The organism is Citrobacter meridianamericanus (assembly GCF_041320245.1).
Lineage (GTDB): Bacteria > Pseudomonadota > Gammaproteobacteria > Enterobacterales > Enterobacteriaceae > Citrobacter > Citrobacter meridianamericanus.
The window spans coordinates 3,039,747-3,096,382 of sequence record NZ_CP101036.1 but is presented as its reverse complement, the minus strand read 5'-3'; the positions used below and the strand labels follow the sequence as shown (position 1 = coordinate 3,096,382).

Sequence of the window (56,636 nt, the reverse complement as noted above, 5' to 3'; positions counted from 1 at the left end):
ACAGGTTCACGGAAGGGTGGAAACGCATACCGCCTTTGTATGGGCCAATGGCAGAACTAAACTGCACGCGCCATGCGCGGTTGACCTGCACCTGATTGCGGTCGTCCAGCCAGACTACACGGAACTGGATTACGCGCTCCGGTTCAACCAGACGTTCCAGCAATGACATCTGGCGATAACGCGGGTTTTGTTCAAGGAAAGGCCACAGCGTGGTCATCACCTCACGAACGGCTTGCGCGAACTCGGTCTGATTCGGGTCGCGCTTTTGCACATGGTTAAGGAATGACTCCAGAGAACATGTCTGATCCATAGATATAAGAACCTCTTATGTATTGATATGGTTATATTTTTGATTTTTGTGTTAAGTGTTGTGCAGTTTTTGACTATACCATCAGCACTGTGACGCGACGCAAGAAAAAATTAACCCCGCTAAGTAAATTAATATTGCGTCGTGGGTCATAACTAAAAGCGATGATCGAAGAGGCTAAAGTTTCTGCCGATTTATACCGTTATACTGAGCATAATTGTCAGTTAAAAAGGAAAGAATATGCGCCGTTTAATCGTGGCAGGCGTGTTGGCCCTGGTGTCCAGCGCGACGCTGGCAAATCAGCTTTATCGCCCGGACGTGCAGGTGAATGTACCGCCGGAAGTGTTTAGCTCCAGCGGTCAGCGGGCGCAACCCTGTAGTCAGTGCTGTATTTATCAGGATCAAAACTACTCAGAAGGGGCAGTGATTAAAGCGGACGGCGTTTTGCTTCAGTGCCAACGCGATGAAAAAACGATCAGCACGAATCCGCTGGTCTGGCGTCGCGTAAAAGAATAAACGCTTCCAGTAGTGGGATATCAGCAGGCGCCAGCGGATAACGCAGCGCCTCTTCGGGTGAACACCAGACGATATCCTGATGTTCATACGCTTTCAGTTCCCCCTTATATGACGGTACATGCCAGGCATGTAAGTGAATCAGTCGGCCCGAAACTTCGCGTTGATGGCTGGCAATGTAGCGACCCACGACCGCCTCAATGCCCAACTCTTCACGCAATTCACGGATCAGCGCCTCGGGTTGATTTTCGCCCGATTCAACCTTGCCGCCCGCAAACTCCCACATCCCTGACTGATCCGTATGCTGCGGACGTTGAGCCAGTAAAATTTTGCCATCACGTTCAATAATAGCGGCGACCACGTCGAGGGTTTTCATTATATTCATCAAGATCTAATGACAGAAAATGACATACTATCGTTATCTTTGTTTTATCTAAAGTATTCAGGAGCAACCGTTGAATGATCCTCAGTCGTGGGTAAAACCGTTAACGCGTATCCCTTCCAGTTTAAAACCGCTCGTTGCTACGCAGAAAAAGCATTATGGCGATGTATTGCATCCTACTCGCTGGTGGGGGCGGATGCCGTTTCTGTTCTGGCTGGTGGCGCTGTTTGTCGGATTTCTGGAGCGTAAAAAAGCACGTTTAACGCCGGTGATGCGCGCGCTGTTGATGACCCGCGTTTCTCAGGTGTGCCACTGCGCTTTCTGCGTTGATGCCAACAGTTTACGGTTGGCTGAACGCTGTGGCGCGCTGGATAAAGTCTTACAGGTTGCCAACTGGCAAGAATCGACGCTATTTAACACAGAAGAGCGCGTAGCGCTGGCCTATGCTGATGCGGTCACCGCTACGCCTCCACAGGTTGACGCTGCGCTTAAAGCGCAGATGAAGCAGCATTTTACCGAGGACGCCATTACTGAAATGACCGCGTTGATTGCGTTTCAAAATCTCTCGGCGCGTTTTAATGCCGCTCTCGAGATCCCTTCCCAGGGGCTGTGCGACAGCCTTAAAGGACGCCCGCATGCTTGATCGTCATCTTCATCCGCGATTAAAACCGCTTTTGCATCGCTGCGTGGGCATTATTGATAAGCCTGCGATTACGCCGGACGGGCTTACGCTGGTCGGTTTTGCTATTGGCGTGTTGGCCTTGCCATTTCTGGCGTTAGGCTGGTATCTGGCAGCGTTGGCGGCGATTGTGCTTAATCGGCTTTTTGATGGGCTGGATGGGGCGCTGGCGCGGCGCAGAGGGCTAACCGACGCGGGAGGATTTCTTGATATCTCGCTCGATTTTCTGTTTTACGCCCTGGTACCATTCGGTTTTATGCTCGCCGATCCGGCGGCTAACTCGCTGGCTGGTGGCTGGCTACTGTTCGCCTTTATGGGAACCGGCAGCAGCTTTCTGGCCTTTGCCGCGCTGGCGGCGAAACATCAAATTGATAACCCGGGGTACGCGCATAAATCGTTTTATTATTTGGGGGGGCTGACCGAAGGTACCGAGACGATTATGCTGTTTGTGTTGGGGTGTCTGTTCCCGGAATATTTTGCCATGATGGCGTGGGTCTTTGGCGCACTGTGCTGGATGACGACGTTTACCCGGATCTGGAGCGGATACCTGACACTGAAAGCGGTCCAGCGTCAGGCGTAGCGTATTGCGTTGCCGGATGCGCTTATCCGGCAATAATGACAGCCTTACTTGCTGGTTTCAGGATCCCGTTCACCGCTGGCAACCGGATTTTTGGGATTGCTGCTCCACTCATACCAGCCGCCGTCGTAGACTGAGACGTTTTTCCAACCCATCGCGCGGGCGTACATAAATGTTTCCGAAGCACGCCAGCCGGTACCGCAATAGAACGAGACCTGCTGCTGTGGCAGGATATTCCATTGCTTCCACATGGCGGCGATGTCATCCGCACTGCGCATGGTGCCATCCGGGTTATGGAAATCTTCCATGTGGGTGGAATCACTGCCCGCGTGGCCCCAACGTGCGCCTGCGATCTCACCTTTTGGCTTAATGTAGCTATAGCCGCTGGTGGTACCGACAAATTCCGGCCATGAACGAATGCTCACCAAAGACGCATCCTGGCGATGCAGCAGGCCGCGAGCCTGTTCCATATCCAGCATCAACTGCGGCTGGGCGGGAATGGTCACGCCGAAATCAGGTTCTGGTTTCACCGATGGCGCAGTGCCGCGTTCAACCGGTAAACCTGCGTCGGACCAGGTTTGCCAGCCGCCGTCGAGCAGACGAACATCTTTTACGCCTGCATACAGCATAATTTGCGCCACGCGCGCGGCGGCATAGACATCACGGCCGTATAAAATCACCGTGGTGTCATGGCGGATGCCGTGCTTCGCCAGCATCGCTTTGAGCTGGTCGTCTGACACTTTGTTCCACAGCGGTTCGCTTTCGACTTCGTTGGTATCAATGTAGCCCGCACCGGGGATATGGCTCAGCAGATACAACTTCGGTGCGCCCCAGGCGGCCTCAATCACTTTCCAGTCACCCGCTGGTTTAGCGGTTACGTTTTTACCCTGCTGCAGGTCGTGAAGCCACTGCGGGTACACCAACTGTTCGAAGTGCGGCAGACGTTGCAGGCGGGCAGGGTCCGTAAGCGCATCGCTGAGGGTAGAGATATGGTTAAAGCCAACTTTTTGCAGGCGGGATTTGACAGCCTGCATGTCGTTATCGCTGCCATACAGCGCCACCGGCGCATCGGTGCTGAGTTGATGTGACTTAACCCAGGCGCTGAGTTGTTCATCATTCATCTTGTCTAGCCAGGCAGCAGACAGGTTCAGAGCGGAAGGTTCGTGTCCTGAAGGGCCATTAAGCGACTGCGGCCAGCCGTTGTAAAAAGCGCTCTGACGGGTATCGATCGCCGCGCCTTGCTTTTGGTGTAACTGGTCGAGGGTGAGCGTCTGTGCTGTTTCAGCAGCCCGAGAGGAAGCGCAAGCGAGCCCTAAAGCAAGTGCCAGCGCGGTCATTTGAGAAACACGTTTCATCGAATAGCCCGACGTTGAAAAAAGAGGACGACATTCTGTGCCGCCGGTTAAGTAAAAACCTTGCGTTAACGCAGCATATCGCCACATTCACGCCCAGTTTTCCATCTGTAATACACGACCTGCTGGCGGGACATCCTGCGCGTCATGGGTAACCTGCACCACTGGAATACCCTGCTTACGTACCTCGGTAAAGACCCACTGACGAAAGGTATCACGCAGCGACGCGTCCAGCCGACTAAAGGGTTCATCAAGTAACAGTGCCTGGGGCTGAGCCAGTAGCGCGCGGAGCAGGGCGACACGCGAGCGTTGTCCGCCGGAGAGCGACGCCGGATCGCGCGAATAAAAACCGGCCAGGTCCGCACGTGCGAGAGCGCTTTCCACCGCGTGTCGTCTGGCTGGTCCTTGCAGACTGGCGGGCAGAGCCAGCAGTAAATTCTGCCCAACGCTGAAATGGTCAAACAACAACGCATCCTGGAACAGAATGCCAATCTGGCGCTGCGCCGTAGGCAGCGCGTCAACGCGTCGTTCGTTGAGCCACAGCTCGCCTGATACCTGAAACTGCGGCGACAACGCCCCGACCATCCACGAAAATAACGAAGACTTTCCGCTGCCGGAAGAACCCATGATCGTGACAATGTCACCTTTATCAACCTGAAAGGTAACGTTCTTCAGCAGCGCAGTTGCACCCTGGTACAACGAAACGTTTTGCACAATGAGCATTAGCGGAGTCCTTGTCGAAAGCGGCCAATCCATGCAGCGAGAAATGCGACCAGGGCGAAAATGGTGAGTGGCAACAGAAGTTGCCATAGCGCCTGGGTTGCCAGAATAGCAGTGCTACCGCCGCTGCTTAATGCGACCGCTTCGGTGGTTAACGTGGGAAAGCGCCCGGCACCTAACCACAGCGTCGGCATATACTGGGCGATACTGACAGAGAATCCTACCGCGAAGGCAATCAGCGCCGGGCGAGCCAGTAGGGGACATTTTACCTGCCAGAATATGCGGATCCGTGTCCAGCCCAGCGTTTGCGCAATCAAAATCAATCGCGGGTCAATGCGCTTCCAGGCCGGTTTAAGCACAAATAGCATCCAGGGCATCACCCACAGCAGGTGGCCCCAGATAATGGTCGTTATCAGTCCATCCTGTCCGGCATATAACGCCAGCAGATATTGTCCGGTTACCAGCGGTAGCGCGGGCAAAATCAGCGGTAGCCAGACCCAACGGTGTCCGGTTTGCGGCCCCCATTCCAGCCAGGCAAAAAGTATTAGCAGCGCCAGCAGGCTGGAGACAAGTCCCAGTTGCAGACTATTGCTGAGCGCCTCGCTATTTAGCGATGAATAGCTGGCGAGCAGCGCCAGAACCAGCGCGGATACCATACCGCTAAGGGGTAAAAGTTGTACTAACGAACGTTCGGTTGTACAGGATGGAAAACGCAGGCGTTCACCGGTTACTGCGGGAATGGTGCGTCGCCAGACGCGCCACAACAGATACCCTGCCAGCGCGATGATGAGGAGCAACAGCACCAGCAACAGGCTGGCGAGCGCGCCTTTCGCCTGCTGCCCGGCATCGCCCTGACTGAGCCATTGCCAGCTCAAAACGGCAAGCGTTGGCGGATTTCCGGGGCCAAGAACGATTGCCACATCCACAACGGAGAGTGACCAGGCGACAATCGCCAGCATCGCTTTACCTGAGGCTGGGGCGATTGAAGGCAGGATTAGCCAGTTCAGGCATTGCAGTCGGCTGTAGCCCAGCGAATCCAGAACGATAACCTGCTGCGAAAGGTGTTTTTCGCTCAGTTGGGCTGAGAGGATCCATAACAAAAAGGCGCTTTCTTTCACCGCCAGCGTCACGCCAAGTCCAATGCCGTAACGGTCTGGCTGTGGGCTGAGGAACGGGAGCCATTGCCAGGTTTTACCGCCTTCAGCAAAAATCAACAGCGCGCTGGTGGCGAAGGCAACGTGCGGAATCGCCAGCAGCCACGGAAGGCGCGAGCACAGACGCGCCCAGCCAGCGCCGGGCCATAAGGCGAGGATTGCCAGTAGTGCAATGATCAGTGCGCCGCCGGCAGCGAGTCCTGTGGAAACAAGCGTCGCCAGTAATGCCTGCGCAAGTTGAGGGTCGGCAAAGAGCGCCAGCCAATGGGTCAGACTAAGGGCTGGCACTATCAGAGAGAAAACCGCTGGCGCCAGCGGCAGATAAACTGCCACCATGATGGCCCAGAGTAGCAAAATTAATGCGTACCGTAGCGGCGTAGCCATTCTTGTTCCAGAGCGTTTACCCAGGCGGCATGCGGTTCTGGCAGCACGGCGGGAAGTCCTTGCGGGATCCGTGCCAGCAGTGCATCACGTTGTTCGACGGGCAATTTTTGTGGATCAAGCACCGAAGGATCTCCCCAGACAGTTGAGTCGGCTTTACGCAGTTGTGCTTCGGGCGAAAGCAGGAAGTTTGCCACGACTTTTGCTCCTGCACTGGCGCGGGCATTCGCCGGAATGGCAACAAAGTGCACGTTGCCGAGCATGCCCTGTGAGAAACCAAAACTGTAGCTGCTTTTAGGCAATTCGCCGCTGGCTACTTTTTGCTGCGCGTGGGCAGGGTTAAAGGTCAATGATAAACGCAGGGTTCCAGAATTGAGTAGCGCATCCATTCGTGCAGGCGAGGGCGGAAAGTCTTTACCTTCACGCCACAGTACAGGGTGCAGTGTATCAAGATAATGCCACAATGGCGCGGTAACGTCGGCGAATGTGGCTGTATCTGGTACGATTTTAAGCGCTTGTGGTTGCGTGGTGAGCGAAATTAACAACTGCTCCAGAAACGCCGTGCCGGTAAAGTCTGGTGGACGCGGATAGGTCACCGTGCCAGGATGCGCCTGGGCAAATTCCAGCAGCGCCTGTGGGGATTGCGGTGGCTGCGCGGTGAGATCGCGCCTCGCGATGAAGGTTAGCTGTGCGCCACCCCAGGGGGATTCAGCCCCCTCGGTTGGAACGGAGAAATCTTCGCTCACCGGTTTTTGGGTATCAACATAGCGCCAGTTAGGCAACGTTTGCGCCCACTGGGTTTGCAGCAGCCCGGCTTCTTTCAGCGTACGAAAATTTTCGCCGTTTACCCACAGTAAATCGACAGACCCCCCGGTTTTTCGCCCGGATGCAGCTTCAGTCTGAATGCGTTTTACCGCGTCGGCGGCATCTGCGAGACGTACGATTTTCAGGTTTATGGCATAGTGTGTTTTCATCTCGCCGCTAACCCAGTCGAGATACTGGTTAACTGCGTTGTCGCCACCCCAGGCATTGAACCACACCGTCTGACCGCGGGCGTCATTTTTGATTTGCTGCCAGTCGGCATCATGGGCAAACGTCGCCAGCGGACAGAGCAATAAACTCAGGCACAATAAGCAGTAACGCATAGTATCTCCATTGCTAAAAATGGGGGAATTCTCAGGTTTTTTTTCGTTGATGTTCAAGATACAGGCTTCTCGCCACTGAAATCATCACGCTCAGGGCGAACAGGATGAACAGTCCGGTCACAAACCAAAATGTACCGCCGGTTAACAGGCTACCCGCCCATGAATAGACGATAGTGGCGGGTAACTGGCCGATGCCGGTGGCAATGAAAAAATGGCGAAACCGAATCGAGGTCAGGCCTGCTGCGTAGCTTACCGGATCGAACGGTACAAAAGGTAACAGGCGACAGACAAGAATGGTGTGCTTGCCATAGCGCTCGAAAAAAGCGTCCATGTTGTTCAACACCGTTTTTCCGGTCAGTTTCTCCACCGCGCCACGGCCTAAAACGCGAGCAATAAAAAAGCACAGCGCCGCGCCGGTCATCGCGCTGCACCAGGACAGTACGCCGCCCCAAAATGCGCCAAACAGCGAGGCGTTGGCAAAGGTGATCACAAAGGCCGGAAGGGGGGCTACGATGGCCTGTAAGAGCATCAGGAAGAAAGAAACAACCGCCGCCTGAGTTCCGTAAGAACGAATGAAATTCTCAATGGCATGCTGATCGAGCGTGGCAAATGCCGCCAGGCTGGCGCGGAGAAAATCGCTCACACCAGGTATCCACGCCCACGCCATCAGCGCGAGCAGCAACAGGATAATCACTCCTGCCCGGTAGAAATGGATGCGTCGTTTTATCATTTATCTGCGCACTCGTGAGGAACTGATGGATCGACATGCTTATAACGAGCCCTGGCTTTGGCAGCCTGTACGAGGACAAAAAGCGCCAGCCCCGCAACGCTGAGCTCACCGATAAATGTCCAACTAATTCCTTCGCTGGCCAGTTCGTGCGACATCAGCGTATAGATAAAGATGCCAGGTAAGGTGGTTACAGCAGATATCACGGTAAATGACCAGAACGGAATGGCCGTCAGCCCATAGGCGTAGTTTTGAATGTTATAAGGGAACAGCGGCACGAGGCGGGTGAGGATAAGAAAGTCAACTCCGCTATGGGCAATGCCTTTTTCGATAGCCTGAAACATTGCCGTATGCCCAACGTATTTTTGCAGCAGTTCCCGGCCCAGCCATCGCGCCAGCAAAAAAGACAGCGATGAAGCCACAGTTGCCGCCACTAATGAGATAACCGTCCCGGTCACGGGGCCAAACAGCACACCGCCAACGATCACCAGGATGCTGCCTGGGATGAGACACAACGCCGCGAGAATGAACAGCAGGATAAAAAGCGTATAGCCGAACATGCCGCTCTGGCGGATGACGTCTTGTAAATGATGGAAATTAGTTATCAGGTCGGTCAGACCGTAATGATGGAAAACTCCCGCCAGAACGCAGAACAGGGCCCCGACAATCAGCAGCCGGTATTCTGCTTTATGCGAGCTTCTTTTTCATGGGGGTTCTCCTGTAAAACTGAGTGCAATGCAGCATTTTCATCAGCGAAAAGTGCGCGCGAAGATATAGTAAAATTCCGACTACAACAATGAATTACCGTTGCTTTATTGATTTTGCACCAAATAAACACACTCTCCAGGCCTGGCCCGGAGAGTGCAAAAACGCAAAAGATTAGACGCGGAATTTAGCCCATACCGGCGCATGATCGGACGGCTTTTCCATGCTGCGAATTTCATAATCGATGCCGGTTTCTTCGCAGCGCTCCGCCAGCGGGTTGCTCGCCAGCAGCAGATCGATACGCAGGCCACGGTTATCGTCAAAGCCTTTTGAGCGGTAATCAAACCACGAGAACTGGTCGTTCTTTTCAGGATAGGCGTGACGGTAGGTATCCACCAGACCCCAGCCCAGCAGACGCTCCATCCACTCGCGCTCTTCCGGCAGGAAGGAGCATTTTCCGGTACGCAGCCAGCGTTTACGGTTCTCTTCGCCAATGCCGATATCGAGATCGGTTGGGCTAATATTCATATCGCCCATGATCAATACCGGATTGTCGCGCTTCAGCTCTGTCTCAAGATAGTTTTGCAGGTTCTGATAAAACGCGGCTTTGGCCGGGAATTTGGTTTCATGGTCACGGCTTTCGCCCTGCGGGAAATAACCGTTGATCACCGTGATGCTGCCCAGAGGAGACGGAATTTCCGCCATGATGATACGACGCTGCGCCTCTTCGCCATCGCCTGGGAAGCCACGACGCACCGCAATTGGTGTTTCTTTTGTTAACAACGCGACGCCGTAATGACCTTTCTGGCCATGATAAAAGACGTTATAACCGAGTTTTGCCACCTCTTCGAGAGGGAACATATCGTCGTGGACTTTTGTCTCCTGTAAGCCAATCACATCCGGTTGGTGTTTTTCGACAATGGCTGCCAGTTGATGGGGACGGGCCCGCAGGCCGTTGATATTAAAAGAGACAAATTTCATAGTCACTGCCACTTTGCAAGATGAATAGTGCAAGGATGGTAGCAGAATTTCTGCAGACTGACTGCTTCTTGTCACGTGATTCCAACAATGATTGCTAATGGTGTTAACGATGGAGCAAAAACTGCACCGTTTTGGCGCGAAGCGCGTCGGAATGGGGCAATAATTTCCGAAAAATTTCGTATACGATCACAATTCCAGAATTATATTTGGCGACTGAATAAAACTGCGTTTTTTCCTCTGTTTAGTCGCCTGATGCGCAAACATATTCACTTTATATGCACATATAGTGAATATCGTCACGTTGTAACTTGTTGATATTCCGTCCTGGACCTCCGTTTATGCACTTTTTTCGCTGGCTGGCACGAACCCTGCAATCTACATTTACACCGCAAACACTATATTTATTAACATATAAATAACCTTTTATTTACCGTTGAGGTCGCTATGTCTCTGTCAATTACGCGTGAAAATTTTGATGAATGGATGATGCCCGTATACGCTCCGGCCCCTTTTATTCCGGTACGGGGTGAAGGTTCACGTCTGTGGGATCAACAGGGTAAAGAGTATATCGATTTCGCGGGAGGCATTGCGGTTAATGCGCTGGGCCACGCACATCCAGCATTGCGTGAGGCATTAAACGACCAGGCGAGTAAATTCTGGCATACGGGAAATGGTTACACCAACGAGCCGGTATTGCGTCTGGCGAAAAAGCTGATTGACGCCACCTTTGCCGAGCGCATTTTCTTCTGTAACTCAGGGGCAGAAGCCAACGAAGCGGCGTTAAAACTGGCACGTAAATATGCTCACGATCGTTTTGGTAGCCAGAAGAGCGGCATTGTGGCGTTTAAAAATGCTTTTCACGGTCGCACGCTATTTACCGTCAGTGCTGGTGGTCAGCCTGCTTATTCACAGGATTTCGCGCCGCTGCCACCGGATATCCGCCATGCCGTGTATAACGATCTCGATTCTGCCAGCCAACTGATTGATGACAGCACCTGTGCGGTCATCGTCGAGCCTGTGCAGGGCGAAGGCGGCGTGGTGCCGGCAACAAACGCGTTTCTGCAGGGGCTGCGTGAATTATGCGATCGCCATAATGCGCTGCTGATTTTTGATGAAGTTCAGACCGGGGTTGGCCGTACTGGCGAGCTGTATGCCTATATGCATTACGGCGTTACGCCGGACCTGCTGACTACCGCAAAGGCGCTGGGCGGCGGTTTCCCTATTGGCGCACTGCTGGCGACAGAGCATTGCGCCAGTGTGATGACGGTAGGTACGCACGGTACAACGTACGGCGGAAACCCACTGGCCACTGCGGTGGCGGGTAAACTGCTGGAAATTGTTAACACGCCGGAAGTGTTGAACGGAGTCAAACAGCGACATGACTGGTTTGTGGAGCGTATTAGCGCCATTAACGAGCGTTTTGAACTGTTTAGTGAAATTCGTGGACTTGGACTGCTGATCGGCTGCGTGCTGAATGCGGAATATGCAGGGAAAGCGAAACTTATCTCACAAGAAGCGGCTGTCGCCGGGGTGATGGTACTGATTGCTGGTGCGAATGTGGTGCGTTTTGCGCCAGCGTTAAACGTCAGCCAGGAAGAAGTTGCTACCGGCCTGGATCGCTTTGCGCTGGCCTGCGAACGCATTAAAGCAGGAGGTTCATCATGATGGTGATTCGTCCCATTGAACGTGCTGATATCACCGCGTTGATGCAGCTTGCCAGTAAGACCGGCGGCGGATTGACCTCGCTACCGGCGAATGAAGCGACGCTAATGGCACGTATCGAACGTTCGCTACAAACCTGGCGCGGTGAGTTGCCCAAAAGTGAGCAGGGATATGTGTTTGTGCTGGAAGACAGCACCAGCGGAACCGTGGCGGGGATTTGCGCCATCGAGGTGGCAGTCGGGCTTAACGATCCCTGGTACAACTATCGGGTCGGTACTCTGGTGCACGCCTCGAAAGAATTGAACGTGTATAACGCGCTACCGACGTTGTTCCTGAGTAACGATCACACGGGTAGCAGCGAGCTCTGTACGCTGTTTCTCGACCCTGACTGGCGAAAAGAAGGCAACGGCTATTTGTTGTCGAAGTCGCGCTTTATGTTTATGGCCGCCTTTCGTGACAAGTTTAACGAGAAAGTCGTTGCCGAGATGCGCGGCGTGATTGATGAGCACGGCTACTCTCCGTTTTGGCAAAGCCTCGGCAAACGTTTTTTCTCAATGGAATTCAGCCGGGCGGATTTTCTCTGCGGAACAGGGCAAAAAGCGTTTATTGCTGAATTAATGCCCAAGCATCCTATTTATACCGATTTCCTGTCTGATGAAGCACAAAGCGTGATTGGTCAGGTACATCCGCAAACGGCACCCGCGCGGGCGGTGCTGGAGAAAGAGGGATTTCGCTATCGCAACTATGTCGATATTTTCGACGGCGGGCCGACCCTGGAATGCGATATTGACCGGGTGCGGGCGATTCGTAAAAGCAGACTGGTTGAGGTGGCTGAAGGGCAGCCTGCACAGGGGGATTATCCGGCTTGTCTGGTTGCCAATGAAAACTATCAAAACTTTCGCGTCATGCTGGTTCGTGCCGACCCGAATACTCAACGTCTGGTGCTGACGGCGGCACAACTGGATGCCCTGAAATGCCACGCGGGCGACCATGTACGTTTTGTGCGTCTTTGTGCAGAGGAGAAAACAGCATGACATTATGGATAAACGGCGACTGGGTAACAGGGCTCGGCGAGCGTCGGGTGAAAACCAATCCTGTCAGTGGAGATGTGCTGTGGCAGGGTAATGATGCCGATGCAACTCAGGTGGCGCAGGCGTGCCACGCAGCGCGTACGGCTTTTCCTGGCTGGGCAAGGCAGACTTTTGCCGCGCGTCAGGCGATTGTGGAGAAATTTGCTGCTCTGCTGGAAAGCAATAAAGCCGGGCTAACACAGATTATCGCCCAGGAAACCGGAAAACCTCGTTGGGAAGCCGCCACGGAACTGACGGCGATGATCAATAAAATTGCTATCTCCGTGAAAGCTTACCATGCCCGCACCGGAGAGCAGCATAGCGAATTACCGGATGGCGCGGCAACGTTGCGCCATCGCCCACACGGCGTGCTGGCAGTTTTTGGCCCATATAACTTCCCAGGTCATTTACCTAATGGACATATTGTTCCGGCACTGCTGGCAGGCAATACATTGATTTTCAAACCCAGCGAGCTGACGCCGTGGACCGGTGAAGCCGTGGCAAAGCTGTGGGCGCAAGCGGGATTACCGCCGGGCGTGCTGAACCTTGTACAGGGCGGGCGTGAAACGGGGCAGGCGCTGAGCGCGCTGGAAGACCTCGATGGTCTGCTGTTTACCGGCAGCGCCAATACTGGTTATCACCTGCATCGACAGTTATCTGGTCAGCCGGAAAAAATCCTCGCCCTCGAAATGGGAGGGAACAACCCGCTGATTATTGAGAACCCGGAAGATATTGATGCTGCTGTGCATCTGACCATTCAATCTGCGTTTGTTACCGCCGGACAGCGTTGTACCTGCGCTCGTCGCCTGTTAGTTAAAAAAGGCGCGCAGGGTGATGCGTTCCTCGCACGTCTGGTGGAAGTCAGCCAGCGTTTAATGCCCGGTAACTGGGACGCAGAACCGCAGCCATTTATTGGCGGGCTGATTTCCGAACAGGCCGCGCAGCACGTTTATGATGCCTGGCAGCGTCTGGAGTCGTTGGGTGGACGTACGCTGTTAGCCCCACGTCTGGTGAAAGGCGGAACATCACTGCTGGCTCCCGGTATCATCGAACTGACCGGAGCGGCGAACGTACCGGATGAAGAGGTTTTTGGCCCTCTGCTTGGCGTCTGGCGCTATGACAGCTTTGATGACGCGATTCGCATGGCGAACAACACCCGTTTTGGACTGTCTTGTGGGTTAGTTTCACCCGATCGCAGCCAGTTTGATCAACTACTGCTGGAGGTGCGGGCAGGGATCGTCAACTGGAACAAACCGTTAACTGGCGCGGCGAGTACAGCGCCGTTTGGTGGTGTAGGTGCTTCCGGAAACCATCGTGCCAGCGCGTGGTATGCCGCAGATTATTGCGCCTGGCCGATGGCAAGTCTGGAATCACCAGCCTTAACGCTGCCAACAGCGTTAAGCCCTGGCCTGGATTTTTCTCGTGAGGATAAGCGATGAAAGCCCGTGAGATAAATTTTGATGGTTTGGTGGGGCTTACTCACCACTATGCTGGATTGTCATTTGGTAATGAGGCCTCAACCAAACACCGTTTTCAGGTGTCGAACCCACGTCTGGCGGCGAAACAGGGTCTGCTAAAGATGAAAGCGCTGGCGGATGCGGGATTTCCCCAGGCGGTGATCCCGCCCCATGAGCGGCCTTATATTCCGGTGCTACGGCAGTTGGGATTTAGCGGCAGCGACGAACAGGTGCTGGGGAAAGTGGCGCGTCAGGCACCGCACTGGCTTTCCAGTGCCAGCTCCGCATCGCCGATGTGGGTGGCGAATGCGGCAACGGTCTGCCCTTCAACAGATGCGCTGGACGGGAAACTGCATCTGACGGTGGCGAATCTGAATAACAAGTTCCACCGTTCGCTGGAAGCGCCAACCACTGAAGCGTTGTTAAGGGCTATCTTTCGTGATGAGCATCGCTTTGCGGTCCATGGTGCATTACCCCAGGTGGCGCTTTTCGGTGATGAAGGTGCGGCCAACCATAACCGCCTTGGCGGGGAGTACGGCGGCCCCGGCGTACAGCTATTTATTTATGGTCGTGAAGAAGGGAATGCGTCCCAGCCGACGCGCTATCCGGCGAGGCAATCTCGTGAGGCCAGTGAGGCAGTCGCGCGACTGAATCAGGTCAACCCGCATCAGTGTATTTTTGCCCAGCAAAATCCGGATGTCATCGATCTTGGCGTGTTTCATAACGATGTGATTGCGGTGTCGAATCGCCAGGTGCTGTTTTGTCATCAGCAGGCGTTTGTCAGACAGCAGGCATTGTTGACGCAGTTGCACAGTCAGGTGGCAGGTTTTACGCCGCTGGAAGTCCCGGCTGCTGAAGTGTCGGTGCAGGATGCGGTGACGACCTATTTGTTTAACAGCCAGTTATTGAGTCGTGATGATGGCTCGATGATGCTGGTTCTGCCACAAGAGTGTCGGGAGCATGCGGGCGTGTGGCGGTATCTGAACCGTCTGCTTGAGGAAGACAATCCGATCGATGAGCTGCGGGTATTTGATCTGCGTGAAAGCATGTCCAACGGCGGCGGTCCGGCGTGTTTGCGCCTGAGAGTGGTGCTTACCCCTCAGGAGCAGCAGGCCGTGAATCCGGCGGTTTTCATGAACGATACGCTGTTTAACACGCTGAATAACTGGGTTGATCGATACTATCGCGATCGTCTTACCGCCGCCGACCTTGCTGACCCGCAACTGCTGCGCGAGGGACGTGAAGCTCTGGATACATTGACACAATTGCTTAGTCTCGGCTCGGTTTATCCTTTCCAACTGGAGAGGTCGAACCATGAATGATTTTCTGACCCAAACGCTTGCAGGGATAACCCCCGAGCAAACCAAGGGCACCGCTCGCGGTTTTTCATGGCAGTGGCTTGGCTACGGGATTCTGGAGCTGACGCCGGACGCACCGGTCGAACATTCTCTGGTGCTGTCAGCGGGGATCCACGGCAATGAAACGGCCCCGGTAGAGATCCTGGATTCATTGCTGTCCAGTCTGTTTCGCGGTGAGTTGACGCTGACATGGCGGCTGCTGGTGATTCTGGGCAACCCACTGGCGCTGGCGGCGGGAAAACGGTATTGCCATAGCGACCTGAACCGAATGTTTGGCGGCCGTTGGCAGGTTCTCGCCGCGAGTGATGAAACGCAACGTGCCCATGAGCTTGAGCTGTGTCTGGAAGATTTTTATACGCGCGCGCAAGAGTCAGTACGCTGGCATCTGGATCTGCATACCGCGATTCGCGGCTCACAGCATCTGCGTTTTGGCGTGCTGCCACAACGAAATATTGCCTGGGACGAAGATTTTCTGGGGTGGTTGGGAGATGCAGGACTTGAGGCGCTGGTGTTCCATCAGACGCCTGGCGGTACGTTCACCCATTTTAGCGTTGAACATTTTGGCGCGCTGGCCTGTACACTGGAACTGGGTAAAGCGCTACCGTTTGGACAAAACGATCTGTCCCAGTTTGCGCAGACGGCGGATGCGCTGGCGAAGCTGCTGCAAGGCGAGCGAATGCCTGCAGGAAAAACATCTACGCTGCGTTACCGCGTGGTATCGCAAATCACGCGACGTAGCGACGATTTCATTCTTCATATGGATAACCAGACGCTCAACTTTACCCCTTTTAAAGAGGGAACTTTGCTGGCGCAGGACGGTGATGAACGTTTTATTGTCACCCATGATGTTGAATACGTTCTCTTTCCGAATCCCAGTGTGGCCTGTGGTTTACGTGCCGGGTTGATGCTCCAAAAAATGTGATAAATATATATGCCCTGATGGTTTATTCCTAAGGGCTTATTTTTGCGTGCTGTTTTTATTTATTACGGATTATTCCTGGTGAATTGCTTTCTTAATAATCAGGGTTCAGGTATAGTTCTTCATAATCCTTTCAAAATCATCCTGTTGTGATTTTTTATTGCAACTCTGCGCAATTTATTCTTTTTTTCTTCATAATTGATGAGAATTTGTTTTTTATACTTTCACTGTTTTACCGTTACTCTGATTAATTGACGCTTAAGCCGGTAAAGTTAATCTCGTCAACACGACATCACATTGCATAAGAGTCGCATGAGTGTCGTAAAAATAACTGAAAGAAAGGATAGAAATTATGCGTAAACTGACTGCTCTGTTTGTTGCCTCTACTCTGGCCCTGGGCGCTGCCAACCTGGCCCACGCCGCTGACACGACAACAGCTGCGCCAGCTGATGCCAAACCGATGATGCACCACAACGGTAAATTCGCCCCGCATCACGACATGATGTTCAAAGACCTGAACCTGACCGATGCGCAGAGACAGCAGATTCGCGAGATCATGAAAGGTCAGCGTGACCAGATGAAACGTCCGCCGCTGGAGGAGCGTCGCGCGATGCACGACATTATTGCCAGCGATAGCTTCGATAAAGCGAAGGCCGAAGCGCAGATTGCGAAGATGGAAGAACAGCGCAAAGCCAACATGCTGGCGCATATGGAAACCCAGAACAAGATTTACAACATTTTAACCCCGGAACAGAAAAAGCAGTTTAATGCCAATTTTGAGAAGCGTCTGACAGAACGTGCGGCGCAGAAGGGTAAAATGCCACAAGCTGCCGAGTAATCGTTCAGCGTTTACACTAAATCATTCATGCTGTGTGTCCTGATTGCCGCACAGTGTGAAACCAAACTCAAGACCGCCGCTCTTGTCCACAATACGTTTATCGTGGTGGGCAGGATCGGCGGTTTTTTCTTTACCGCCTCTTGCACCGCGCTTGTGACACGTTATTCTCCTGAAGCCCGCGAAAATTCCACCGGGACGACGCGTCAGTCTTTTTTGCAAAACACCGGGTTCATCGCTAAGGCAAATCAACTCTGCTGCCGATAACAATAATCTGCAGGGTTAACATAACAATGATGATTTATGGCTGCCAGTTTACGGTGGGGTGCCGTACTGCGCCTTTCTGGAGGGATGATGGAATACTTCGATATCCGCAAAATGCCGGTCAATCTGTGGCGAAATGGTGCGGGAGAAACCCGTGAGATTTGCTGTTTTCCGCCAGCAACACGAGATTTTCACTGGCGGGCGAGTATCGCCTCCATTGCAGCCAACGGAGAGTTTTCTCTTTTTCCCGGCGTAGAACGCGTGATTACCCTGCTGGAAGGCGGTGAAGTGACCCTGGAAGAGTCGAACACCTTCACACATACCCTGAAACAGCATCAGCCTTTTACCTTTGCCGGTGACAAGGTGGTAAAAGCGAAGCTGACAGAAGGAAAGATGTCGATGGATTTCAATATCATGACCCGACGGGATGTCTGCCAGGCGAAAGTCAGAGTTGCCGACCGCACGTTTACGACCTTTGGTTCGCGCGGTGGCGTGGTATTTGTTATCAGCGGTGCCTGGCAATTGGGTGATAAGCTACTGACCGCCGATCAGGGGGCAAGCTGGCACGACGGTAAACACACCGTACGACTGCTGGAGCGCGAGGGAAAACTGCTGTTCAGCGAAATTAACTGGATGCCGGGCCATTCTCCGGACTCAGTTCAATAATGTCATATTGACCAGACAGAACAGGCCTGCAGAGAATTTTGTAGCCATCATGGTCAAAACCGGCCGGCATACGTGCCAGTGTTACCGCCTCATCAAGTGTTGAAACGGCTCCCAGCCACAGCCAGTTATTGATGATGTGGTACTGGGTCATTTCCGCACGGGTTTCCTGCAGCGCAATGGCGTTGTTCCACGGCCAGCAGATTACGCGCACTCTTTCCAGTGCTTCCAGCAGGCGCAAATGATGCGCTTCAGGGCTTTCTTTCCCGCAGCAGGCTCCGGCGCAGCGCTTAAGCGCGGAGCGAAAACAGGCGCGCCCGCGACTCAGGGGTTCCAGCGCCAACAGGCCATAGCATAGCTGTTGTTCATCGGCGAGGCTCTGCAGCGTCTGTAGTGCGGCTCGGCGATTAGCAAACAGGCCAAACAGATTGGTGGCATGGGAGAAGTCAATATCCCGTGCGTAGACAACCTGAACAGTCCGCTCGGTAAGCTGCAAGGCGCAAAGCTGACGATTACGCCGCAGCCTTTTGTTAAACAGTGGCTGCTGCTCTTTGATCAACCGCGCCTCCAGCAGAAGAGCGCCAAGTTCTCCAGCGGTGCAAATCCAGCTAATGCGCCTGGCCTGACGCAGCATACTTGCTTCATCAGCAGTACGCAGGTGCGCCAGCACACGGCTGCGAATATTGATGCTTTTGCCAATATAAAGCGGCATGGTGTCGCTATCACTGTGAAACAGATACACGCCGGGCGTAGTGGGAAGCGCACTCAAAAATGGGCGCAGATGCTCAGGATATTCATAGATTGCCGCTGCCTCAAAGGTCAGACGAGGGGCTGATTGACGCCGTACCACAGTTCACTCCGGATGCTGGTTATTCATCCAGTATAGCAGCCTGGCGGCGATTAAAAAAGCGGCATGAAGTAGCAGGCTAAGGGCAGTGAGCGGCAATCCTGAGGCACTCTGCCCTTATGAAAGAAAAGAATCAGGCTTTTTTCCAGAAATCATCAAACACGGTGATCGGCGTGCGACGTTTGTGCTCGGTTTTCACATACCAGGCTTCGATTTTCTTCGCGATGCTGGCATCCAGCGTTTTTCCCTCCAGATAATCGTCAATGTTGTCGTAAGTGACGCCTAATGCGGCTTCATCCGGCAGAGAAGGTCGATCATCCTCAAGGTCAGCGGTTGGCGCTTTCTTATATAAGTGCTCCGGGCAACCCAGCGCGGCAAGCAGCTGTTTACCCTGACGCTTGTTCAGACGGAAGAGTGGGTTAATGTCTGTACCGCCATCGCCGTATTTGGTGAAAAATCCGGTGATGGCTTCTGCTGCATGATCTGTCCCCACGACAACGCCGCTGGTCATGCCGGCGATACTGTATTGTGCCTTCATACGTTCACGGGCTTTTTCATTGCCGCGCACAAAATCGCTCAGTTCAATACCAGCTTCACGCAGGGCATGTTCACTGGCCAGCACCGCACCCTTAATGTTGACGGTGAGTACGCGGTCCGGTTGAATAAAAGCGATGGCGTCCTGGCAGTCCTGTTCATCAGCCTGAATGCCATACGGTAGGCGTACAGCAATAAACTGCAGTGCGTCATTGCCCGTTTCGTTGCGAAGCTCGGAGATCGCCATCTGGCATAGTTTGCCCGCGAGCGTTGAGTCCTGCCCGCCGCTAATCCCTAATACCAGCGATTTCAGAAAGGGGTAGGTCTGCAGGTAAGATTTCAGAAAATCCACGCTACGGCGAATTTCTTCTTCTGCATTAATGTGCGGTTTAGCGCCAAGCGCCTGGATTATCTCTTGCTGCAGAGTCATTTAACCCCCTGTGAAAAATAAAATGATCAAAAAAATGATGTGTTAAAGCTATCGCGTTGTGGCCCAAACGACAAGGGATGCGAGCCTGATATCGCAGCATTTTGTTTTAATAGAATTTTCCGAAACCGCCTAAGTATCATCTGATTGCTTGAAAAATGCGTTGTTGTGCTCCAGGCTTATATAACACGCTGAAATAAAAGAGGACGGAATATGAACAAGAATCTAACAGGAATTCTGAGCGCAGCGGCTGTTTTGACTATGCTGGCAGGGTGTACGGCCTACGATCGCACGAAAGACCAATTTGTACAGCCCGTGGTGAAAGATGTGAAGAAAGGAATGAGCCGGGCGCAAGTGGCGCAGATTGCCGGTAAACCTTCTTCTGAAGTCAGTATGATCCATGCGCGTGGGACGTGTCAGACCTACATACTGGGTCAACGAGATGGTAAAGCTGAAACCTATTTTGTTGCTTTAGATGATACCGGGCACGTGATTAACTCTGGTTATCAAACCTGCGCAGAGTACGATACCGACCCGCAGGCGGCGAAGAAGTAACAACTGTTTATTGCCTGAGCACTCAGAAGAACCGGCCATCGAGCCGGTTTTTTTGTGCCCCACGATCTTATTTATTGCCGCGAATTATTTGCCCGAAATGTGAGGGGGGTCATAACCACAGGTCAAGGAGAGACAATTTAGGTGGTCAAGGAAATACCATCCACCGGTGCAATCCCGTATACTCATTTCAGCCACCTAAAAAAGTAATTTAGCTGACGCAAGTTACCCAGAGCATGGATGCAGGTTATGGCTTGCGGAGTGTCTGGTTGACAGATAATCGCACATGAGGATCGTTTTAATGGAAAAGAAACACATTTATCTGTTTTGTTCTGCGGGCATGTCGACTTCATTGTTGGTTTCGAAGATGCGTGCTCAGGCCGAAAAATATGAAGTGCCGGTTATTATTGAAGCGTTTCCTGAAACGCTGGCCGGAGAAAAAGGACAAGCGGCTGATGTCGTGTTATTAGGTCCACAAATTGCTTATATGTTGCCCGAAATTCAGCGCTTGTTACCAAACAAGCCTGTGGAAGTGATTGACTCGCTGCTGTATGGCAAAGTCGATGGTTTAGGCGTGCTTAAGGCTGCTGTGGCAGCAATTAAAAAAGCCGCAGCAAATTAATTATTTTATTTTAATTTTCCCGTCAAAGAGTTATTTCATTAACATTCACCGCAATTATTAATTGCGGTATTTAAGGGTATTTTTCTATGAGTAACGCTATTGCTTCACTTGAAAAGGTACTCCTTCCTTTTGCTGTAAAAATTGGAAAGCAGCCACACGTTAATGCAATCAAAAACGGTTTTATTCGTTTGATGCCGTTGACCCTCGCAGGGGCCATGTTTGTATTAATCAATAACGTTTTCCTGAGCTTTGGGGAGGGGTCGTTTTTTTATTCAATGGGCATTCGACTTGATGCTTCAACTATTGAAACGCTTAATAGTTTGAAAGGCATTGGTGGAAACGTCTATAACGGTACGCTGGGTATCATGTCATTGATGGCGCCGTTCTTTATCGGCATGGCGCTGGCGGAAGAACGCAAAGTCGATGCGCTGGCTGCCGGTCTGTTATCCGTCGCCGCGTTTATGACCGTAACGCCATACAGCGTGGGTGAAGCCTATGCCGTTGGCGCAAACTGGCTCGGCGGTGCCAATATTATTTCCGGTATTATTATCGGCCTCGTGGTCGCGGAAATGTTTACCTTTGTGGTCCGTCGCAATTGGGTGATCAAATTACCTGATAGCGTACCGGCTTCTGTTTCGCGCTCCTTCTCTGCGCTGATCCCAGGTTTCATTATTCTCTCCATTATGGGGATTATCGCCTGGGCATTGAACACCTGGGGTACAAACTTCCACCAGATCATCATGGACTCCATCTCAACGCCGCTGGCATCGCTGGGCAGTGTGGTGGGTTGGGCGTATGTGATTTTTGTTCCCTTGCTGTGGTTCTTCGGTATTCACGGCTCGCTGGCGCTGACCGCGCTGGACAGCGGCATCATGACGCCATGGGCGCTGGAAAATATCTCTATCTACCAACAGTTTGGTTCCGTAGACGCCGCGCTGGAAGCCGGTAAGACGTTCCACGTCTGGGCGAAGCCGATGCTCGACTCCTATATTTTCCTTGGGGGTAGCGGGGCTACGCTGGGTCTGATCATCGCTATCTTTCTGGCATCCCGTCGTCCGGATTATCGTCAGGTGGCTAAACTGGCGCTGCCATCAGGCCTGTTTCAGATTAACGAACCCATCCTGTTCGGTCTGCCGATCATCATGAACCCGGTCATGTTTATCCCGTTCATTCTGGTGCAGCCGATTCTGGCGGCGATTACGCTGGCAGCTTACTACTCAGGTATTATTCCACCGATTACCAATATTGCGCCGTGGACAATGCCAACCGGTTTGGGGGCGTTCTTTAACACCAACGGTAGTGTCGCTGCTCTGCTGGTCGCGCTGTTCAACCTCGGCATCGCCACGCTGGTTTACTTGCCGTTCGTGGTGGTAGCTAACAAAGCACAGAATGTTATTGATCAAGAAGAAAGCGAAGAAGATATCGCTAACGCATTGAAATTCTAAATTTAATCCGGCATGGCTTCACGGTCATGCCGGACTGAACCAGAGGAAAAAAGTATGTTGGATATCGAGAACATCGTCGACACGCAGTCAGAAGCAGAAGAACTAGAAGAAGTGGTGATGGGCCTCATCATCAACTCCGGTCAGGCGCGTAGCCTGGCGTACGGCGCGCTCAAAATGGCCAAGCAAGGCGATTTCGAGTCAGCAAAGGCCATGATGGACCAGTCTCGCCTGGCGCTGAACGAAGCGCACCTCGTGCAAACGAAACTGATTGAAGGCGATCAGGGCGAAGGTAAAATGAAAGTCAGCCTGGTGCTGGTCCACGCGCAGGACCACCTAATGACATCTATGCTGGCGCGTGAGCTGGTAACTGAACTGATTGAGCTTCATGAAAAACTGAAATAACGAGGAGTGCATAATGCAGCTACAGATTAACGCACCGGAAATCAAAACCGTCTTTGAGCAACAACTGTTTAACGGCAAAAATTTCCATGTGTTCATCTATAACAAAACTGAGAGTATCAGTGGGCTGCATCAGCATGACTACTATGAATTCACCCTGGTTTTAACCGGGCGCTATTATCAGGAAATCAACGGCAAACGCGTATTGCTTGAGCGTGGGGATTTTGTTTTTATCCCGTTGGGATCGCACCATCAGAGTTTCTATGATTTTGGCGCGACAAGGATCCTTAACGTCGGTATCAGCAAACGTTTTTTTGAACAGCATTACCACCCGCTGCTGCCATTTTGTTTTGTTGCATCGCAGGTCTATCGGGCGAATAATTCGTTTCTTACCTACATTGAAACGGTTATTGCATCACTGAACTTTCGTGAGAGCGGACTGGATGAATTTGTCGAAGTGGTCACCTTCTACATTATTAATCGGTTACGCCATCATCGTGAAGAGCAGGTGTTAGATGATATTCCGCAGTGGCTTAAAATCACCGTCGAGACCATGCACGACAAACGACAGTTTAGCGAGAATGCGCTGGAAAATATGGTACACCTGTCCGCGAAATCCCAGGAGTACCTGACCCGTGCAACCCAGCGTTATTACAGCAAAACGCCAATGCAGATTATTAATGAAATTCGCATTAATTTTGCTAAAAAGCAGCTTGAAATGACGAACTATTCAGTAACGGATATTGCCTACGAGGCAGGTTACAGTAGTCCAAGTCTGTTTATTAAAACGTTTAAAAAGCTGACGTCATTTACACCTAATAGCTATCGTAAGAAATTAACTGAATTTAATCAGTAAATATTATTTACCAATAAACCATTTTTTATAGCTTGCCCAAAATAGCGTCGGGACAGCCACGCTATACCTGACAAACGGGTTGAGCATAATACACGTCAGTGTGTTGACACTGAAGGGAGAAAATATGAGCCAGAAATTAAAAGTCGTCACGATTGGTGGCGGGAGCAGCTACACCCCTGAATTACTTGAAGGCTTTATTAAGCGCTATCATGAATTACCGGTTTCTGAATTGTGGCTGGTTGATGTCGACGGTGGAAAAGAGAAGCTGGACATTATTTTTGACCTTTGTCAGCGTATGATCGACAAAGCGGGCATCCCAATGAAGTTGTTTAAAACACTGGATCGCCGGGAAGCGCTGAAAGATGCTGATTTCGTTACCACCCAGTTGCGGGTTGGGCAACTGCAAGCCCGTGAAAAGGATGAACGCATTCCCCTGAGCCACGGGTATCTGGGGCAGGAAACCAACGGCGCTGGTGGGCTGTTCAAGGGGCTGCGAACCATTCCGGTTATCTTTGATATTGTGAAAGATGTGGAAGAATTGTGCCCGAATGCGTGGGTGATCAACTTCACTAACCCAGCAGGGATGGTAACTGAGGCGGTTTATCGTCATACGAATTTCAAGAAATTCATCGGGGTATGTAATATTCCGATCGGCATGAAAATGTTCATCAGCGACGTGCTGGCGCTGAAAGAGAGCGATGACTTATCCATCGATCTGTTCGGTCTGAATCATATGGTCTTTATTAAGGATGTTCTGGTCAACGGTGTGTCACGCTTTGATGAACTGCTGGACGGCGTTGCGTCGGGTCAGTTGAAAGCCTCTGGCGTGAAGAATATTTTCGACCTGCCGTTCAGTGAAGGGTTGATTCGCTCGCTGAAACTGCTGCCGTGCTCGTATTTGTTGTACTACTTCAAGCCAAAAGAAATGCTGGCGATTGAAATGGGCGAATACTATAAGGGCGGCGCGCGCGCTCAGGTGGTACAACAAGTTGAGAAGCAACTGTTTGAGCTCTACAAAAACCCTGATCTGAACGTGAAGCCAAAAGAGCTGGAGCAGCGCGGCGGGGCCTATTACTCCGATGCGGCCTGTGAAGTGATCAATGCCATCTACAACGACAAACAGACCGAGCACTATGTCAACGTTCCTCATCATGGGCATGTTGATAATATTCCTGCCGACTGGGCGGTGGAGATGACCTGTACGCTGGGACGCAACGGTGCTACGCCACATCCACGTATTACCCATTTTGATGAGAAAGTACTCGGCCTTATCTATACCATTAAAGGCTTTGAAGTTGCGGCGAGCAATGCGGCGCTGAGCGGTGAGCTGAATGATGTGCTGCTTGCGTTGAATCTTAGCCCGCTGGTTCACTCTGACAGCGATGCCGAAATTCTGGCGCGTGAGCTGATTCTGGCGCATGAAAAATGGCTGCCAAACTTCGCCGGGTGCATCGAGAAACTCAAAAGCGAACAACACTAACTGGGGTCGGTTATGGAACGCGTACTGATTGTTAATGCGGATGATTTTGGCCTGAGTAAAGGACAAAACTATGGCATTGTTGAAGCCTGTCGTAATGGTGTTGTCACCTCGACAACGGCGCTGGTTAACGGCGCGGCAATTGACCATGCGGTACAGCTGAGTCGCGACATACCTGAACTTGCCGTCGGAATGCACTTTGTTCTGACGCTGGGTAGGCCGTTGACGGCAATGCCAGGCCTTACTCGTGAAGGGGTACTCGGGAAATGGATCTGGCAGATGGCAGAGGAAGACACTCTGCCACTGGATGAAATTTCACAGGAACTGGCCGCGCAGTATCAGCGTTTTATTGACCTGTTCGGACGGGAGCCAACGCATCTGGATAGCCATCACCATGTGCATATGTTCCCGCAGATTTTCCCTATAGTGGCCGGGTTTGCTGCCCAAAAGGGGATTGCGTTACGGATTGATCGTCAGACGGTATTTCAGGCGTCTGACTTTCCGCAAACGTTACGGACTTCCCAGGGATTCAGCAGCGAGTTTTATGGCGAAGCGATTTCCGAAGCGTTGTTCTTGCAGATGCTTGATGCGTCAGCAGACCGGGGAGAGTCTTCGCTGGAAGTGATGTGTCATCCGGCCTTTATCGATGAGATTATTCGTCAAAGTGCCTACTGTTACCCCCGCTTAACTGAGCTCGACGTGCTGACGTCTTCGTCACTGAAATATGCTATTGCGGAGCGCGGTTATCGTCTTGGCAGTTTTCTGAACGTGTAATTCCTGAGTTTGCGGCGCTTAATGCGCCGCATTTTTTAGGCAGGGATTGTGTCAACTTTTCCCGCGCGTGACCAGACGCGGTGCGCGGTCATCAGTGTCAGCAGAGCATCCATAAACTGTACGTCTGCACAGTCCGCTTCCACCACGCCTTCTTCTCCTTCATTTTTGATATTCAACGTTGCTTTAAACTGACGAGCATCACCAGCCAGGGCGATAGGTTTTAAGTGTTTATACGCTTCGAGTAAGTAATATCGGGCATCTCCGTTCATTGCGATATCCGCAATATTCCCACATGGAACAATGACCGCATCGACCGTCAGTGATGGCGAACCCGCAAAGGTACCGACGATAGTCAGGACGGAGCCATCGTCGGCTACCACATTACCCATTCGGGAATAGAGCAGTTTGGCGTGAACACCTTTGGCCTGTAGGGCTTGCATGATGGCGAGCAGGTCGCCCGACTTTACCTGGTCATTAAGTAAAATGGCGACTACGCGGCCCTTAATCTCACCTTTCGCCCCCGCATATAAACTGAGTGACGGCGCATTTTCCAAACCGTTGACGTTGGGCGGCGGCACAATTTGGGTCTGTTCCTCAGTGAGTTCAAAACCGAGATTCCCGGCAACCGCCACAGCGAGAGCAGTGTCAATATGGGCTAACTGTTCGACCACTCTTTCTCTGATATAGGGGCGCGTAACTTTACTGAGTTCGAAACTGAATCCGCCGATAATATGCTGCTGCTCAATTGGCGTCTGACTTAGCCAGAACAGGCGAGGCTGCGCATAGTATTCGCCAAAAGAGGGGCTGCGTTCGCGGATTTTGTTTCCTTCAATCCGTTCCTGATACGACTCAAATCCACCACGTTTTGGCCCCGGCGGTGTTTCACGCGGCCAGTTATCATTGATGGAATTCGGTTCATAGTTGGCTGGATTGGTATCAATGTCCATGCGATGCATGCCATCACGCTGGAAATTATGATACGGACAGGTTGGGCGATTAATTGGGATTTCATGGAAATTGGGACCACCCAGGCGGCTGATCTGGGTATCGGTATAGGAGAACAGGCGGCCTTGCAATAGGGGGTCATTGGTAAAATCGATGCCAGGGACGATGTGCCCGGGATGAAAAGCCACTTGCTCATTTTCGGTAAAAAAATTGTCCGGATTGCGGTTTAGCACCATTTTACCGACGACTTGGACCGGAACCAGCTCTTCCGGGATCAGCTTGGTCGGGTCTAGCAGGTCAAAATCGAACTTGAATTCGTCCTCTTCGGGAATGAGTTGTAGCCCCAGTTCATATTCCGGGTAATCGCCCGCTTCAATCGCTTCCCAAAGTTCGCGGCGATGAAAGTCGGGATCCCGACCGGTAAGTTTTTGTGCTTCATCCCATACCAGCGAGGCCTTGCCTGCCAGCGGTTTCCAGTGGAAACGGACAAAGGTGGCTTTCCCTTGATCATTAATCAACCGAAACGTATGAATGCCAAAACCTTCCATCGTGCGATAGCTACGTGGGATACCCCGGTCAGACATCGCCCATATAACGTTGTGCAACGTTTCAGGCTGTAATGAGACATAATCCCAGAAGGTGTCATGGGCGCTTTGGCCTTGCGGGATAGCCCAATGCGGCTCCGGTTTTACCGCATGGACAAAGTCCGGAAATTTATGGGCATCCTGAATAAAGAAAATGGGCGTATTGTTTCCCACCAGATCAAAAATACCCTCTTCAGTATAAAATTTGGTCGCAAATCCCCGTATATCTCTGACCGTATCCGCCGAGCCTGCGCCGCCCTGAACCGTAGAGAAGCGCACAAAAACCGGTGTAATTTTATTCTCGTCGCTGAGGAAGTCTGCTTTCGTCGTCGCGCTCAAGCTGGCATAAGGCTGAAAGTAACCATGCGCGGCAGAACCGCGGGCATGTACGATCCGCTCCGGGATGCGTTCATGATCAAAATGGGTGATTTTTTCCCGCAGGATAAAGTCCTCAAGCAGGGTTGGCCCTCGGTTTCCGGCGCGCAGAGAGTTTTGATCGTCCGCAATACGCACCCCCTGATTGGTGGTCAGAGCAGAATCTTCGCTTCCTTTACGAAAACTTTCCAGCGCATTGAGTTTGTCACTTCTGATGTCTGGCGCTTTTAAACTGCCGGACGTGGTTGGCTGCGCGCCCGGTGGAGTGGGTTCTGGTGTTGACCGGTGTGAACCGTCAGCTGGCGCCAGTGAGTCAAGTCCTGGCTGGGATTCGCTGGCATCATGAACCGGCGCTGAGTGATGGAGTGGGTGCTTATCATTCTGTGACATTAAACTCGTCTCCTGTTTTCATTGCTGAAAGGGTCGTTGCTGCTGTCAAAAGCTTTAACTATAGACCACTCACTCAATGGCGCAGGTGCGGGCCGATGGCGTAAAGCGCGATGAAACAGACAAACCGCGCACGCAAGGCAGGACGCAAGGGGGCGAAATCGGCTAAGATAGCAGTTTTCTGATTTTTAGAATTTGTCTTTAGTGAAGCAATTGATTATGAAACCTCTTCGCCAACAAAATCGTCCAGTTATCAGCTATGTTCCGCGCGTGGAGCCCGCGCCGCCAGAGCATGCGGTTAAAATGGATGCGTTTCGTGACGTATGGATACTGCGCGGAAAATATGTCGCTTTTGTCTTAATGGGGGAGGCATTTCAACGTTCGCCTGCATTTACGGTCCCGGAATCAGCGCAACGTTGGGCTAATCAAATTCGCCAGGAAAATGAACTAAGCGAGTAATGGATATAAAAAAACCGCCGGAGCATGACACTCCGGCGGTTTTTTGTTTTCAGCTATCAGGCTTAGCGATGCGCCAGTTCAGCGTTATCGTCGCTGTCCAGAATCGTTTTATCGGTTTGCTTCAGCCATTGGCTGGTCAGCGTACCGGCAGTCATGGAACCGCTTACGTTCAGGGCGGTACGACCCATATCGATCAGTGGCTCAACAGAGATCAGCAGGGCAACCAGCGTGACCGGCAGACCCATTGCAGGCAGGACGATCAGCGCAGCAAACGTTGCACCGCCTCCTACACCCGCAACCCCTGCAGAACTGACCGTCACAATACCTACCAGTGTGGCAATCCACATTGGGTCCAGTGGGTTGATCCCGACGGTCGGTGCGACCATTACTGCCAGCATAGCCGGGTACAGACCCGCACAACCGTTCTGACCAATCGTGGCACCAAAAGAGGCGGCAAAGCTGGCGATAGATTCAGGCACGCCCAGACGACGGGTTTGCGCTTCAACGTTCAGCGGAATTGAGGCTGCGCTGGAACGGCTGGTGAAGGCGAATGTCAGCACCGGCCACACCTTGCGAAAGTATTTCAGCGGACTAACGCCGTTAATACCCAGCAGGATCCCGTGAACCACGAACATAATTCCCAGGCCGAGATAAGAGGCCACGACGAAGCTACCCAGCTTAATGATGTCCTGCAGGTTGGAACCGGCCACCACTTTGGTCATCAGCGCCAGAACACCGTACGGCGTCAACTGCATCACCAGACGAACCAGCTTCATCACCCAGCTTTGCAGGGTATCGATAGCGATCAGGACGCGCTCGCCTTTTGGCGCATCATCTTTCAACAGCTTCAGCGCGGCAACACCGAGGAATGCTGCGAAGATGACCACGCTGATAATCGACGTCGGGTTAGCACCGGTCAGATCGGCAAACGGGTTTTTCGGGATAAACGACAGCACCAGCTGCGGAACGCTGAGATCAGCCACTTTGCCAACATAATTGGTTTCAATAGCGTTCAGACGTGCAGTTTCGGCACCACCTTGTACCAGTCCTTCGGCGGTCAGGCCGAACAGGTTGGTCACCAGAACCCCGACCAGTGCGGCAATCAGCGTAGTAAACAGCAGCGTGCCGATGGTGAGGAAGCTGATTTTACCTAACTGAGAGGCGTTGTGCAGACGTGCAACGGCGCTGAGAATGGACGCAAATACCAGCGGCATAACAATCATTTGCAGCAACTGTACATAACCGTTGCCTACAATGTTGAACCACTGTACGGAATCTTTAAGAACCTGGCTGTCGGAGCCATAAATGGTATGCAGGGCGAGGCCAAACACCACACCCATGACCAGACCGACCAGTACTTTTTTGGCCAGACTCCACTGTTTGTGCCGGGCTTGCGCCAGCACGAACAGCAGCACTATGAACACGATAATGTTCGCGATTAAAGGAAAGTTCATCCCCGTTCTCCTGATCTTATTATGCGTATCACCGTGTGAAGGTGATTCTGTTGGCGCAAGATTAGCAGAACTGTGACATGCCTCTTATATTCAAATGGAATTGTTTATACCAAAAATGACATTTTGGCTGGTTTATTAGTCAACCTGGTGCGTTATAAAGCGATTAAACTGCATTTGTAGTGTATTAATCATCTGTGATGACCAGCGTATCGCGCTGTTCTCCTGTACGGTCTGCGGCATCCAGATTGCCCACGCGAACAGCGCCATGCACAGAAACCGTTCCAGTTGGTTACCTTTTTGCGGCACGAGGATGGGCAGACGAAAACGCCAGCGGCAGGGCCAAAGCAGGGGAACGCCAGCTGGAGTCAGCATGTCAGCCAGAATGTGACTGAGATAACCGAGAACCATACCTTGTAAGGCATCTGCCGGGATTATCCAGGTATCAGGGACTTTCAGGTAAAACGTGGTCAGTAGGGCAAAAACCGCCAGCAGGCTATGCGTAAATCCGCGATGACCAAATGCCCTGGCAATGGGTTTAGATATCCACTTCAGACGCTGTCCCAGCAGGGATTTGGGATGATCAATATCCGGCAGCAGGCACGTTAAAATGGCTGAAGGAACAATATGCCACCAGTCACCCTGCGCAAGAACGGGCGTTAGCTCGGCATTCTTGGCAAATACCGCACAGGCAATAGAAAAAAGAAGGTGACCTTCCGCCGTCATGATAAAACCCAATAAACTGTCGATTCATACAGTATAGGGGTTTTATACAGTAGGCGGAAGAGGTGACGTTGTAACCCTTTGTCACAAGTGTGTCTTTACCGCGCCAACCACCCGCCATCTACGGCCAGCGTATGGCCGTGAATATAGTCAGAGGCAGAGCTAGCGAGGAAAACGACCGGGCCTTTCAGGTCATCAGGCGTGCCCCAGCGTTCGGCGGGGATACGATTGACAATCTCCTGATTACGCTCGCTGTCTTCGCGTAGTTGCTGGGTGTTATTAGTCGCCATATAGCCGGGCGCGATGGCGTTGACATTAATTCCCAGAGCCGCCCATTCGTTAGCCAGCTGGCGGGTGATACCCAGAACGCCGCTTTTGGATGCGGTATAGGAAGGCACGCGGATACCACCCTGAAAAGAGAGCATTGAGGCAATGTTAATGATTTTTCCGCCGTTGCCCTGAGCCAGAAACTGGCGCGCCGTGGCCTGTGACAAAAAGAAAACGGATTTAAGGTTCAGGTTCAATACGTCATCCCAATCCTTTTCGCTGAAGTCCAGCGCATCCTGACGACGTATGGTTCCCGCATTGTTGACCAGAATATCGACCCGGCCAAACGTTGACACTGTTTGCGTGACGATGCTGGTGATCGTTTCCTGTTGACTGAGGTCGGCCTGAATTGCCATAAAACGTCGACCGATCGCGTTAATCTTCTCTGCGGTTTCATGCGGTATTTTGCGATTCACGCCGACCACATCGCAGCCTGCTTCGGCCAGCGCTACAGCCATACCCTGCCCAAGGCCGGTATCACACCCGGTGATGATGGCGACTTTGCCCTCGAGACGAAAAGCATTCTGCATTATGTCCACCTCAACTATTTATGTCATCAACGCTAACGATAGGGGAAGAATAGGAGAGGTTAAAGAGAAATACAATAAAAATGAAATGGTGTTTTAAAAAAAAAGTGGGCAATGCGATCATTGCCCCTGGCAGGATTAGCCGCGCAGATCTGCGACAGTCAGTTCGGTGAGCGAGGTCAGCTTAACGTCGGCAAGAACGAAGCGGGGATCGTGCTGATTTTCATGCGCAGGTACTACGATGGAACGCATGCGGGCGGCTTTCGAAGCAATCATACCGTTCACCGAGTCTTCCAGCGCGACGCAGTTTAAAGGGTCAATGCCCAGTTTTGTGGCGCAATCGAGATAAACCTGCGGGTGTGGTTTGCTGTAGGGCAGTTTTTCCGCAGAAGCCAGTGCGTCGAAGCTGTTGCGCAGATCAAACATGGTCAACACTTTTTCCAGCATATGCAGCGGCGAAGCGGATGCCAGACCTACTTTGATTCCCTGTGATTTGCATAACGCCACGGCTTCGCGCACCCCTGGCAGCAGCGGCTTCGTTTCTTCAACCAGCGCAATTGCGCGGGATATGATGCGCTCGGTGACTTCCTGGCGTGAAGGTCCGTTCCACGGTTGCTGCGTAAACCACAAATCAACCACCATGTCGATGCGTAAGCCCAGGGTATCGGGAAGTTCATGGCGGCGGGAGATATCAACGCCTAAACTTGCTATCACATCCAGTTCGGCCTGATCCCAGAGCGGTTCAGAATCGACCAGTAATCCATCCATATCGAAAATTGCAGCAAGAATTTGACGCGGGGTTGACATTACAACCTCTCCTTTACGGTAATAAAAGGGATTAAGAGCCCGTCTGGACAGGCTTTGGGCGTTTATTATGGCTAATTCAACAGTATACTGCCTTTAAAGATCAGGCGAAAATGGTTATCAACGGGTAAACTTAGGCCAAAATGACACGTCTTTATCAAGGGGAACTCATGACGTATCAACAAGCTGGACGCATTGCTGTCTTGAAAAGGCTGGTGGGATGGGTAATTTTCATTCCCGCGCTGATTTCAACACTGGTTTCAGTACTGAAGTTTATGTATGCGCACAGCGAAAAGCAGGAGGGAATTAACGCGGTCATGCTCGATTTTGCCCATGTAATGATCGATATGATGCGGGTTAATACCCCTTTTCTTAACGTGTTTTGGTATAACTCGCCGACGCCCGATTTTCAAAGTGGACTGAATCTCGTCTTTTGGCTGATTTTCATCCTGATTTTTATCGGTCTGGCGTTGCAGGATTCAGGCGCCAGGATGAGCCGTCAGGCGCGTTTTTTACGCGAGGGCGTTCAGGATCAACTGATTCTGGAACAGGCAAAAGGCAGTGAAGGGTTAACGCGAGAGCAGCTTGAGTCGCGTATTGTGGTTCCGCACCATACGATCTTTTTACAAATTTTCCCGCTGTATATTTTGCCGGTGATCGTTATCGTAATCGGCTACTTCTTCTTTTCATTGTTGGGCTTTCTGTAAGTGCTGCACGTTCAGGCCTGTCGCATTGTGAACCGCCAGGCCTGATAAGCGTGCTAAGCTGCCAGTAATCTGTCCAGTGCCTTCTGCGCCACAACCAGATGCTGCCCCCCAAACAGAATTGCCCGATTCAACAGCGTATAGAGCTGATAGACAGGTTGTCTGTCGAGAAAATCTAATGGTAACGGCGACACAGACTGATAACCGTCATAAATTTGCGGCGGCTGATCGGTGTGTAACGGTAGCATTGCCAGATCGCACTCCCGGTCTCCCCAGTAGCAGGCAGGGTCAAAGATATAGGGACCGTTCGGGCCGAGGGCACAGTTTCCTGACCACAAATCACCGTGCAGGAGAGACGGCTGCGGCTGATGTGAAGACAGACGCTGCTGAACATGCTCGACAATGGCGTCGATATTGCCAAACGCAATGCCTTTTTCCGCGGCGAGCTCCAGTTGCCAGCCAATACGCTGCTCGGCAAAAAAGGTCGACCAGCGACGTTGCCAGGTATTAGGTTGCGGCGTGGTTGAGAGCGCATTATCGAAGTCGAGCCCGAACTGAGGCTGATCGCTCCATTCATGCAAATGCGCAAGCTGTTGACCGAGGATAAAGGCGTTGTGCGCATCAAGCGGGCGGGGAGGGAGGAAATCCATCACCAGAAAGCTGTAATCTCTGTCTGCACCTACCGCCCAAACTTTCGGCACAGATACGGTTTGACTGCGTGAAAGTAGCTCCAGCTGATCGGCTTCCGCCGTAAAGCCGGTTAACAGCTCTCTTTCATCGCATTTGACGAAAAAATCGCGCCCCGCATAGCGTAAATGCCATGCGGCGTGGATCTCTCCGCCGGGCAGTTCGTTACGCAGTTCGATTTCGCCTTCACCTAATTGCTCGCTTAAAAGACGACTGATAGCCTGCCACATGATGTCTCTCCCCATGTTGTCTGCCAGATCATAAGGTTAGCGCAAGAATGCGGTTAAAAAACACGAACTGACGCACACCACGGACGCGTCATCGCTGGAAAGGCACTTAATGTTTGTCGTTCTTCCTCACCTCGCATTGCTGTGAAGACGTCCGGTTGCTCGTGATTCACTGCTTTGTAATCACGTGACTTTTTATCATAGACGTATAACACTAGCGCCGACAGTTTTACGGGAAAATCTTCCTTTAACCTAACACAAGGGAAGGTCTCATTGCTGAGCAAGGTATGCGTATATTTTCTTCGTATCGTCTAAAGCACACAGGCGCGTCCCCTGGTTCAGGGTTGCGGCGCTACCGGCTGCGACACCGTAGCGAACAATATCTTCAAAAGGTGCGTTTTCAGCCAGTTTAAGCGTCATGGCCCCGACCATACTGTCGCCTGCGCCCACAGTACTTTGGCTTTTCACCGGCGGCGGAACCACCTGGACGCAGGTTTCACGATCAACGCCCAGCGCCCCCTGTGGGCCAAGCGAGACCACAACGCGATGTGCTTTACCGCTTTGCACGATTTCCTGTGCGGCTTTACGCACATCATCGGGCTGGGTAAGCTCGCGGTTTACCAGCGCGCTCAGCTCTTTGAGGTTGGGTTTGACCAGTTCGATATTGCCGATAGCCAACGCTGCTGCCAGCGCTTCGCCAGAACTATCGACGATGCAGCGAATTCCCTGTTTTTGCGCCGTGCTAATGAGCCGGGTCAGCTTCTCAAGCTGTACCCCTGGCGGCAAACTGCCGCTAATAACCAGCAGCGCGCCAGACTCAATTTCCAGCACCTGATCCTGAAGCTGACAGAACTCAGCATCGGTCAACGCAGCGCCGGGCATGACAAAGCGATACTGTTCGCCGCTGGACTCAACATGGACATGGAGATTTTGTCGGGTCCAGTCTTTGGCCTCGACGGTGGATACGGGAACATTTTCGTCGGCAAGCAATGCGACGAGATGCTCTCCAGTGGCGCCCCCCGCGGGGAAGATGGCCGTGGCGGTTCCTCCAAGATGGGCAATTGCGCGAGCGACATTGATGCCGCCACCACCGGGCTCAAAAACCGGCGAGGTACAGCGAAGCTTACCTTCCGGGTAGATTTGTGGGGTTATTGTTGCGCTATCGAGAGAGGGCGCAAGTGTTAACGTATAGATACGTACCATCTTTACCTCCTGTTAGGCTTTCCTCAGTCTGGCACTTAACCTTTCGAAAGTGAAGTAATTAACAACATGATTTTTCGTGTCTTTATTTAAAACATTTGCGTTAAAGATATATAAATAAAAAAACGGTTTAGGAAGGCTCTTATTCAAAAAATGAAATAAGAATTTATTGCTATGTTATTCGAGTCTTTTTATAATTTGTTACCTTTCAAGGGTCTCTTGTCATTGATCCATATGAAAGTTTCCGAGACCGTAATGGTCTCTTTTTTTGTTGTACGGACTCTTAATAAATGAAGCTTTTGAAGACAGTGCCCGCAGCATTACTGCTGACGGGGGGCCTGCTTGCGTCAATGCATGCTGTTGCCGATGATTCCGTTTTTACTGTCATGGATGACCCTTCCAGCGCGAAAAAACCCTTTGAAGGTAACCTGAACGCGGGATATCTCGCCCAGTCAGGCAACACAAAAAGTTCCTCCTTAACGGCAGACACCACCATGACCTGGTATGGTGAATCCACGGCGTGGTCTTTGTGGGGAAATGCCAGTAATACCTCTTCGAATGATGAGCGTTCCTCGGAGAAATATGCCGTAGGTGGCCGTAGTCGCTACAACATGACCGACTATGACTATCTCTTTGGGCAGGCAAGCTGGTTGACCGACCGTTACAACGGCTATCGTGAGCGCGATGTGCTGACCGCAGGTTATGGTCGTCAGTTCCTCAACGGACCAGTACACAGTTTCCGTTTTGAATTCGGTCCTGGCGTGCGCTATGACGAGCATACGGATGGCACCACTGAAACGCAGCCGCTGGGTTATGCGTCAGGAGCTTATGCGTGGCAGATGACTGACAATACTAAGTTTACACAAGGTGTGTCGGTATTTGGTGCTGATGATACAACACTCAACTCTGAAACGGCGTTGAACGTTGCTATCAACGAACACTTTGGGTTGAAAGTGGCTTACAACGTCACCTGGAACTCTGAACCACCGGCAACAGCGCCGGAACATACCGATCGCCGTACTACTGTTTCACTCGGCTATCGTATGTAATGACAAACCGGGTCAAATAATTGGCCCGGCTTTTATCTATTAACGTTAAGTTAATTTAATAGTTAATCTGTGTTTTATTTTTAATACTTATCAATAACGCGCTATTTTTTAGACGAATTCGATTTAGTTGATAAATACAATGGAACCAGAACAGCGACCAGTATTTTAACCCCAGATCATCGCTGCCCAACGCAGTATCAGCATTGCTGCACAAATAACCAGCAGGATCACCACCATCTTCCAGTGTTTCTTCGCAAAGCGGTTTTTTGGCATTGTTTTTTCCTGCTCTGGTTAAATGACTTTCTGTAAGTGTAACAAAGACGTCAGGGTGTCAGTGAATTGATTTACATCATAGAGTGCACGTTGATTGTTGCTTTGATCGCATCCTAATGCCGTGTACACTGTCAAACGGTGTTATCAAAAAGCGGGTGTAGGTCCAGTGTAGCCATTCAGGCAACCAGTGACATATTTCGCAGAGTGAAGCGGGAATCAGCCCATACCTTTTTGATAATTTTAAATATTGAATCTTTGTATGTGATCTTACGTGTGGGTCACCACTGCAAATAAGGATATAACATGCCTGTTATTACTCTTCCTGATGGCAGCCAACGCCATTACGACCACGCTGTAAGCCCCATGGATGTTGCGCTGGACATCGGTCCAGGTCTGGCGAAAGCCACTATTGCTGGCCGTGTTGACGGTGAGCTGGTAGATGCTTCCGATCTGATTGAGCATGATGCGAAGCTCTCCATCATCACCGCGAAGGATGAAGAAGGTCTGGAGATCATTCGTCACTCCTGTGCGCACCTGTTAGGGCACGCGATCAAACAACTCTGGCCGCACACCAAAATGGCGATCGGACCGGTTGTTGATAACGGTTTTTACTACGATATCGATCTTGACCGTACGTTAACCCAGGAAGACGTCGACGCGCTCGAGAAGCGGATGCACGAGCTCGCTGAGAAAAACTACGATGTCATTAAGAAGAAAGTTAGCTGGTACGAAGCGCGTGAAACCTTCGTGAAGCGTGGCGAGACCTATAAAGTCTCCATTCTTGATGAAAACATTGCCCATGATGACAAGCCTGGCTTGTACCATCATGAAGAATATGTCGATATGTGCCGTGGCCCGCACGTGCCGAACATGCGTTTCTGCCATCACTTCAAACTGATGAAGACCGCAGGGGCATACTGGCGTGGCGACAGCAATAACAAGATGCTGCAGCGTATTTATGGTACTGCATGGGCAGATAAAAAAGCCCTGAATGCCTACCTGCAACGTCTGGAAGAAGCGGCCAAACGCGACCACCGTAAAATCGGTAAGCAACTTGACCTGTATCATATGCAGGAAGAGGCGCCGGGTATGGTGTTCTGGCACAATGATGGCTGGACTATCTTCCGTGAACTGGAAGTTTTCGTTCGTTCAAAACTGAAAGAATACCAGTATCAGGAAGTGAAAGGTCCGTTCATGATGGACCGTGTGCTGTGGGAAAAAACAGGGCACTGGGATAACTACAAAGATGCGATGTTCACGACCTCCTCTGAGAACCGTGAGTACTGCATTAAGCCCATGAACTGCCCGGGTCACGTGCAGATCTTTAATCAGGGTCTGAAGTCCTATCGCGATCTGCCGCTGCGTATGGCCGAGTTTGGTAGCTGCCACCGTAATGAGCCGTCAGGCGCGCTGCATGGCCTGATGCGTGTTCGTGGCTTCACTCAGGATGATGCGCATATCTTCTGTACAGAAGAGCAGATCCGTGATGAAGTTAACGCCTGTATTCGTATGGTCTACGATATGTACAGCACCTTTGGCTTCGAGAAGATCGTCGTCAAACTGTCCACTCGCCCCGAAAAACGTATCGGTAGCGATGAAATGTGGGACCGTGCTGAAGCTGACCTGGCCGTTGCGCTGGAAGAAAACAACATCCCGTTTGAGTTCCAACTGGGTGAGGGCGCATTCTACGGTCCGAAAATTGAATTTACCCTGTATGACTGCCTCGATCGTGCATGGCAGTGCGGTACTGTACAGCTGGACTTCTCTCTGCCGTCCCGTTTAAGCGCCTCTTATGTTGGCGAAAACAACGAGCGTCAGGTGCCGGTTATGATTCACCGCGCAATTCTTGGGTCGATGGAACGTTTCATCGGTATCCTGACCGAAGAGTTCGCTGGCTTCTTCCCGACCTGGCTTGCGCCAGTTCAGGTTGTCGTCATGAACATCACCGATTCTCAGTCTGAATACGTTAACGAATTAACGCAGAAACTACAAAATGCGGGTATTCGTGTAAAAGCAGACTTGAGAAATGAGAAGATTGGCTTTAAAATCCGCGAGCACACTTTACGTCGTGTCCCTTACATGTTGGTCTGTGGCGACAAAGAGGTAGAAGCAGGCAAAGTTGCCGTGCGCACCCGTCGTGGCAAAGACTTGGGCAGCCTGGACGTAAATGAAGTGATTGAGAAGCTGCAACAAGAGATTCGCAGCCGCAGTCTTCAACAACTGGAGGAATAAGGTATTAAAGGCGGAAAACGAGTTCAAACGGCACGTCCGAATCGTATCAATGGCGAGATTCGCGCCCTGGAAGTTCGCTTAACAGGTCTGGAAGGCGAAGCTTTGGGTATTGTGAGTCTGAGAGAAGCGATCGAAAAAGCTGAAGAAGCTGGAGTAGATTTAGTTGAAATCAGCCCTAACGCCGAACCGCCAGTTTGTCGTATTATGGACTACGGCAAGTTCCTTTATGAAAAGAGTAAGTCTTCTAAGGAACAGAAGAAAAAGCAAAAAGTTATCCAGGTTAAGGAAATTAAATTCCGTCCTGGTACCGACGATGGCGATTACCAGGTAAAACTCCGCAGCCTGGTACGCTTTCTGGAAGATGGCGATAAGGCTAAGATCACGCTGCGTTTTCGCGGTCGTGAAATGGCCCACCAACAGATCGGTATGGAAGTGCTTAACCGCGTCCGTGACGATCTGAGTGAACTGGCAGTAGTCGAATCCTTCCCAACGAAGATCGAAGGCCGCCAGATGATCATGGTGCTCGCTCCTAAGAAGAAACAGTAAGGCCTTCAAGTAGCAATGTCTGTGGAGCCTGCGGGTTCCACAGCCGTTGTTCGCCTACGTTTCGTTTATTAACAATGCGAAGTGGAAGTTATTAAAATGCCAAAAATTAAGACCGTACGCGGTGCTGCTAAGCGCTTCAAAAAAACCGGTGGTGGTGGATTTAAGCGTAAGCACGCAAACCTGCGTCATATTCTGACCAAAAAATCTACTAAGCGTAAACGTCACCTGCGTCCAAAAGGCCTCGTGTCTAAAGGCGATCTGGGTCTGGTTATCGCGTGCCTGCCGTACGCATAAGCCGTTAACGTTTAATTAATTTTTTTACTAAGAATATAGATACAGGAGAGCACATATGGCTCGCGTAAAACGTGGTGTAGTTGCCCGTGCACGTCACAAGAAAATTTTGAAACAAGCTAAAGGCTACTACGGTGCGCGTTCTCGCGTATACCGCGTTGCCTTCCAGGCTGTTATCAAAGCTGGTCAGTACGCTTATCGTGACCGTCGTCAGAAAAAGCGTCAGTTCCGTCAACTGTGGATTGCGCGTATCAACGCAGCAGCACGTCAGAACGGTATTTCTTACAGCAAATTCATCAACGGCCTGAAAAAAGCCTCTGTTGAAATCGACCGTAAGATCCTGGCTGACATCGCAGTATTCGACAAAGTAGCGTTCACCGCTCTGGTCGAAAAAGCGAAAGCAGCTCTGGCATAAGCCGGTGAAAAGAGGGAGCCTGGCTCCCTCTCTTTTATTTGTAGTGCAATCAATTGGTTGACAATTTATTCGTAAGCCTTTTCAATAAAGGTTGTCCGGTTTTTACCACACAAGGTAACGCAAGCATGAATGCTGCTATTTTCCGCTTCTTCTTTTACTTTAGCACCTGAACTCAGGAGGCTTGCGCGTGAAAGAAGAAACGGAAAACAGCGCCTAAAAGCCTCCCTGGTGGAGGCTTTTTTTATACGCGTCATCCTTCAAGTTGTCTCTGTGTTGGCTGCATTCGCTTACCCCAGTCACGTACTGATGTACGTTCCTGAGGGTTTGCTCTTTTGCCGCCGTGACACAACTTGAATGATTTTGCGTATTTACGAGCGACTAGTGAATATCGCAACATAACGAGGAAAACCATGTCACATCTCGCAGAGCTGGTTGCCAGTGCAACGGCCGCCATTAACCAGGCTTCAGATGTTGCCGCGTTAGACAATGTCCGCGTCGAATATTTGGGCAAGAAAGGGCATCTGACCCTTCAGATGACTACCCTGCGCGAACTGCCGGCGGAAGAGCGTCCGGCTGCAGGTGCGGTGATAAACGAAGCCAAAGAGCAGGTTCAGCAAGCGCTCAACGCGCGTAAAGCCGAATTAGAAAGTGCTGCGCTGAATGCACGTCTGGCTGAAGAAACGATCGATATCTCCCTGCCAGGGCGTCGCATCGAAAACGGCGGTTTGCATCCGGTAACACGTACTATCGACCGTATTGAAAGTTTCTTCGGTGAGCTGGGCTTTACCGTGGCGACCGGTCCGGAAATCGAAGATGACTATCACAACTTCGATGCACTGAATATTCCTGGCCATCACCCGGCGCGCGCTGACCACGACACTTTCTGGTTTGATGCGACGCGTCTGCTGCGCACACAGACTTCCGGCGTGCAGATCCGCACCATGAAGGAAAAACAGCCACCGATTCGTATTATCGCCCCGGGTCGCGTATATCGTAACGACTACGATCAGACGCACACCCCGATGTTCCATCAGATGGAAGGGCTGATTGTTGATACCAACATCAACTTCACCAATCTGAAAGGTACGCTGCACGATTTCCTGCGCAACTTCTTTGAAGAAGACCTGCAGGTTCGTTTCCGTCCTTCCTACTTCCCGTTCACCGAACCTTCTGCGGAAGTGGACGTGATGGGCAAAAACGGTAAATGGCTGGAAGTGCTGGGTTGCGGAATGGTTCACCCGAACGTGCTGCGTAATGTCGGCATCGATCCGGAAATATACTCTGGCTTTGCATTCGGCATGGGTATGGAGCGTCTGACCATGCTGCGTTACGGCGTGACCGATCTGCGCTCTTTCTTCGAAAACGATCTGCGTTTCCTCAAACAGTTTAAATAAGGGCAGGATAAAACAATGAAATTCAGTGAACTGTGGTTACGCGAATGGGTAAACCCGGCGATTGATAGCGATGCGCTGTCAAACCAAATCACGATGGCGGGTCTGGAAGTTGACGGTGTGGATCCTGTTTCCGGCGCGTTCAACGGCGTTGTAGTGGGCGAAGTGGTTGAGTGCGCTCAGCACCCGAACGCTGATAAACTGCGCGTCACCAAAGTGAATGTAGGCGGCGAGCGCCTGCTGGATATCGTCTGCGGCGCGCCAAACTGCCGTCAGGGGCTGAAAGTGGCCGTGGCAACCGTTGGTGCCGTTCTGCCGGGCGATTTTAAAATCAAAGCCGCGAAACTGCGCGGTGAGCCGTCTGAAGGTATGCTGTGTTCGTTTTCCGAGCTGGGCATTTCCGACGATCATAACGGTATTATCGAACTGCCAGCCGATGCGCCAATTGGTACGGATATCCGTGAATATCTGAAGCTTGACGATAATACTATCGAAATTAGCGTCACCCCGAACCGTGCCGACTGCTTAGGGATTATCGGTGTCGCACGTGATGTTGCTGTGCTGAACAAAGCTCCGCTGGTTGAGCCGGAAATGGCACCAGTAGCCGCAACCATTAGCGACGTCCTGCCGATTCAGGTCGAAGCTGTGGAAGCCTGCCCACGCTATCTGGGCCGTGTGGTGAAGGGCATCAACGTTAAAGCGCCAACCCCGCTGTGGATGAAAGAAAAACTGCGTCGTTGCGGGATCCGCTCTATTGATGCCGTGGTTGACGTAACGAACTATGTGCTGCTCGAACTGGGTCAGCCAATGCATGCTTTCGACAAAGATCGCATTGAAGGTGGGATTGTTGTCCGTATGGCAAAAGAGGGGGAAACCCTGGTATTGCTGGACGGCAGCGAAGCGAAGCTGAACGCGGATACGCTGGTGATTGCAGACCATAACAAAGCGCTGGCGATGGGCGGTATCTTTGGCGGCGAACACTCCGGTGTGAATGATGAAACGCAAAACGTCCTGCTGGAATGCGCATTCTTCAGCCCGCTGTCTATTACCGGTCGCGCACGTCGTCACGGCCTGCACACCGATGCGTCTCACCGCTATGAGCGCGGTGTCGATCCTGCGCTGCAACATAAAGCCATGGAACGCGCTACGCGCCTGCTGATTGATATCTGCGGTGGTGAAGCGGGTCCAATTATTGACGTGACGAACGAAGCCACGCTGCCAAAACGCGCAACTATTACGCTTCGTCGTAGCAAACTTGATCGTCTGATTGGGCACCATATTGCGGATGAGCAGGTGAGCGATATTCTGCGTCGTCTGGGTTGTGACGTTACGGAAGGGCAAGATGAGTGGAAAGCGGTAGCCCCAAGCTGGCGTTTCGACATGGAGATCGAAGAGGACCTGGTCGAAGAAGTCGCCCGCGTGTACGGTTATGACAATATCCCGAATACGCCAATTCAGGCGGGACTTATCATGGGTACGCATCGTGAAGCGGATTTATCGCTGAAACGTGTGAAAACCATGCTGAATGATAAAGGCTATCAGGAAGTTATTACCTACAGCTTTGTCGACCCGAAAGTTCAGGCGCTGCTGCATCCAGGAGAAGAAGCGCTGCTGCTGCCAAGTCCAATCTCTATTGATATGTCGGCAATGCGTTTGTCCCTGTGGACAGGCCTGCTGTCTACAGTAGTGTATAACCAGAACCGTCAGCAGAACCGCGTGCGTATTTTCGAAACGGGTTTACGTTTTGTACCGGATACGCAGGCCAACCTCGGGATCCGTCAGGATCTGATGCTGGCGGGTGTGATCTGCGGTAACCGTCATGATGAACACTGGAATCTGGCAAAAGAGACCGTTGATTTCTATGATCTGAAAGGCGATCTGGAGGCGGTGCTCGACCTGACCGGCAAACTGGCGGACATTCAGTTCAAAGCTGAAGCAAATCCAGCCCTGCATCCAGGTCAATCTGCGGCGATTTATCTGAAAGGTGAACGCATTGGTTTCATTGGGGTTGTTCATCCTGAACTGGAACGTAAACTGGATCTGAACGGTCGCACTCTGGTGTTTGAACTGGAGTGGAATAAGCTCGCAGACCGCGTGGTGCCTCAGGCGCGTGAAGTTTCTCGCTTCCCGGCGAACCGTCGCGACATCGCAGTTGTTGTGGCAGAAAACGTTCCCGCTGCGGATATTTTATCCGAGTGTAAGAAAGTTGGCGTAAATCAGGTAGTTGGCGTAAACTTATTTGACGTGTACCGCGGTAAGGGTGTTGCGGAGGGTTATAAGAGCCTCGCTATCAGCCTGATCCTTCAGGATACCAGCCGTACACTTGAAGAAGAGGAGATTGCCGCTACCGTCGCCAAATGTGTAGGGGCATTAAAAGAGCGATTCCAGGCATCATTGAGGGATTGAACCTATGGCGCTTACAAAAGCTGAAATGTCAGAATATCTGTTTGATAAGCTTGGGCTTAGCAAGCGGGATGCCAAAGAACTGGTCGAGCTGTTTTTCGAAGAGATCCGTCGTGCTCTGGAAAATGGTGAGCAGGTAAAACTCTCTGGTTTTGGTAACTTCGATCTGCGTGATAAGAATCAACGTCCGGGACGTAACCCGAAAACGGGCGAAGATATTCCCATTACAGCACGGCGCGTGGTGACCTTCAGACCCGGACAGAAGTTAAAAAGCCGAGTCGAAAACGCAACGCCCAAAGAAGAGTGATTTAACGATCAGCTAAGTCACTTGCTCTGCCATCAAAGCGGCAGCGCAAACCATGATATATAACTAAAAAGGCCGCTCTGCGGCCTTTTTCCTTTTCACTACCGAATCAGCACCGTAGAATCACCTTCATCTCTTTTCAGCAGAATGGAAAACATGCTGACTTTCGCCCATCTACAGCAGCGACGAAATGTGCGCTGGATATTGTCACTGTCAGTACTGATGCTGCTGGCAACGATTCTAAGTTTGTGCGCAGGAGAACAGTGGATCGCCCCTGGCGACTGGTTCAGTGCCCGCGGCGATCTGTTCGTCTGGCAAATCCGACTTCCCCGAACCCTGGCCGTTTTGCTGGTAGGCGCTGCGTTGGCCTTATCTGGCGCAGTGATGCAAGCTCTGTTTGAAAACCCGCTGGCGGAGCCTGGGTTATTGGGCGTGTCTAACGGTGCAGGGGTAGGACTCATCGCGGCAGTGCTGCTGGGACAGGGCCAGCTTCCAGGCTGGGCGTTGGGTTTATGCGCCATCGCCGGGGCGCTGATTATCACGCTTATTTTGCTCCGTTTCGCCCGTCGCCATTTGTCTACCAGCCGCCTGCTGTTGGCGGGGGTGGCGCTGGGAATTATCTGTAGCGCGCTAATGACATGGGCCATCTATTTTTCCACGTCTTTCGATTTACGACAGCTGATGTACTGGATGATGGGAGGTTTCGGCGGCGTCGACTGGCATCAGGCCTGGCTAATGGTGGCGCTGATCCCAGTACTGGTGTGGATCTGCTGTCAGTCGCAGCCGATGAATATGCTGGCGCTGGGGGAGACTTCTGCACGCCAGCTGGGGCTGCCATTGTGGTTCTGGCGTAATCTGCTGGTTGTCGCTACGGGCTGGATGGTTGGCGTCAGCGTGGCGCTGGCGGGGGCGATTGGCTTTATTGGGCTTGTGATCCCACATATTCTGCGGCTGTGCGGTTTAACCGATCATCGCGTGTTACTGCCGGGCTGTGCGTTGGCTGGCGCTATCGTATTACTGTTAGCTGATGTTGTCGCGCGTCTGGTGTTGGCCTCGGCTGAGCTGCCTATCGGCGTGGTGACGGCCACCATGGGCGCACCGGTATTTATCTGGCTATTGCTAAAAGCCGCGCGCTAGAACGTGTTGGTTCGGTCTATGATTAAAAACTGAAAATCCACTTGTTGTTCTGGAGATGCTATGCAAAACACTATCCTCGATACAGAAGTGATCACCATCGACGGTGAGGTTACCTCACTGCAGCCGTATTCCGGAAATGTGCTGTTAATTGTCAACGTGGCGTCAAAATGTGGGTTGACGCCGCAATATGAGCAACTGGAGAACCTACAGAAAACCTGGCATCAGCAGGGTTTCACCGTACTTGGATTCCCTTGCAACCAGTTTCTGGGCCAGGAGCCGGGCAGCGAAGAGGAAATCAAAACGTACTGCAGTACTACCTGGGGGGTTACCTTCCCGATGTTCAGCAAGATTGACGTTAACGGCGAGGGACGCCATCCACTGTATCAGAAACTGATTGATGCCGCGCCAACAGCCACTACGCCTGTGGAGAGCGGATTCTATGAGCGCATGGCGAGTAAAGGTCGGGCGCCGCTCTACCCGGACGATATTTTGTGGAATTTCGAGAAGTTTTTAGTGGGGCGAGATGGTCAGGTATTGCAACGATTCTCACCCGATATGACGCCTGAGGATCCCATCCTGGTGCAGTCCATCAAGAAGGCGCTGGTAAACTAATGTCTCGATTGATGCAGCTACAGGACGTAGCGGAATCAACCCGGCTCGGCCCGCTTTCCGGTGAGATAAAAGCGGGGGAGATCCTGCATTTAGTGGGCCCTAACGGCGCCGGAAAGAGCACGCTGTTGGCGCGGATGGCGGGTCTGACGACCGGAGAAGGCAGTATCACCTTTGGTGATATGTTGTTGGACGAATGGCCAGCGGCAAAGCTGGCGCAATATCGTGCCTATCTTGCGCAACAGCAAAACCCGCCGTTTGCGATGCCGGTCTGGCATTTTCTGACGCTGCATCAACCAGATAAAGCACGTACCGATCAGCTACAGGACGTCGCCGATACGCTTGGGCTTGGAGATAAGCTGCCACGTAGTGTGAATCAGCTCTCCGGCGGAGAATGGCAGCGCGTGCGCCTGGCAGCGGTTATCCTGCAGATTTGCCCGCAAGCGAATCCCTTTGGCCAGCTTTTACTGCTGGATGAGCCGATGAACAGCCTGGACGTGGCGCAACAAAATGCACTGGATCGGTTGTTGAGTCAGCTGTGTTTGCAGGGCATCGCGATTGTTATGAGCAGCCATGACCTTAATCACACCTTACGCCATGCGCATAAGGCCTGGCTCCTTAAACGCGGGAAGTTGCTTGCCAGCGGCCCACGGGATGCAGTGCTGACGCCAGCTAATTTGACTGCGGCTTATGGCGTAAACTTCCGTCGTTTGGACATTGAAGGCCACAGAATGCTCATATCAACCACTTAAGTTAAATGGGTTCTTGAAAATCATATAATTTCCACGCTAAATTGGTATAAAAATATAATTCAGAGGATTCTTCCTGAATGCGCTTTTGGCTTATTTTCATCACAGCATTGTTTTTGGCGGGCTGCAGCAGCCATCGTGCTCCTGCGCCAAATGCTCGCTTGTCGGATTCTATCGCCGTTATCGCCGGTCTGAATGACCAGCTACAAACCTGGCACGGAACACCCTATCGTTACGGTGGCATGAGTCGTAGCGGGGTAGACTGTTCTGGATTTGTTTTGATGACAATGCGCGACAAATTCGATCTGCAACTCCCGCGTGACACACGCACACAATCAAAGATTGGTACCGAAATTGATAAAGATGATTTGCTGCCAGGCGATCTGGTTTTCTTTAAAACCGGTTCAGGGGAAAGCGGTCTGCATGTCGGAATTTACGATACCAACAATCAATTTATTCATGCCTCAACCAGTCGCGGAGTTATGCGCTCGTCACTGGATAACGTTTACTGGCGTAAAAACTTTTGGCAGGCGCGACGTATTTAATCCTCATAAGACACAAGGCTGCCAACGACTGCGCAGCCTCGACATCACCATTTGAAAGTTAACTTTTATTTCTGCCGCCAGCCGAACAATAACCCTGAGCATTAAGAGCGTATTTTGCTAAAAATATGATTTATTCCGAGATATTAAAAAGTGCAAAGCTGGATATTCGCTTATAATCAGGATAAGCTAAAAAAAAGGATTCGATTTACTGGCTAAAAAGGGAAAAATGAAAGAGCCTCTACTTGCATCAGCAATAACGTATTTCTCCATCATTTGCTACAGGATGCCGGATAACACCTATGCAGAGGGGCTGGCACGATGATTGTTTCACTGGATACGCCATACCATTCAGAGTTTTCTTTTCTTCCTGCGAGAAGCGAAAAAGGCGATCTTGAATACGTTGATATCATCACCAGTTTTGCCAGTGAGCAGGGGGGCGTGCGTATACCCACCGAGCTGGTACTGCCTCGGATGTCGGACGATGAGCAATGTCGCTTATTTACCGAAAAGCTTGATTTAATCGAAACGTGCCAACATTTTTTTATTCAACGAAAAGTTTCTGCCTGGATTAATTTAACGCCGGCAATTGCTAATACTTTATTATCAGATGATAAATTTGCTTCACAAGTTGAACGATTTTCGTTTCTGGAGATGGCAATTAATGAAAACTTTCCAGAGTTAAATAATGGAAGAGAGAATCCAACGCTGGCTGCATTGGCGGCGCGATTTCCATTAGTACTGACAAACTATGGTGCTGGCGGGATATCTACCCGGGCAATTTTTGATGGGCTGTTCAAACGCGTCGTGTTGGATAAAAACTTTGTTCAACAAAGGATTGCACATATTTCATTTGAGCCATTTATGCGGGCTATCCTGGCGCAGATATCTCCCTGTAGTGAGTCCGTCATCATTAGCGGTATTGATACACCAGAGATGTTAGCACGTGTATTACCTCTGGGATTCAGTGCCATGCAGGGAGGATTATGGCCTGCCGTGCCTCCTGCGCAGATAATTTCGCTCGCTAAGAGATGACCCTATTATTTGCTGGTGTTTAACAGACTATTAACAGTCTACACTAGAGGCAGGAGGCCCTATGACCCTGTCTTTTACCACCCGCTGGCGTGATGAGTTACCAGCAACCTATACAGCTCTTTTGCCTACTCCCCTGAAAAATGCGCGCCTGATCTGGCATAACGATGCGCTGGCGGAGCAATTAGCGATACCGGAGTCGCTATTTGATATTCCAACCGGTGCAGGTGTTTGGGGAGGCGAATCGCTGCTGCCCGGGATGTCGCCTGTAGCGCAAGTTTATAGCGGGCATCAGTTCGGTGTTTGGGCAGGCCAGCTTGGCGATGGCCGCGGGATCCTACTAGGCGAACAACAACTTGCGGATGGCTCAACGCTTGACTGGCACCTGAAAGGGGCCGGGCTTACGCCTTATTCCCGCATGGGAGATGGGCGCGCCGTGCTGCGCTCGACAATTCGCGAGAGCCTGGCCAGCGAAGCGATGCATTATCTGGGCATACCGACCACGCGGGCATTGTCGATTGTGACCAGCGACACGCCGGTGTATCGCGAAACGGTAGAAGCAGGAGCGATGCTCATTCGTGTGGCGCAAAGCCATATGCGCTTTGGCCATTTTGAACACTTTTACTATCGTCGCGAGCCGGAAAAAGTGCGCCAACTGGCTGACTTTGCGATTCGGCATTACTGGCCGCAATGGCAGGAAGAAGCCGATAAGTATCTGTTGTGGTTTAATGATGTTGTCACGCGTACTGCAACACTAGTCGCTGACTGGCAGGCGATAGGATTCGCGCATGGTGTGATGAACACGGACAACATGTCGATTCTGGGGCTGACGATGGATTACGGTCCATTCGGTTTTCTTGATGACTACGTGCCCGATTTTATCTGCAACCACTCAGACAATCAGGGGCGATACAGTTTCGATAATCAACCAGCCGCGGCGCTGTGGAATCTGCAACGTCTGGCGCAAACCCTGTCGCCATTTATCCCGGTCGAGGCGCTCAATGATGCGCTGGACAGTTACCAACTGGCACTGTTGACTCGCTACGGTCAGCGGATGCGGCAAAAACTCGGCTTCTTTAGCGAGCAAAAAAACGATAACGATCTGCTTAGCGAACTGTTTAGTCTGATGGCGCGAGAAAGAAGCGATTATACGCGAACGTTTCGCATGCTCTGCCAAACGGAACAACACAGTGCGCAATCCCCGCTGCGCGATGAGTTTATCGACCGCGCGGCGTTTGACGACTGGTTCGCTCGGTATCGCGCGCGCCTGCAGCAAGACGGCATCGCCGATGCGGTCAGACAAACGCAGATGAAAGCGGCAAATCCGGCAATGGTGTTACGTAACTGGCTGGCGCAGCGGGCGATTAGTCAGGCGGAGCAGGGGGATTACGCCGAACTGCATCGGTTGCATTCAGCGTTGCGTGCTCCGTTTGTCGATCGTGATGATGACTATGTCAGCCGTCCTCCTGACTGGGGTAAACGGCTGGAGGTGAGCTGTTCGAGCTAAGGTGCCAGAAACACCTGCGGGGACACGGTGGCCGGATGCTGACCAACGTGTACCTGAGCACCGTACCAGTGCTGCAGATCATCGGCCTGTAACACAGCCGCCGGCGTTCCCTGCGACACCAGCCTGCCGTTGTGCAGCAGCACTATTTTGTCTGCCCACAATGCGGCGAGGTTCAGATCGTGAAGCACAATACACACATGTAGCTCTTGTGACGCGGTGAGCGTCTTCAGCAGGCGCAACAAATGCTGCTGGTGATAAAGATCCAGCGCCGAAGTAGGCTCATCAAGGAATAACCAGCCACGAGGCGCACCGTCGCACCAAAGTTGCGCCAGCGCACGGGCCAACTGTACGCGCTGTTGCTCGCCGCCGGAAAGCGCGGCGTATTGCCGGCCCGCCAACGGTGTGCATCCGGTCATTTCCATCACCTGAGCGATGAGTCGTGGCTCCGGCCGCGGCGTCCAGGGCGCGCGTCCCATCGCGATAACGGCCTCTACCGGCCAGTCAAATCCCAGCCGTGTTTGCTGGCGCATCACTGCCCGATGCCGCGACAGCGTCTGGGTAGGCCATTCATCCAGCGGTTTGTCCGCCAGCATGCAGCATCCACTCGCCGGTTGCAGAAAACCGGTCAGCAGGCGCAGCAGGGTGGATTTCCCCGCGCCGTTTGGGCCAATGAGCGCCACCAGTTCACCTTTTGCGAGGGAGAGGGATACGTCGTTAATCACCGCTCTGCCAGCCACACGATAATGAAGCCCTTCAGCGATAAAATGTTCAGCCATGCGGTCCTCGCTGACGAAAAATAAGCCATAAAAACCACGGAGCGCCAAGAAGACTGGTTAACAGACCGACTGGCATCTCCGCAGGCGCAACCGCCGTACGGGCCAGCGTGTCGGCAACCAGCAATAAAAACGCGCCCGCCAGCACGGAGCCGGGGATAACGGCCCGATGGTCTGAACCGAGCCACATACGCATTAAATGTGGGATAACCAACCCGACGAAGCCAATGACACCGGTTACCGCTACGGCTGAGGCAACCAGCAATGCGCTACACAGTAGCAAAATACGTTGAACGCTACGCACATCTACACCGAGATAATGCGCGTCTTCTTTACCCAACTGCAGCAGGTTCAGCGCCGGTGCCAGACGCCAGATGGTCAGTACCGTCGGGATAGTTAGTGACGTGACAGCCAGCAGCGTTGGCCACTGCGCGGCCCCCAGACTTCCCATCCCCCATAACGACAACTGGCGCAATTGCGCATCATTACTGACCCATGACAAAACGCCAACCGCCGCTCCGCAGAGCGCGTTAATTGCAATACCGACCAGTAACAGACGTGAGAGTGAACCGCCGCGCTGTTGGCTGAGGATAAAAATCACTACCGTTGCCGCCAGGGCGCCAATAAAAGCGGCCAGCATTGGGGCGTACAGCATCAACAATGCGGGTAAAGAGACAGGTAGCACGACCCATAAAGCGACGGCGCAGGCGGCACCGCTGCTTATGCCCAGCAATCCCGGATCGGCAAGCGGGTTGCGAAACAGTCCCTGCATCACGCAGCCTGCGAGCGCCAGAGCGCCACCAATGATTAACGCCAGCAGGACGCGCGGCAGACGAATTGTGAGCCAAATTTGACGCAGCGCTTCATCGCCATCGCGCCAAAGCAGACTTACCGGCAGGCGCAACGCGCCAAAACCGGTAGCCAGGATGGTTGCCACGACCAACATGAAGGCGAGTGCCCATAAAGAACAACTGATTCGTCGGGACATCAGGGCAATTGCTCTGCTTTGGCACGAAGCTGCAATATCGCCTGTGGCGTGCGTATGCTAAAGCCGAGCAGCGCCATATCGTCAATCTGCAATACCTGTTTATTCCGTCCAGCTGGCGTCTGCGCAAGACCCGACAGCGCCCACAGGTTCGCTTCGCCACCCATCGCCTTAACGCCATCTTGTGAAATCACTACCAGATCGGGCTGGCTGGCAATGACGCCTTCTTGTGACATCGGCTGATAGCGGGTAACGCCCTGCATGGCATTGCGCAAACCGGCGGCACGAATCGCCGCATCGGCTCCGGTTTGTTGACCTGCTGCCATCGCGGTCATTCCGCCATGATTGAGAATAAACAGTACGCGTTTGTTAAGTCCGGATGACGGCAATGCCGCCAGTTCCTGACGTAAGCGGGTGCGCAGCGTTTCGCCCTCATCCTCCCGGTGGGTTGCTTCGGCGATGACGCGGATTTTTTCATCAATCACGTTGAGATCGTTGCTCGCCGGGATCGTGACAACCCTGACATTGCTCTGCTCAACCTGTTTTAGCGCCAGAGAGGGCTGCGCCTGTGCGCTGGCAAGGACCAGCGTAGGGCGGGTGGCAAGGATCCCTTCGGCGTTGAGTTGGCGCAAATAGCCCACATCCGGCAATGCGGTTGCCGCTTCCGGCCACTGGCTGGTGCTGTCGAGCGCCACAAGAGATGACTGTGCGCCCAACGCGTAGACAATCTCCGTGACATCCCCACCGAGCGCAACAACTCGTTCCACGGGCGCAGCCAGCGCTGCGATGGGCAGCAGAGCAATCAGGACCAGCAGTTTTTTCATGCGGCAAGTCCTTTCGGCGTGAGCGCGTCAATCTGTGCGCGCCATTGCGTCTGCTCAGGTTCGCCTTCCGTACGTTGACCATACAACTGGGCGATTTGCGTGCCATCGGCAGCAAACAGTTCCAGACTGGTGACGTGGCCATCGGCGGTCGGTTTGCGCGTTACCCACGTTTCTGCCACGCTCTCTTCCAGCAGATGTAAGGTAAATGCCGGGTTGAATATATTCAGCCAGCCTTTCATCGACACCAGTTTTTCTATTACGCCGGTAAAAATCTGTACGCACCCGCGATTACCTACGAAGACCATAATTTCATTGCCATCCTGGCGTGCGGCATCAAGTAACTTCGCCAGTGCACGATTAGAAACTTTGCAGGCCAGATCGTCACCAACGAGATTAAATGCCTGTTGACGGGTGAGCTCGTGGCGTTTCAGCAGACCGAAGAACTGATGTACATCGGTCATGGCTCGCCACTCTTGATCAACCGTATGCGCATCGACCGTGATGGCGGCTGGTGCAGACGTGTTAGCAGGTTGCAGTACCAGTGGCGGGTTTTCAGCGAAGATGAAACGGGTCAGCAACGCAGCCCATTCCTCAACGAGAGTATTCTGTGTGGCATAGACTTTCAGCAGCGCATCCCCCTGATGGTCAAAGAACTGAATGCTCTGACGCTCGCCGTGGGCCGTGGTCTCACTGATATGGAAGGCGCTTGCCCACTGATTAAGGAACAGGCGCAGGTCGAGAGCGCGCGGATTAAGAACCAGTCCGGCATGACCGTTCAGGTGCTGATTGGTAAAAGCGCCAACCTGTTCATGCACCGCATATTCGTTGCGGCAAATGCATTTGGTTTCGCCTACGTCTTCCAGTGCGCCGAGGATTTCGCGGACTTTGCCACGTAAGCGCCAGGCGTCATGGCCGACGCGCGCAAAGGTCAGCTCGGCTTCACTAATATTCATCAACCCTGCAATATCGCGTGCGTATTTACCGGGATTTTCTTTCTTCAGTTCCAGCCAGCGTGTGTAATGATTCATTGTCTCTTCCTTCCAGATTGCTACCCCGGCGAACCGGGGAAAAGTGATTACCACTGATAACTCACGAAAATTTTGCCATTGCGACCATCCTGCGGAATGCCTTGCGGCGACCAGTACTCTTTGTCGAAGGCGTTGCCCAGCACCAGCGTGGTGGTCATGCCTTTCAGCGCTTGTTGACCCTGATAGCTCACGTAGAAATCGTTTACCGCATAGCCGGGCTGTTTAGCGTAGCTGCTGCTGATATGCGTGGAGCGGTCGGCAAATGTCCCTATCCAGCCCACGGAGAATCCGCTGTGCGCAACCGGCACATTCAGTTTGCTGGTGACGGTGTCCGGGTTAATGCTGGAAATGTATTCGCCCGTGTCAGTATCTTTGCCGCGCGTACGGTTATAGGCCATGTCGAGGCTGAATAAGTCGGCGGTATATTTCGCCATGACGTCCCAACCCCAAATTTTGGCGTTGGGGACGTTATAGGACATCGTTGTTGCGGCAGCAAAGTCGACGCTGGTGGAGATGTAATCTTTCGCTTTGGTGTCGAAATAGCTGGCTTTAAATTCGAGCGCATCGCTTGCCATCAGCAGATCGTCAAAGCGCAGGCCAAATCCGTATTCCTGCGTTTCGTTGGTTTCCGGACGCAGGTTAGGGTTGGGTACCCAGTAGTTAGTGTAGAAACGACCAATAGAGAAATGTTTAGCATCGTTATACATCTCGCCCATGGTCGGCGCACGGAAGGCCTGAGCGTATGAACCGAACAGCATCAGCCAGTCGGCTGGCGTAACGGTGAGTCCGGCGCGGGACGACCATTTGTCGGCATCAACATCCGCGTAACCATCGCTGCTACCGCGATACGAGTCATAACGGGTCCCACCGAGCAGCGTAACCGGCAGGTCGCGCAGGGTGATTTCATCCTGTAGCCAGCCGGAGCTGAAATCGATCTTTGCCTCCGGGAAACCGGTGGTTGTGCCGCCAGGCTGTTGTTCCTGACGATAATATTCGCCGCCATAGGTCAGCAGGTGAGAGGCAAAAGAGTCGGTAAACAGGCGGCTGCGATTGTCGATTTTACCGCCTTTGGTGGTCTGTTTGCGAAATTCGCTGGTGTTATCCATGTTTTGTGCATTAATGCGCGCTTCGGACCAGTAAATACGGGCATCCGCGTTCAGCCATTCATTGTCCTCCGGGGCAAGCGAATAGGCCAGTTGCGCATCGCGCTGGATGGTTGAACGGTCAGTCATCGGGTTGCTGGTGGCATCCGTCGCGCTGGTTTGTGGGTTCTTAGGTTCACGGGCCTCATTGTTGTAGTAGCGTAACGAGCCTGCCAGCGTCTGGGCGCCGTCAATTTTCCAACTGCCTTTCGCCAGCATATTGTTGATCGCTTCGTCGTTTGGCGCCGTAGTACCGTCGCTCTGGCGCAAATCACCGCGATCGCGACTCGACCATGCAAGCAGTCCGTCCAGCGTATCGGTGCGCCCAAACGCGCTGGCGCCCATACCGAGGCTGTGATCGCCGGTTGCCGCAGTACCAAATACGCGGTAACCGCTGTTTTTTCCGGCTTCCAGCAGATCCTTGGCATCCGCAGTGTCATACGCGATCACGCCGCCAAGTGCGCCGCTGCCGTACAGCAGTGCAGAGGGACCGCGTACGACTTCGATGCGTTTGATAAGCGCCGGGTCGAGGAAGGTACTGTTCAGGTGCCCGGTATCAGTTCCCTGGCGAACGCCGTCAACCAGCACCAGAACGCCGCGTCGATCGTAGCCGCGCAGATTCACGTCCTGACCGTTGGTGCGCCCCGTGCCATCGAGGGTCAGCCCTGGAACCTTGCGTAGCAGGTCAGCAGCCGAGCTGGCGGTCTGGTTTTCCGGGGTGGTGGCATCTATCACGCTGACCATCATTGGCGCTTCAAAGACGCTACGGGCGTTGCCGGTGGCGGTGACGGTCATATCTTCGACCGCTGCATACGCGATGGCGGGCAGGCTACTGACAATCGCCAGCGCCAACAGCGAAGGACGTAGGGATGCGGTGTGCAGGTATGGCATAGCAACTCTCCATTAGGAAATCGAAAAGCGCTGGCTGCCTGGGTATGACCTGGGTGGCTGGCGAACAGTATTGTTTATTTGGTCAGAATGAGTTTTCCGGTTTGGGTCTGGCGCAGCAAGTAGTGCTGACCATCATGTTCTATGATCACGCGTCCTTCTTTACCCAGCAGGCTTTTGCTGTCAATTTGACGCTCATTTGGCGCGGCAGAAGGCGGTGCATTTTCTTTTGCAGACGTTGTTGTTGAGTTATCCATACGTGACATAGTGTTTAAAAATAACAATCAATGTAACAATGATAATCATTATCATCAAACAGCAAATTTGCGGCAAGCATTTTTGTGAAATAATTGTGACGAGAACGGATTTTGTACAGCAAAGAGGGGGAAAACACAGGATTAGCACCGGGCAACGTAGTGTTACCCGGCGAACAGCATTAAAAACGGCTATCAACCGCAGAGGCGAGTTTTTCAACCAGCAGTTCGGTATCCTCCCAGTTCAGGCACGGGTCAGTAATGGACTGACCGTACACCAGCGGCTGGCCGCTAACGATTTTTTGCGTACCTTCACGCAGGAAACTCTCGGCCATAATCCCGGCAATCGCCGTCGAACCATTACGAATTTGCAGACAGACGTCATCGCATACTTCCAGCTGACGACGATGCTGCTTCTGGCAATTGCCGTGACTAAAATCGACCACCAGATGCTCAGGCAGCGAAAATTCGTGCAGCGTATCGCAGGCGGCGGCAATATCTTCCGCATAATAATTCGGTTTTTTACCGCCGCGCATGATGATATGCCCGTAAGGATTACCGCTGGTCTGGTAAATGGTCATCTGGCCGGTTTTATCCGGTGAGAGGAACATGTGACTGGCGCGAGAGGCACGAATTGCATCGACGGCGATACGCGTATTGCCATCTGTACCGTTCTTAAAACCGACCGGGCAGGAGAGCGCGGATGCCATCTCGCGGTGGATTTGGCTTTCGGTGGTGCGCGCGCCAATGGCTCCCCAACTGATTAAATCGGCAATAAACTGACCGGTCACCATGTCGAGGAATTCTGTTGCCGTCGGTACGCTTAATTCATTAACCTGCAACAGCAGTTTACGCGCCAGTTCAATGCCGTGATTTACGCGGTAGCTGCCGTTTAAATCCGGATCGGAAATTAAACCTTTCCAACCCACGACGGTGCGCGGTTTTTCAAAATAGGTGCGCATTACGATTTCCAGACGCGCCTGATGTTTCTCGCGCAGGGCCTGCAAACGCGTCGCGTATTCCATGGCGGCATCAAGATCGTGAATCGAGCAGGGACCCACGATCACCAGCAAACGCG

Annotated in this window: 60 protein-coding genes and 1 other annotated feature (2 of these 61 cut by a window edge); of the genes, 34 read left to right on the top strand and 26 right to left on the bottom strand. The window is 52.3% G+C overall.

Features of this window, described 5'->3' with window-relative positions; translation table 11 throughout:
- Window positions 1-310, bottom strand: partial view of an NADP-specific glutamate dehydrogenase gene (gene gdhA / locus NMD08_RS15195; protein ID WP_151218991.1) — the 5' portion only. It extends 1,034 nt beyond the left edge of the window; the window shows 310 of its 1,344 coding nt (coding positions 1-310); the start codon lies at window positions 308-310; its stop codon lies beyond the left edge, outside the window.
- A 237-nt stretch (window positions 311-547) separates the two neighbouring features.
- Between gdhA and NMD08_RS15190 the strand changes: the two genes are divergently transcribed.
- The gene (locus NMD08_RS15190) at window positions 548-823 is read left to right on the top strand and encodes a YnjH family protein (RefSeq protein ID WP_151218992.1); all 276 of its coding nucleotides are present in this window, start codon (window positions 548-550) and stop codon (window positions 821-823) included.
- Here NMD08_RS15190 and NMD08_RS15185 read toward each other — a convergent pair.
- Entirely contained in the window at window positions 783-1,196 is a 414-nt protein-coding gene (locus NMD08_RS15185) for a pyrimidine (deoxy)nucleoside triphosphate diphosphatase (protein ID WP_370618470.1), read from the bottom strand. The two genes, NMD08_RS15190 and NMD08_RS15185, sit on opposite strands and share 41 nt — an antisense overlap.
- 79 nt (window positions 1,197-1,275) lie before the next feature.
- Between NMD08_RS15185 and NMD08_RS15180 the strand changes: the two genes are divergently transcribed.
- Both NMD08_RS15180 and NMD08_RS15175 read left to right on the top strand, forming a co-directional pair.
- A complete protein-coding gene (locus NMD08_RS15180) occupies window positions 1,276-1,845 on the top strand; it encodes a carboxymuconolactone decarboxylase family protein (protein ID WP_187259554.1) in 570 nt (189 codons plus the stop codon).
- Window positions 1,838-2,461, top strand: a complete 624-nt coding sequence (locus NMD08_RS15175; RefSeq protein WP_187252557.1) for a CDP-alcohol phosphatidyltransferase family protein — start codon at window positions 1,838-1,840, stop codon at window positions 2,459-2,461. The genes NMD08_RS15180 and NMD08_RS15175 overlap by 8 nt, the downstream gene beginning before the upstream one ends.
- Window positions 2,462-2,505: 44 nt before the next feature.
- Here the strand turns inward: NMD08_RS15175 and NMD08_RS15170 are convergent, their stop codons facing one another.
- The 7 genes from NMD08_RS15170 to xthA all read right to left on the bottom strand — a co-directional run bounded on the left by NMD08_RS15170 (window position 2,506) and on the right by xthA (window position 9,623).
- Window positions 2,506-3,813 carry a sulfurtransferase gene (locus tag NMD08_RS15170; RefSeq protein WP_278237891.1) on the bottom strand — a complete coding sequence of 436 codons (1,308 nt, stop codon included), beginning with the start codon at window positions 3,811-3,813 and terminating at the stop codon, window positions 2,506-2,508.
- Between the two features lie 87 nt (window positions 3,814-3,900).
- Entirely contained in the window at window positions 3,901-4,533 is a 633-nt protein-coding gene (locus NMD08_RS15165; RefSeq protein ID WP_370618467.1) for an ATP-binding cassette domain-containing protein, read from the bottom strand.
- Complete coding sequence (locus tag NMD08_RS15160; protein ID WP_370618465.1) at window positions 4,533-6,068, bottom strand: thiamine ABC transporter permease; 1,536 nt, start codon at window positions 6,066-6,068, stop codon at window positions 4,533-4,535. The genes NMD08_RS15165 and NMD08_RS15160 overlap by 1 nt, the downstream gene beginning before the upstream one ends.
- Window positions 6,041-7,210, bottom strand: coding sequence for an ABC transporter substrate-binding protein (locus NMD08_RS15155; RefSeq protein ID WP_370618463.1), 1,170 nt, complete (start codon window positions 7,208-7,210; stop codon window positions 6,041-6,043). Before NMD08_RS15155 ends, NMD08_RS15160 begins: the two co-directional genes overlap by 28 nt.
- 31 nt (window positions 7,211-7,241) lie before the next feature.
- The gene (locus NMD08_RS15150) at window positions 7,242-7,940 is read right to left on the bottom strand and encodes a TVP38/TMEM64 family protein (RefSeq protein ID WP_187259550.1); all 699 of its coding nucleotides are present in this window, start codon (window positions 7,938-7,940) and stop codon (window positions 7,242-7,244) included.
- Complete coding sequence (locus NMD08_RS15145; protein WP_370620214.1) at window positions 7,937-8,593, bottom strand: TVP38/TMEM64 family protein; 657 nt, start codon at window positions 8,591-8,593, stop codon at window positions 7,937-7,939. Before NMD08_RS15145 ends, NMD08_RS15150 begins: the two co-directional genes overlap by 4 nt.
- A 223-nt stretch (window positions 8,594-8,816) precedes the next feature.
- Complete coding sequence (gene xthA, locus NMD08_RS15140) at window positions 8,817-9,623, bottom strand: exodeoxyribonuclease III (RefSeq protein ID WP_043016615.1); 807 nt, start codon at window positions 9,621-9,623, stop codon at window positions 8,817-8,819.
- A 444-nt stretch (window positions 9,624-10,067) separates the two neighbouring features.
- Between xthA and NMD08_RS15135 the strand changes: the two genes are divergently transcribed.
- From NMD08_RS15135 to ves, 7 genes are all read left to right on the top strand, one after another.
- Window positions 10,068-11,288, top strand: a complete 1,221-nt coding sequence (locus NMD08_RS15135; protein WP_151219000.1) for an aspartate aminotransferase family protein — start codon at window positions 10,068-10,070, stop codon at window positions 11,286-11,288.
- Window positions 11,285-12,319 (top strand): arginine N-succinyltransferase, encoded by a 1,035-nt coding sequence (astA, locus tag NMD08_RS15130; RefSeq protein ID WP_187252554.1) that lies wholly within the window; start codon window positions 11,285-11,287, stop codon window positions 12,317-12,319. The genes NMD08_RS15135 and astA overlap by 4 nt, the downstream gene beginning before the upstream one ends.
- Entirely contained in the window at window positions 12,316-13,794 is a 1,479-nt protein-coding gene (astD, locus tag NMD08_RS15125) for a succinylglutamate-semialdehyde dehydrogenase (protein ID WP_370618461.1), read from the top strand. Before astA ends, astD begins: the two co-directional genes overlap by 4 nt.
- Window positions 13,791-15,134 carry an N-succinylarginine dihydrolase gene (gene astB / locus NMD08_RS15120; protein ID WP_286545040.1) on the top strand — a complete coding sequence of 448 codons (1,344 nt, stop codon included), beginning with the start codon at window positions 13,791-13,793 and terminating at the stop codon, window positions 15,132-15,134. The genes astD and astB overlap by 4 nt, the downstream gene beginning before the upstream one ends.
- Entirely contained in the window at window positions 15,127-16,092 is a 966-nt protein-coding gene (gene astE / locus NMD08_RS15115) for a succinylglutamate desuccinylase (protein WP_370618459.1), read from the top strand. Before astB ends, astE begins: the two co-directional genes overlap by 8 nt.
- 349 nt (window positions 16,093-16,441) lie before the next feature.
- Window positions 16,442-16,927 (top strand): ATP-independent periplasmic protein-refolding chaperone Spy, encoded by a 486-nt coding sequence (spy, locus tag NMD08_RS15110; RefSeq protein ID WP_370618457.1) that lies wholly within the window; start codon window positions 16,442-16,444, stop codon window positions 16,925-16,927.
- A 351-nt stretch (window positions 16,928-17,278) separates the two neighbouring features.
- Window positions 17,279-17,854, top strand: a complete 576-nt coding sequence (gene ves, locus NMD08_RS15105; protein WP_151219105.1) for an environmental stress-induced protein Ves — start codon at window positions 17,279-17,281, stop codon at window positions 17,852-17,854.
- Here ves and cho read toward each other — a convergent pair.
- Together cho and nadE are read right to left on the bottom strand one after the other, a co-directional pair.
- A complete protein-coding gene (gene cho, locus NMD08_RS15100) occupies window positions 17,814-18,701 on the bottom strand; it encodes an excinuclease Cho (protein ID WP_210904993.1) in 888 nt (295 codons plus the stop codon). The two genes, ves and cho, sit on opposite strands and share 41 nt — an antisense overlap.
- 130 nt (window positions 18,702-18,831) lie before the next feature.
- Window positions 18,832-19,662 (bottom strand): ammonia-dependent NAD(+) synthetase, encoded by an 831-nt coding sequence (gene nadE, locus NMD08_RS15095; RefSeq protein ID WP_210904994.1) that lies wholly within the window; start codon window positions 19,660-19,662, stop codon window positions 18,832-18,834.
- Between the two features lie 210 nt (window positions 19,663-19,872).
- On the opposite strand from nadE, the gene osmE reads away from it, so the two are divergent.
- The 7 genes from osmE (at window position 19,873) to chbG (ending at window position 25,784) form a co-directional block, all read left to right on the top strand.
- Window positions 19,873-20,214, top strand: coding sequence for an osmotically-inducible lipoprotein OsmE (gene osmE / locus NMD08_RS15090; protein ID WP_003030621.1), 342 nt, complete (start codon window positions 19,873-19,875; stop codon window positions 20,212-20,214).
- A 298-nt stretch (window positions 20,215-20,512) separates the two neighbouring features.
- Window positions 20,513-20,833 carry a PTS N,N'-diacetylchitobiose transporter subunit IIB gene (gene chbB / locus NMD08_RS15085; RefSeq protein ID WP_187252550.1) on the top strand — a complete coding sequence of 107 codons (321 nt, stop codon included), beginning with the start codon at window positions 20,513-20,515 and terminating at the stop codon, window positions 20,831-20,833.
- A gap of 86 nt (window positions 20,834-20,919) precedes the next feature.
- Complete coding sequence (chbC, locus tag NMD08_RS15080; protein WP_187252549.1) at window positions 20,920-22,278, top strand: PTS N,N'-diacetylchitobiose transporter subunit IIC; 1,359 nt, start codon at window positions 20,920-20,922, stop codon at window positions 22,276-22,278.
- A 54-nt stretch (window positions 22,279-22,332) separates the two neighbouring features.
- Window positions 22,333-22,680 (top strand): PTS N,N'-diacetylchitobiose transporter subunit IIA, encoded by a 348-nt coding sequence (chbA, locus tag NMD08_RS15075; protein ID WP_003030618.1) that lies wholly within the window; start codon window positions 22,333-22,335, stop codon window positions 22,678-22,680.
- 10 nt (window positions 22,681-22,690) lie between these two features.
- Window positions 22,691-23,533, top strand: a complete 843-nt coding sequence (gene chbR, locus NMD08_RS15070; RefSeq protein ID WP_286545341.1) for a transcriptional regulator ChbR — start codon at window positions 22,691-22,693, stop codon at window positions 23,531-23,533.
- Between the two features lie 124 nt (window positions 23,534-23,657).
- Entirely contained in the window at window positions 23,658-25,013 is a 1,356-nt protein-coding gene (locus NMD08_RS15065) for a 6-phospho-beta-glucosidase (protein ID WP_151219009.1), read from the top strand.
- Between the two features lie 12 nt (window positions 25,014-25,025).
- Window positions 25,026-25,784 (top strand): chitin disaccharide deacetylase, encoded by a 759-nt coding sequence (chbG, locus tag NMD08_RS15060; RefSeq protein WP_151219010.1) that lies wholly within the window; start codon window positions 25,026-25,028, stop codon window positions 25,782-25,784.
- A gap of 35 nt (window positions 25,785-25,819) precedes the next feature.
- On the opposite strand, the gene katE is transcribed toward chbG, so the two are convergent.
- The gene (gene katE, locus NMD08_RS15055; RefSeq protein WP_370618454.1) at window positions 25,820-28,078 is read right to left on the bottom strand and encodes a catalase HPII; all 2,259 of its coding nucleotides are present in this window, start codon (window positions 28,076-28,078) and stop codon (window positions 25,820-25,822) included.
- Between the two features lie 192 nt (window positions 28,079-28,270).
- Between katE and cedA the strand changes: the two genes are divergently transcribed.
- Complete coding sequence (cedA, locus tag NMD08_RS15050; RefSeq protein ID WP_151225369.1) at window positions 28,271-28,534, top strand: cell division activator CedA; 264 nt, start codon at window positions 28,271-28,273, stop codon at window positions 28,532-28,534.
- 62 nt (window positions 28,535-28,596) lie between these two features.
- On the opposite strand, the gene tcyP is transcribed toward cedA, so the two are convergent.
- From tcyP to hxpB, 4 genes are all read right to left on the bottom strand, one after another.
- Entirely contained in the window at window positions 28,597-29,988 is a 1,392-nt protein-coding gene (tcyP, locus tag NMD08_RS15045) for a cystine/sulfocysteine:cation symporter (protein ID WP_151219012.1), read from the bottom strand.
- Between the two features lie 135 nt (window positions 29,989-30,123).
- A complete protein-coding gene (locus NMD08_RS15040) occupies window positions 30,124-30,723 on the bottom strand; it encodes a metal-dependent hydrolase (RefSeq protein WP_151219013.1) in 600 nt (199 codons plus the stop codon).
- Between the two features lie 83 nt (window positions 30,724-30,806).
- Entirely contained in the window at window positions 30,807-31,568 is a 762-nt protein-coding gene (kduD, locus tag NMD08_RS15035; RefSeq protein ID WP_151219106.1) for a 2-dehydro-3-deoxy-D-gluconate 5-dehydrogenase KduD, read from the bottom strand.
- Window positions 31,569-31,700: 132 nt separating this feature from the next.
- A complete protein-coding gene (gene hxpB / locus NMD08_RS15030) occupies window positions 31,701-32,369 on the bottom strand; it encodes a hexitol phosphatase HxpB (protein WP_286545031.1) in 669 nt (222 codons plus the stop codon).
- Between the two features lie 167 nt (window positions 32,370-32,536).
- Between hxpB and NMD08_RS15025 the strand changes: the two genes are divergently transcribed.
- Window positions 32,537-33,073: a YniB family protein gene (locus NMD08_RS15025; protein ID WP_187252547.1), complete on the top strand. Its 537-nt coding sequence runs from the start codon at window positions 32,537-32,539 to the stop codon at window positions 33,071-33,073.
- A 53-nt stretch (window positions 33,074-33,126) separates the two neighbouring features.
- On the opposite strand, the gene NMD08_RS15020 is transcribed toward NMD08_RS15025, so the two are convergent.
- Both NMD08_RS15020 and pfkB read right to left on the bottom strand, forming a co-directional pair.
- Window positions 33,127-33,987: a fructosamine kinase family protein gene (locus NMD08_RS15020; RefSeq protein ID WP_043016598.1), complete on the bottom strand. Its 861-nt coding sequence runs from the start codon at window positions 33,985-33,987 to the stop codon at window positions 33,127-33,129.
- Between the two features lie 267 nt (window positions 33,988-34,254).
- The gene (gene pfkB, locus NMD08_RS15015) at window positions 34,255-35,187 is read right to left on the bottom strand and encodes a 6-phosphofructokinase II (protein WP_151219015.1); all 933 of its coding nucleotides are present in this window, start codon (window positions 35,185-35,187) and stop codon (window positions 34,255-34,257) included.
- Window positions 35,188-35,474: 287 nt separating this feature from the next.
- Between pfkB and NMD08_RS15010 the strand changes: the two genes are divergently transcribed.
- Window positions 35,475-36,233 carry a YdiY family protein gene (locus NMD08_RS15010; protein ID WP_151225371.1) on the top strand — a complete coding sequence of 253 codons (759 nt, stop codon included), beginning with the start codon at window positions 35,475-35,477 and terminating at the stop codon, window positions 36,231-36,233.
- Between the two features lie 165 nt (window positions 36,234-36,398).
- On the opposite strand, the gene yniD is transcribed toward NMD08_RS15010, so the two are convergent.
- Window positions 36,399-36,506, bottom strand: a complete 108-nt coding sequence (yniD, locus tag NMD08_RS15005) for a small membrane protein YniD (RefSeq protein WP_151219016.1) — start codon at window positions 36,504-36,506, stop codon at window positions 36,399-36,401.
- A gap of 303 nt (window positions 36,507-36,809) precedes the next feature.
- On the opposite strand from yniD, the gene thrS reads away from it, so the two are divergent.
- The 14 genes from thrS (at window position 36,810) to selO (ending at window position 49,664) form a co-directional block, all read left to right on the top strand.
- Window positions 36,810-38,738 carry a threonine--tRNA ligase gene (gene thrS, locus NMD08_RS15000; protein WP_003832572.1) on the top strand — a complete coding sequence of 643 codons (1,929 nt, stop codon included), beginning with the start codon at window positions 36,810-36,812 and terminating at the stop codon, window positions 38,736-38,738.
- Window positions 38,739-38,741: 3 nt separating this feature from the next.
- Entirely contained in the window at window positions 38,742-39,284 is a 543-nt protein-coding gene (infC, locus tag NMD08_RS14995; protein ID WP_048997935.1) for a translation initiation factor IF-3, read from the top strand.
- A gap of 96 nt (window positions 39,285-39,380) precedes the next feature.
- Window positions 39,381-39,578, top strand: a complete 198-nt coding sequence (gene rpmI, locus NMD08_RS14990) for a 50S ribosomal protein L35 (protein WP_003030583.1) — start codon at window positions 39,381-39,383, stop codon at window positions 39,576-39,578.
- Between the two features lie 55 nt (window positions 39,579-39,633).
- A complete protein-coding gene (gene rplT / locus NMD08_RS14985) occupies window positions 39,634-39,990 on the top strand; it encodes a 50S ribosomal protein L20 (protein ID WP_003030578.1) in 357 nt (118 codons plus the stop codon).
- Window positions 39,991-40,110: 120 nt separating this feature from the next.
- Window positions 40,111-40,235: a sequence feature (Phe leader region), on the top strand.
- Window positions 40,116-40,160 (top strand): pheST operon leader peptide PheM, encoded by a 45-nt coding sequence (pheM, locus tag NMD08_RS14980; RefSeq protein ID WP_001386830.1) that lies wholly within the window; start codon window positions 40,116-40,118, stop codon window positions 40,158-40,160. It overlaps the preceding feature by 45 nt.
- A gap of 165 nt (window positions 40,236-40,400) precedes the next feature.
- On the top strand, window positions 40,401-41,384 hold the full coding sequence (gene pheS, locus NMD08_RS14975) for a phenylalanine--tRNA ligase subunit alpha (protein ID WP_103770153.1): 984 nt from the start codon (window positions 40,401-40,403) through the stop codon (window positions 41,382-41,384).
- Window positions 41,385-41,399: 15 nt separating this feature from the next.
- A complete protein-coding gene (pheT, locus tag NMD08_RS14970; RefSeq protein WP_187259542.1) occupies window positions 41,400-43,787 on the top strand; it encodes a phenylalanine--tRNA ligase subunit beta in 2,388 nt (795 codons plus the stop codon).
- Between the two features lie 4 nt (window positions 43,788-43,791).
- Window positions 43,792-44,091, top strand: coding sequence for an integration host factor subunit alpha (ihfA, locus tag NMD08_RS14965; RefSeq protein ID WP_003030571.1), 300 nt, complete (start codon window positions 43,792-43,794; stop codon window positions 44,089-44,091).
- 153 nt (window positions 44,092-44,244) lie between these two features.
- A complete protein-coding gene (gene btuC / locus NMD08_RS14960; RefSeq protein ID WP_151225373.1) occupies window positions 44,245-45,225 on the top strand; it encodes a vitamin B12 ABC transporter permease BtuC in 981 nt (326 codons plus the stop codon).
- Between the two features lie 60 nt (window positions 45,226-45,285).
- Window positions 45,286-45,837 (top strand): glutathione peroxidase, encoded by a 552-nt coding sequence (locus NMD08_RS14955; protein ID WP_151225374.1) that lies wholly within the window; start codon window positions 45,286-45,288, stop codon window positions 45,835-45,837.
- Window positions 45,837-46,586 (top strand): vitamin B12 ABC transporter ATP-binding protein BtuD, encoded by a 750-nt coding sequence (btuD, locus tag NMD08_RS14950; RefSeq protein ID WP_151219020.1) that lies wholly within the window; start codon window positions 45,837-45,839, stop codon window positions 46,584-46,586. The genes NMD08_RS14955 and btuD overlap by 1 nt, the downstream gene beginning before the upstream one ends.
- 77 nt (window positions 46,587-46,663) lie before the next feature.
- Window positions 46,664-47,128, top strand: a complete 465-nt coding sequence (locus NMD08_RS14945; RefSeq protein ID WP_151219021.1) for a C40 family peptidase — start codon at window positions 46,664-46,666, stop codon at window positions 47,126-47,128.
- A 318-nt stretch (window positions 47,129-47,446) separates the two neighbouring features.
- Window positions 47,447-48,160, top strand: coding sequence for an EAL domain-containing protein (locus tag NMD08_RS14940; protein WP_252838326.1), 714 nt, complete (start codon window positions 47,447-47,449; stop codon window positions 48,158-48,160).
- Window positions 48,161-48,221: 61 nt separating this feature from the next.
- Entirely contained in the window at window positions 48,222-49,664 is a 1,443-nt protein-coding gene (gene selO, locus NMD08_RS14935) for a protein adenylyltransferase SelO (protein WP_370618450.1), read from the top strand.
- On the opposite strand, the gene NMD08_RS14930 is transcribed toward selO, so the two are convergent.
- The 7 genes from NMD08_RS14930 to aroH form a co-directional block, all read right to left on the bottom strand.
- The gene (locus NMD08_RS14930; protein ID WP_286539044.1) at window positions 49,661-50,440 is read right to left on the bottom strand and encodes a heme ABC transporter ATP-binding protein; all 780 of its coding nucleotides are present in this window, start codon (window positions 50,438-50,440) and stop codon (window positions 49,661-49,663) included. The two genes, selO and NMD08_RS14930, sit on opposite strands and share 4 nt — an antisense overlap.
- Window positions 50,433-51,425, bottom strand: a complete 993-nt coding sequence (locus NMD08_RS14925; protein ID WP_370618448.1) for a FecCD family ABC transporter permease — start codon at window positions 51,423-51,425, stop codon at window positions 50,433-50,435. The genes NMD08_RS14930 and NMD08_RS14925 overlap by 8 nt, the downstream gene beginning before the upstream one ends.
- Window positions 51,425-52,246: a hemin ABC transporter substrate-binding protein gene (locus NMD08_RS14920; protein WP_187252539.1), complete on the bottom strand. Its 822-nt coding sequence runs from the start codon at window positions 52,244-52,246 to the stop codon at window positions 51,425-51,427. Before NMD08_RS14920 ends, NMD08_RS14925 begins: the two co-directional genes overlap by 1 nt.
- Complete coding sequence (locus tag NMD08_RS14915) at window positions 52,243-53,274, bottom strand: hemin-degrading factor (RefSeq protein ID WP_370618445.1); 1,032 nt, start codon at window positions 53,272-53,274, stop codon at window positions 52,243-52,245. The genes NMD08_RS14920 and NMD08_RS14915 overlap by 4 nt, the downstream gene beginning before the upstream one ends.
- Before the next feature lie 47 nt (window positions 53,275-53,321).
- On the bottom strand, window positions 53,322-55,307 hold the full coding sequence (locus tag NMD08_RS14910; RefSeq protein WP_370618443.1) for a TonB-dependent hemoglobin/transferrin/lactoferrin family receptor: 1,986 nt from the start codon (window positions 55,305-55,307) through the stop codon (window positions 53,322-53,324).
- A gap of 74 nt (window positions 55,308-55,381) precedes the next feature.
- Window positions 55,382-55,570, bottom strand: coding sequence for a hemin uptake protein HemP (gene hemP, locus NMD08_RS14905; protein ID WP_151219026.1), 189 nt, complete (start codon window positions 55,568-55,570; stop codon window positions 55,382-55,384).
- Window positions 55,571-55,740: 170 nt separating this feature from the next.
- Window positions 55,741-56,636 carry the 3' portion of a 3-deoxy-7-phosphoheptulonate synthase AroH gene (gene aroH, locus NMD08_RS14900; protein WP_151219027.1) on the bottom strand. 151 nt of this gene lie beyond the right edge of the window, so only the last 896 of its 1,047 coding nucleotides appear in the window; its start codon lies beyond the right edge, outside the window; the stop codon is at window positions 55,741-55,743.

Bases quoted from the DNA above. Each gene is read 5' to 3' on its own strand.
- NMD08_RS15025 (WP_187252547.1), top strand. From the start codon at position 32,537: ATGACGTATCAACAAGCTGGACGCATTGCTGTCTTGAAAAGGCTGGTG.
- thrS (WP_003832572.1), top strand. From the start codon at position 36,810: ATGCCTGTTATTACTCTTCCTGATGGCAGCCAACGCCATTACGACCAC.
- NMD08_RS14955 (WP_151225374.1), top strand. From the start codon at position 45,286: ATGCAAAACACTATCCTCGATACAGAAGTGATCACCATCGACGGTGAG.
- NMD08_RS14920 (WP_187252539.1), bottom strand. From the start codon at position 52,246: ATGAAAAAACTGCTGGTCCTGATTGCTCTGCTGCCCATCGCAGCGCTG.
- NMD08_RS15175 (WP_187252557.1), top strand. From the start codon at position 1,838: ATGCTTGATCGTCATCTTCATCCGCGATTAAAACCGCTTTTGCATCGC.
- btuD (WP_151219020.1), top strand. From the start codon at position 45,837: ATGTCTCGATTGATGCAGCTACAGGACGTAGCGGAATCAACCCGGCTC.
- tcyP (WP_151219012.1), bottom strand. From the start codon at position 29,988: ATGAACTTTCCTTTAATCGCGAACATTATCGTGTTCATAGTGCTGCTG.
- NMD08_RS14915 (WP_370618445.1), bottom strand. From the start codon at position 53,274: ATGAATCATTACACACGCTGGCTGGAACTGAAGAAAGAAAATCCCGGT.
- NMD08_RS15065 (WP_151219009.1), top strand. From the start codon at position 23,658: ATGAGCCAGAAATTAAAAGTCGTCACGATTGGTGGCGGGAGCAGCTAC.
- pfkB (WP_151219015.1), bottom strand. From the start codon at position 35,187: ATGGTACGTATCTATACGTTAACACTTGCGCCCTCTCTCGATAGCGCA.
- xthA (WP_043016615.1), bottom strand. From the start codon at position 9,623: ATGAAATTTGTCTCTTTTAATATCAACGGCCTGCGGGCCCGTCCCCAT.
- chbC (WP_187252549.1), top strand. From the start codon at position 20,920: ATGAGTAACGCTATTGCTTCACTTGAAAAGGTACTCCTTCCTTTTGCT.
- astD (WP_370618461.1), top strand. From the start codon at position 12,316: ATGACATTATGGATAAACGGCGACTGGGTAACAGGGCTCGGCGAGCGT.
- NMD08_RS14925 (WP_370618448.1), bottom strand. From the start codon at position 51,425: ATGTCCCGACGAATCAGTTGTTCTTTATGGGCACTCGCCTTCATGTTG.
- chbB (WP_187252550.1), top strand. From the start codon at position 20,513: ATGGAAAAGAAACACATTTATCTGTTTTGTTCTGCGGGCATGTCGACT.
- hxpB (WP_286545031.1), bottom strand. From the start codon at position 32,369: ATGTCAACCCCGCGTCAAATTCTTGCTGCAATTTTCGATATGGATGGA.
- NMD08_RS15155 (WP_370618463.1), bottom strand. From the start codon at position 7,210: ATGCGTTACTGCTTATTGTGCCTGAGTTTATTGCTCTGTCCGCTGGCG.
- NMD08_RS14910 (WP_370618443.1), bottom strand. From the start codon at position 55,307: ATGCCATACCTGCACACCGCATCCCTACGTCCTTCGCTGTTGGCGCTG.
- ihfA (WP_003030571.1), top strand. From the start codon at position 43,792: ATGGCGCTTACAAAAGCTGAAATGTCAGAATATCTGTTTGATAAGCTT.
- osmE (WP_003030621.1), top strand. From the start codon at position 19,873: ATGAACAAGAATCTAACAGGAATTCTGAGCGCAGCGGCTGTTTTGACT.
- spy (WP_370618457.1), top strand. From the start codon at position 16,442: ATGCGTAAACTGACTGCTCTGTTTGTTGCCTCTACTCTGGCCCTGGGC.
- NMD08_RS14930 (WP_286539044.1), bottom strand. From the start codon at position 50,440: ATGGCTGAACATTTTATCGCTGAAGGGCTTCATTATCGTGTGGCTGGC.
- astE (WP_370618459.1), top strand. From the start codon at position 15,127: ATGAATGATTTTCTGACCCAAACGCTTGCAGGGATAACCCCCGAGCAA.
- ves (WP_151219105.1), top strand. From the start codon at position 17,279: ATGGAATACTTCGATATCCGCAAAATGCCGGTCAATCTGTGGCGAAAT.
- selO (WP_370618450.1), top strand. From the start codon at position 48,222: ATGACCCTGTCTTTTACCACCCGCTGGCGTGATGAGTTACCAGCAACC.
- pheS (WP_103770153.1), top strand. From the start codon at position 40,401: ATGTCACATCTCGCAGAGCTGGTTGCCAGTGCAACGGCCGCCATTAAC.
- NMD08_RS15010 (WP_151225371.1), top strand. From the start codon at position 35,475: ATGAAGCTTTTGAAGACAGTGCCCGCAGCATTACTGCTGACGGGGGGC.
- NMD08_RS14940 (WP_252838326.1), top strand. From the start codon at position 47,447: ATGATTGTTTCACTGGATACGCCATACCATTCAGAGTTTTCTTTTCTT.
- pheT (WP_187259542.1), top strand. From the start codon at position 41,400: ATGAAATTCAGTGAACTGTGGTTACGCGAATGGGTAAACCCGGCGATT.
- NMD08_RS15185 (WP_370618470.1), bottom strand. From the start codon at position 1,196: ATGAAAACCCTCGACGTGGTCGCCGCTATTATTGAACGTGATGGCAAA.
- btuC (WP_151225373.1), top strand. From the start codon at position 44,245: ATGCTGACTTTCGCCCATCTACAGCAGCGACGAAATGTGCGCTGGATA.
- NMD08_RS15135 (WP_151219000.1), top strand. From the start codon at position 10,068: ATGTCTCTGTCAATTACGCGTGAAAATTTTGATGAATGGATGATGCCC.
- NMD08_RS15170 (WP_278237891.1), bottom strand. From the start codon at position 3,813: ATGAAACGTGTTTCTCAAATGACCGCGCTGGCACTTGCTTTAGGGCTC.
- katE (WP_370618454.1), bottom strand. From the start codon at position 28,078: ATGTCACAGAATGATAAGCACCCACTCCATCACTCAGCGCCGGTTCAT.
- NMD08_RS15150 (WP_187259550.1), bottom strand. From the start codon at position 7,940: ATGATAAAACGACGCATCCATTTCTACCGGGCAGGAGTGATTATCCTG.
- hemP (WP_151219026.1), bottom strand. From the start codon at position 55,570: ATGTCACGTATGGATAACTCAACAACAACGTCTGCAAAAGAAAATGCA.
- NMD08_RS15020 (WP_043016598.1), bottom strand. From the start codon at position 33,987: ATGTGGCAGGCTATCAGTCGTCTTTTAAGCGAGCAATTAGGTGAAGGC.
- NMD08_RS15160 (WP_370618465.1), bottom strand. From the start codon at position 6,068: ATGGCTACGCCGCTACGGTACGCATTAATTTTGCTACTCTGGGCCATC.
- astB (WP_286545040.1), top strand. From the start codon at position 13,791: ATGAAAGCCCGTGAGATAAATTTTGATGGTTTGGTGGGGCTTACTCAC.
- NMD08_RS14945 (WP_151219021.1), top strand. From the start codon at position 46,664: ATGCGCTTTTGGCTTATTTTCATCACAGCATTGTTTTTGGCGGGCTGC.
- nadE (WP_210904994.1), bottom strand. From the start codon at position 19,662: ATGACTCTGCAGCAAGAGATAATCCAGGCGCTTGGCGCTAAACCGCAC.
- NMD08_RS15190 (WP_151218992.1), top strand. From the start codon at position 548: ATGCGCCGTTTAATCGTGGCAGGCGTGTTGGCCCTGGTGTCCAGCGCG.
- yniD (WP_151219016.1), bottom strand. From the start codon at position 36,506: ATGCCAAAAAACCGCTTTGCGAAGAAACACTGGAAGATGGTGGTGATC.
- rplT (WP_003030578.1), top strand. From the start codon at position 39,634: ATGGCTCGCGTAAAACGTGGTGTAGTTGCCCGTGCACGTCACAAGAAA.
- astA (WP_187252554.1), top strand. From the start codon at position 11,285: ATGATGGTGATTCGTCCCATTGAACGTGCTGATATCACCGCGTTGATG.
- chbG (WP_151219010.1), top strand. From the start codon at position 25,026: ATGGAACGCGTACTGATTGTTAATGCGGATGATTTTGGCCTGAGTAAA.
- chbA (WP_003030618.1), top strand. From the start codon at position 22,333: ATGTTGGATATCGAGAACATCGTCGACACGCAGTCAGAAGCAGAAGAA.
- NMD08_RS15165 (WP_370618467.1), bottom strand. From the start codon at position 4,533: ATGCTCATTGTGCAAAACGTTTCGTTGTACCAGGGTGCAACTGCGCTG.
- rpmI (WP_003030583.1), top strand. From the start codon at position 39,381: ATGCCAAAAATTAAGACCGTACGCGGTGCTGCTAAGCGCTTCAAAAAA.